This is a genomic window from Brevibacillus invocatus (genome assembly GCF_003710915.1).
In the GTDB taxonomy this organism is placed as follows: domain Bacteria; phylum Bacillota; class Bacilli; order Brevibacillales; family Brevibacillaceae; genus Brevibacillus; species Brevibacillus invocatus.
Window position 1 is genome coordinate 1 of sequence record NZ_RHHR01000045.1, and the last position, 56,464, is coordinate 56,464.

Sequence of the window (56,464 nt, forward strand, 5' to 3'; positions counted from 1 at the left end):
ACTTTTTGGAGATAACACAAAGAATCGGATCGATGTCAAGGGTGGAAAAAATCGCTCCAAATCGTTTGGGAGGTTCTAAATCGAATAATTCTTGTATATCAAACAGGCTTCCTTGTCTTATAATGGACATTGGGAGTCACCTCCAGTTCTCATAAGTTTTGGTTGCACTTAACTTATTAGAGATTTGGGGAGGTACTCCTTTTTCTATGCTCAAAAAACCTTGAGCCCGTAGGGCTCAGATTTATGAAATTGATTCATTTATATAAATAAGCATGAAAAACATTGCATTAGATGTAAACATTATTTTGTTTCTAAAGAGGCAAAACATTGCCCTGTCTGTAGCTATAAACGACTTTTAAGAAAAAGAGGTGTTAGTAGCATGATTTACGATGGGTTCGAACTTGATTCAAAAGGACGTGCTTTGATATGTCCAAGGTGCTCAAACGAACAAATAAATGGCGGGGAATTTTGTAAAATATGTGGGGTAACAATCATAAACAAATGCAGCTCTTCCGGTTACGACACCTACAAAAATGAACCATGGGAATGTGGAACTATAGCAGAAGGAAACGCTCGTTATTGTATAAAATGCGGTGAAAAAACAACATTTTTTGAAAATGAATTGCTTAAAGCATGGGATGTTGAGCACCAAGAAAAAATCATTAAAAATGACGCATCTGATCTATTTTCTTCCCCACAGAAAACCGTACATATAAGTGATGAAGACTTACCTTTCTAGGAAATTCAATGATAGGAGGAACAAACAATGAAGGGACATTTCAGAAAACGAGGCAGCACCTGGTCATTTGCGATTTCCCTTGGCACGGATGAAACCGGAAAACGTAGGCAAATCACTCGATCAGGCTTCAAAACTAAAAAGGAGGCCGAAATCGCGTGTGCGGAGATGATTACAAAATATGATACAGGGGAGCTGGTCATCTCCAAAAAGCAGACCCTGGAAAGCTATCTGCAATTCTGGTTAGAGAACCATGCGAAATCAACTTTGAGGACATCTAGCTACACCAATCATGAAACGGTAATAAACAGCCGAATCATTCCCGCTCTGGGAAAAATCGAATTGGACAAGCTCACCCCGATTCAAGTTACGAAGTACCTCACCGAGCTGCAAAAAGAAGATCTGTCAGCGGATTACGTCAAGTACATCCATGCGGTGCTAAAGAAAGCCATAAACCAAGCTGTGAAGTGGCAGCTCATTCCGAAAAACATTATGGATCACGTTGATCCCCCACGCCTTACAGCAAAGGAAATCATCACATGGACTCCAGAACAAGCAAATGAATTCTTGTCTTATGCCGAAAAGGACAAGTATTACATTGCCTTTGTACTTGCCATCTATACCGGCATGCGGCGAGGAGAGATTCTGGGCTTACGCTGGAAAGACATCGACTTCGAGCAAGCCAAAATCAGTATTCAACAAACACTTTATCGTCCGGCCAATCATGGTATTATCTTCCAGGAGCCAAAAACGAAAAGTGCAAAACGCAGGATTGCTATTCCGCAGTTCGTATTGCACGAGTTGAAACGACATAAGGCAAGACAAAATAAATTCCGCCTCGAGTATGGAGAGGGATATCAGGACAATGATCTTGTTGTCAGCTATGACGATGGACGCCCGCAGGATCCTCGTAACCTTCTCAGACACTACGAGCGTATCACAAAGAAAAGCGGACTGCCTCCCATCCGTTTCCACGATCTTCGCCACACTCACGCAACCATGTTGCTGCAGATGGGCGAGCATCCCAAAGTCGTTTCAGAACGCCTAGGCCACAGCAGGGTAGGAATTACGATGGACGTTTACAGTCACGTCATGCCAGACATGCAAAAAGATGCTGCTGACAACTTCGAGAAAATGATGAAACAGAAGCGCTCAAAATAACTTTAGTTGAATAAAGGTTGTCAAAATGTTGTCAAGCGACAACGAAGAGGGATTGTGTTGTCAGGGTGGATGGACAGGGACATAAGAAAAACCCTTGATTACCAAGGGTTTCAGTGTTTGCAATATGGTGATCCGGACTGGGTTCGAACCAGCGACCCCCACCCTGTCAAGATGGTGCTCTCCCAACTGAGCTACCGGATCATGTCAATATGTATCTTACTTACCAAACGCCCTCATTACGTTTAATGGTGGGCCCTGTAGGACTCGAACCTACGACCAATCGGTTATGAGCCGACCGCTCTGACCAACTGAGCTAAGGGCCCGAATCGCACCGGACGTCGATCACAAATATTACTATACATGATCGTAAATTCATTTTCAAGAGGAAAAATCGATTTTCTGTAAAATTTTTCACTCCCACCAAAAGCGCAACCCAAAAACCTCCCTCACCCCAACTATCTGCACGCAAGTGCAGCCACCTTCCCTGCCCACCCCCAGCGAAAAAGAGCCATCTTGCAGTTCTCCCATCCAAGCCCCCGCGAAACTCCTCACGAACGCCTGCATGCAGCCCCCTGCAAAATGACTCCCTCACTCTACCTACCATTCAGCACGCAAGTGCTGCCACCATCCTATCTACCCTATCCTACCCTACAACTACCCAACCTGCTCCCCACGATCTTCCTTCTCCTCGACCTTCAACTCCGCCAAAGCCTCTACCCTCGCCGCTTCCGCTTCCTGCTCATCCCGCATCCGATGGGCCATCCGACTGGACGCATTAGCCGCCACGCTAGCCACCAAATCATCCAGGAACGTATGCACCTTCCCATCCTCAGCCAGCTTCGTATCCAGCTTCTTGATAACCCCAATCTTATGCTTATCCAAATGACCGAAGGTCGTCACCGCGATACTCCCGTAAGCAAATACTGACCCAATAGCCAAGGTCTCATCGCAGCCAAACAAGCCTTCGTCCTGCGCGATAATCGTCTGGAGCGGCTCGGACAGCAAGCCTTTCTCCGCCAGTGTATCCAATTCGACGCCAACCAGGATGGCGTGCTGCATTTCCCGCTTTTCCAACACGGCCTTCACGCTGTCAATGCAATGATCCAGCGTAAGCTGTGGATGATAAGGAGCTTGCATCTCGTAGACGATCTCGGCAATATCCTTTAGCGATACGCCCCGCTCCTCTAGGCGCGCGAGCGCAGCGTTGCGAACATCTATACTGTGTACCTGCTTTTTCATGGTTGAGACAACCCCTTCCAAACCATTCTTGTGAAGTCGTTCATTACCATAGTATCATACGGTAGTAAAATTGCGACAAATTTGAACAAAAGGAAAAGAAGCGCATGTGCTGCTAAGCATCCTGACTTCCCCCAAACAACCAGCCCGAAAGGGCAAACGCACATCCAAAAGTATGGAAACCCCCTCTTCTCCTGTATAATATGGACCAGAATACCCCTAAGGAGGGACATCGTTGTGGCTCTTGAGGAAATCGTCGTGCACAGCCGGCATCTGGGAACGCCGGAAACATTGATCGTCTACACACCGGAACGCTACTCTCCGCTCTACTCCTATCCTGTCCTCTATGTGCAGGATGGCGCGGACTATTTGTCCCTAGGCAAATTTGCAACCCTATTGGACGAAATGATTCAGCAAAAAGAACTGCCTGATCTCATCGCGGTTTTTCTGCCTGTAGATAAAGAAAAACGAACATCCCGCTACCATCCGGACGGTGCCGAGCATCTCGCGTACCGCCGCTTCCTGGCAGAAGAGGTCGTCCGCTACATGGACACGCACTACTCGACGCATCCGCTTGGAAATGGACGCACATTGGTAGGCGTATCCCTTGGCGCAGTCGTTTCCTTGTTTACCGCCTTGGCCTACCCGAATACGTTTGGACAGGTAGCCAGCCAGTCCATTGCGATGGATGCTGAGCTGAACAGACGGGTTGCCGAGACCCCGATCTCCGTTCCGCTCTCCCTCTATATGCAGATTGGTACAGAAGAGACTGCTGTGAAAAGCACGCGTGGCTCGCTTGATCTGGTCACGGCCAACGAAGAGCTGCGTGACATCCTGCAAACAAAAATGGTCACCCTGGCCTTTGAGACCTTTGAGGGTGACCATACTTGGGGCCACTGGCAAACTCATTTACCTCGTATGCTGCGAGCACTTCTGGGGTAAACTTACCGTGGCTGCTGTTCCTCTTGCGGACCTTTTTCCTTTACCGGCGTTACGAGCATCTCTTCGAACTCTACCTTGCGGATGACCGACAAAATCGTGAAGGTAAGCACGGACAGTAGGAGCAAGACTAGAAATATGAATGTGATCATCATGGCTACATGCAACTGCTACGCCACCTCCTTACATTCACAGTCTCCCCTGCTGCCACAGGAATATACTGACCCACGCATAACATTACACAAATGAAGAATTTTCTGTTAAAATTATTTCTTAGTTAGTCTCAATAGAGAGTGAAGGAGGAGTGGTTCTCGATGTTGTACAGTATCGTCGTTTTTCCATCCAGCAAGGTGCAGGAAGTAGCCAATTCATACCGGAAGCGATATGACCCCGCGTATGCGTTGATTCCACCCTATATTCGTTTGAAAGAAGCATTTGATCTCGACGAATCCAGTCTACCCAAGCTGGTTGAGCATCTGGAGCAGGTTGCCTCCTCCACTGATCCTTTTACCGCTAACTTTCACCGGGTATCCAGCTTCCATCCGACCAATAACGTGATTTATCTGGCTCTGCAAAACAAAGAGCCATTTGCCGAGCTGCACCAAAAGATCGTGAAGCAATGTGTCTCCGACAAGGAAACCTACGCATTCGTTCCGCATCTGACCATCGGGCGCGACTTATCCGACGATGAGCTGCGTGACGTGACCGGACAACTGAGCATGGTGAAGTTCGACCTCACCTCCGAAGTGGATCGCTTCCACCTGATCTATCAGCTGGAGGACGGGATCTGGAGTGTTTACCAGACGTTTCTTCTGAAAAAAAAGTAATCTCCTCATCCATTCACACAAAACGACCCTCCCTGCAAGTGAAGCGGGGAGGGATCTTTTGCACGAAAAAAAGGACGTGTCTGCTATGAGTCAAACCTATCGCATCCAAACCGTTCAATCCGAACAGGAAATGGCCGACGCCATGTCTGTGCGAAAACTCGTATTTATCGAAGAACAAGAAGTTCCGGCTGATCTCGAAATCGACGAGCACGATCAGGCTGGGAGCAAAACGATCCATTTTGTCGCCTACAAAGATGACACACCCGTGGGAGCAAGTCGCCTTCGTCCCTATGCTCCAGGTGTTGGCAAAGTCGAACGCGTCGCCGTCAACAAAACCGAGCGCGGGACAGGCCTAGGTCGTCAAATCATGCTGGTCATGGAAGAAACAGCCCAGAAGAAAGGCTTCCAAGCCCTGAAGCTAAACGCCCAGACACATGCCCAGCGCTTCTATGAAAAACTGGGATACGAGCCTCATGGCGATGTGTTCGACGAAGCCGGTATTGAGCATATCGCGATGGTAAAAAAACTGGACCCGAGGTAATAGAAAAAGGCACTCTTTTTGCTCTTTCCGAGCGTTAGAGTGCCTTTTTCATCATTCTCCTATCCCAACCTGCGCTTGCCTACAAGCTCCCGCATCCGCTCCACAGCCTCGACAGCCACTGTATGGGAGCCGAGCATGGCATGAAAGGGCTCCTCGCCACGCCAGCCGTGAAAATCTGACCCGCCCGTCACGATCAGGTCAAATTCTTCTGCCCAACTGCTGTACGTCTCCCGCTGCGCTGCATCGTTATCTGGATGGTAAACCTCGATGCCATCCAATCCAAATTCTATCAACTCACGGACAAGCTCATCATCCTCGTAAAGACCGGGGTGTGCGAGTACAGCTACTCCCCCCGCATCCTTAATCATTGAAATGGCTTCCTGTGGAGTGATGCGCGGTGGATTCACATAGGCAGCTCCGCCTTTTCCCAAGTACTTCTCGAAGGCTTCCTCGATCGTGCTGACCACTCCCAGCTCCATCATTTCCTCTGCGATGTGCGGCCGACCGATGTTTTTATCCGTACCCTGCTTTCTGCTGTAAACTTTTTCGAGTGTGATCGGTATACCCAGCTCCTGCAATCGTGCGATTAACAGCTTGTGTCGCTCATGCCGAGTTTCACGCAGCCCCACTAGCCTTGCCTGAAAAGCCGCGTCTTCATACGGAACAAAATAGCCGAGTACGTGAATATCCTGTCCACGTGCTGACGAACTGACCTCTACCCCGGGAATGACTTCCACCCCCAGCTCGACGGCCGCTTCGAGTGCCGCTGGAATTCCCGCGACCGTATCGTGATCCGTGATCGCCAGCCCAGTAAGTCCTGCTTCCTTGGCCAGACGTACATTTTCCGCAGGCTCGCAGGTGCCGTCTGATGCTTTCGTATGGGTATGTAAATCCATGCGCTTATTCATCGTGATATCCACTCCTTCTTTTCTTTTTCTCAAGTCTGAATACGGATACTGCTACATAGGATGGTAGCAAACCCGATTTACAAAGGTAAAACCAAGGAGGATGACCATGCGGTTAAAAAACAAAACCCTGACCGGCGTCGTGCAGCCACTCTCCTATGTTGACCAAATGCTAAGGCAGCAGGGCTTTCAACGATCAGGGGGCGACAGTATGCCCACGTATGATGTCGTCATTTATGACTCCGCAAGCAGCAGCAGCTATTTCCTCAGAATCCCCACCAATTTTTCCAGCACCAATACAGGTAAAGGAGAGCTAACTGTCAAATTGGGTCATCCCTATCTCGAAGCAAAGTTCAGCATGAGCACCGAGACAGAGGAATTTTTCTTTATCCCGAAGTCCGTCCGCGAAGCAGCCGAACACAAGCTGGCGGAAATTGCTGATTACCTCTCTTCACCTTCTCCACCATCCTGAAGCAAGCCTGCCCTGCTCCACAGCCATTTGTTCGAGACAAATCGATAGGTCACTCTCTGCTCCTTGCTCAGTCCGATCAGGTACCCCATCAAGGCCGTTCGAAACAAAACATAATTGGAAGCGTTTTCGATGTGAATCTCCAACCGATCGCACACCCGTGCCAATGCATCTTCCAGGGTGCATTCCACATCCAGAATTTCTTCAACCAAACGGTAGATGCGCTCATGCCACTCTTTGTTTTTGTTCAGTACATCCTGGACGGAGGTGGTGAAAGCTCCGTGACCCGGCAGGTATCCCCTGTAGCTGGTCTCCATCAGTTTGGCGATGCTGAGTAAAGTCTCATACGCGTCCACCAAAAATGGCAGCTTATGCTTTTCCAATACACCTTCACCCAAATAACTGTCGGCGGCAAAGCAAATCTCGTCACATACCACACCAACCTGCTGCCAGCTATGCCCCGGCAGAGAAAGGATGGAAAGGCTCACACCGTCAATCTCCATTTCACCATCGACGGGAAGGAGGTGGTCCACCCGAGAAGCTTGGGCAAGGAGAAATTTGTTGCGCAGGGCATCAAGCGGTTCTGCACCCATATTCAGGTAGATTGGCTCCAGAATCGGGTAACGAATGATCGCCTCTTCCAGGGGCGGTGCATACACCTGTGCCGTTGGCCAGCAACCGAGCAAGTAGGCGTTGCCACCAAAATGATCGGCATGGGCGTGTGTTTGAATGACAGCACACAAGGGCTGGGCGATGGCGTCCAGCCCTTTCTTGATTTTTTTCGCGGTTTGCGTATCCAGCCCTGAATCAATCAGGATCGCGCCACTGTGCCCAAGAACAAGTCCGATATTCACATGACCGGGAAAGTATCCGACTCGCTCCGAAATCATAACTGGGGTATTGGTAGACACCTTACGTTCCTCATTTCCTTGTTTTCCTATTTATGTTCTCCATTTTTTCCGTCATCCCTTTCCCATACAAGACTCATCGTGTTTTTTCCTTCGATGCCATGAGGACAACACGCTTCGGCAACCCTGAACGCAATGGTCCAATGACCGTATACGGGGGCAGAGGCCGTCCGAGTCCACTGAACATATGCGTGGTAGCCGCCACCGCTATGATCGTGAACAAGGAAAAAATCGTTCGTTCGAGTCCGATCACCTGTAAAGAAAAGCCGACGATAATCCCGTCAATGGCCAGAATCAGCAGGGCTACAGGCAGCTTGAATCGCCTAGCGAGAAATTGCGCCATCAGATCCGTACCACCGGTATTGGTATTGTAGGCCAGCATTAGTCCGATCCCCGTACCGATCAGACTTCCGCCGATGATCGCCGAACTCGCAGTGGACCAGATATTGTACGGTCTGAGCATCGAAAAAATATCTATAAAAAAGGAACAGATCAGCATACCGTGGAAGCTGTGAAAAAAAAGACGCCGATCATAGAGGAAGACAATCAAAAAAACCGGGATGCTAACGCCAATCATGACCAGCCCGGCAGGCAGTTGCAGGTAGTACGTCGTTAATAGACCGATGCCGATCATGCCCCCGTCCATCAACCGATGAGGGACCAAAAACAGATTGACGCCGATCGCCACTAACAGGCTTCCTGTCAGGATTGCAATCGTCTTTTGCAGCCAGTACATTTCCCCCCACTCCTTGCGACTGACACTCGTACATGTGTATGTAAGGAAAAGTTCGGGTATGTCCAGCTGATTTTTCTGAACTTGAAAACACGTCGGAGTGCTTTGACGCATCGTTTCAGCTGTTGGTATACTGATCTAGGAGTGCTTTGTCAGGAAGAATGTTTTACTCATGTTGCTCGTAGAATGTAAGTACATTCTTGCTTACGGAGGTGAGTTCTCCACGCTTCCCAAGATGGAAGGCTGGAGCTGTGCTTGGAGAGTCCGATAGGGGAAATAACCCTGAATCTGCTGCTTGTCGTGTTCCTTGTTCTGTTGAACGCTTTTTTCGTCGCAGCAGAGTTCTCATTGGTCAAAGTTCGCCAAACACGTCTCACACAACTCGCAAATGAAGGGAACAACATCAGAGCTGAGTATGCGCAAAAAGTGACTCGACAGCTGGATACCTATCTTTCCGCCTGCCAGCTTGGCATTACGATTGCTTCGCTGGGTCTCGGCTGGATTGGTGAACCTGCGATTGCCCACTTCGTGCAGCCCTTGCTCTCATTCCTGCACCTCCCTGCTAATTTAACAGGACCCATCTCTTTGGTCCTCGCTTTTGCCCTGATTACGTTCTTGCACATCGTCTTCGGAGAGCTTGCCCCCAAGTCCATGGCCATTCAAAAAGCTGAAAGCACATCCTTGTGGGTCGCTGCTCCGTTGATGCTTTTCTATACAATCAGTTACCCTGTGATTCGACTACTGAACGGAACAGCCAATCTCCTGTTGCGAAGACTGGGAATCGAACCCGCTGCCGATCACGAACACGGTCATACGGAAGAAGAAATCCGCCTGCTCGTCAACCAGAGCCACAAGAGCGGGCACATCGACCAGACTGAGCTCGCCTTGGTCGACAAGGTCTTTGTCTTTTCCGAGCGCCTTGCCCGGGAAATCATGATTCCGCGCATCGAAATGGTCTGCCTTTACGACGATTTCACCTACGAGGAAAGCCTGCAGGTCATCCGCTCCTATCGCCACTCCCGCTATCCAGTGGCCCATGAAGACAAGGATCGCCTGATTGGCTTCATCCACGCGTCAGACTTTTATCTCGCTGGACTGACTGCCGATCATGCTGATCTGAAAAGTCTGCTTCGACCATTGCTTGCCGTACCAGAATCGATGGAGATCAGCCATGTTCTGCGCCTGATGCAAAGACAACGCACGCAATTGGCCATCGTCATCGACGAATACGGCGGCACCGCAGGCCTCTTGACGATGGAAGACATTCTCGAGGAGCTGGTCGGCGAGATCCGCGATGAATTTGACGAGCATGAACGGCCAGAAATCGAGGTCTGCTCGCCCAATAAACTCTCTGTCTCCGGCAAAACCCTTTTGACTCTGTTGAACGAATACATAGACATTGAAGTCATATCCAACGAAGTAGACACCATTGCCGGATGGCTATACAATCAATTGAATGGAGCCGTCGGCGATGGCAGATCGGTCATGTATCATCGCTATTTGTTTACGATAAGTGAATGGCAGCAGCACCGCATCACCCGGGTGCTGATCACGTACGTCGGCGAAGACGAAACAGCGCTCATTCCGGAAAACACGGTGCTGCTGCAAGCCCAGTCCTGACAACAACACATCGTTGGCAAGTGTCTCCTGCCACCAGGAGGCACTTCTTCTTTGATTACTCAACATAAGGAGGTGCACATGGACCTGTCATGATGAAACATGCCCTACTCGACAACCAACCTATCCTGTTGCTGCCCGAGACCTACAACCGCATACCGCACTGGCGCTTTGTCGCCCGACAGGGGAAGGTGACATGTCCTGCCTGTGCCTCACCGCTGACCTTGATCGCAGGGATCAGCTTTGAGCCTTATTTTACACACCGATCGGGGATCGATTGCCCCGCAGAGGACGAGCTGACGGCAGTCGAATGGATGCCTGCCCTGGCTGAGACAGCAGCAACTCTAGCCTTTGATGAACCTGCAGCCGAAGCAGCTGTTCCCTCCCCGTCCAATGATTCTTCGGCAGGAACAGAACAGCCAGAAGATGAAGACACGATGATCGGTTCTTTTCGCATGCCCAAAAAAAGGGCCATAGGAGGAAGCGTCACACCCCCTCTCCCTGCACCCAAGCCCGCGATCTTTCGAAAAAAGCTAACGCCGAAAAAAACGATTCAGCACATCGTGGAGGAGCGTCAAAATACGCCCCTTCATCCCAATCAGGAACGAGCTGTACATACGACGGACGGGCCGCTTTTGATTCTAGCCGGAGCTGGCAGTGGAAAGACACGCGTCATGACATCCCGCACCGTCCATCTAATCCAGCAAACAGGGGTAGAACCGCGGCAGATCATGGTCGTTACCTTCACGACGAAAGCGGCAGAGGAGATCCGCCAACGCATCGCCAGAGAACTGCCCGCCAGACAAGCCCGAGAGCTCGTCGCCGGTACTTTTCACAGCATCTTTTACCGAATGCTGCTGCATCATCAGCCTGAGCGCTGGGACCAGCAGCGCCTGTTGAAAAAAGAGTGGCACAAGTGGCGCATGCTCCGGGAAAGCGGCGTTCTGATCGGACATGACGAACTGCTTGCGCTGAAAGAAAATGAAATGCTCGAAGCACTCGGAATCATCAGCCGCTGGAAAAACGAGTACATCCTTCCGCAAGAAGCTCTCTATCGGGAAGCGGCCAACGATACGGAGCGGAAAGCGCAGCAGCTTTACCCGCTCTACGAGTCAGCGAAGCAAAAGCTGGGCTGGTTTGACTTTGACGACATGCTGATCGGCTGCTACGAGATGGTCAAGGAAAATCCCGCTCTTTTGCAACGCTACCAGGAACGGATTACGCACATCATGATCGATGAGTTTCAGGATATCAACCGCATCCAGTACGAGATGGTCAAGCTCCTCGCCACACCACATAACAATCTCTGTGTGATCGGCGACGACGATCAGTCCATTTACGGCTTTCGCGGCAGCGACCCGCATTATATTCTCGGCTTCACCAAGGATTATCCACAGGCAAAAACGATTACGCTGGAAGTGAATTACCGCTCCCATACGTCCATCGTCAGCCTCAGCTATTCCCTGATCGGCAACAATCGGTCTCGCTGGGAAAAGGAATGCCGCTCCTTCCATCACGAGGAAGGAGAAACCTATCTTTTTGAAGCAGACGACGAGGAAGAACAGGCTTCGCGCATCGTCGACGAGATTGCCCATCGCCATAAGCAGGGCGTATCGCACGGAGATTGCGCCATCCTGTTTCGTACCAATGAGTCTGCCCGCCCGATCCTGGAGCGGTTGAGTGAGGCTGGCATCGCTTTTCATTACGCCCAGGAGGAGGATTCCTTCTATCAAAGGCAGACTGTCCGGTGGACCATCCATTACCTGCGGCTTGCGATCAACCCGGATGATACGGATGCACTAAAAGAAATCCTGCCCACCCTCTACCTTTCTTCTGAGCTGTGGAATGTAGTGCGCAGTCAGGCAATATTGGAAGACGTACCGATCCTGCATGTCCTCCCACAACTGCCACAGCTGAAGCCTTTCCAACGCAAGCATCTTCAGTTGATTAAGGAAATTCTGGAGGCGTGTCGGCACTCTCCACCTGCACAGGCACTGGAGCTGATCTATGAGGACGGCAAGCTGCGCGATTATTTGAAGAAACGTGCCAAGGAGCGGGAAAATGGCCGGGAACGCTGGAGTGACGAGCTTCAGCAGATCGTCAGCGCCGCCAAACGACATGCGACGATCCCAGACTTTTTACGCTATATCGACCAGATGAGCCAACAGGAAAAAGAGTGGCGTACACAACGGCCACTCCCGGATGAGGCGGTTCACGTTCTCAGTATTCATAGGGCAAAAGGTCTGGAGTACGACCACGTGTTTTTACCCGATCTGGTAGAAGGCGCCCTCCCCCATGAATTTACGTTGGACGAGCTGCGAAAAGGGGGACACGCCGCACTTGAAGAAGAACGCAGACTTCTATACGTGGCGATTACCCGTGCTCGTCTCAGTCTGAGCGTCGGTATCCCCCGCGAGCGCTTCGGGCGCAAGACCCGCCCCTCCCGCTTCATCGCTGAAATGGGACGGTAGGTAATGAAAACCGCTTCCCATGTAGATCATGAACTCTTCCATATTGGAAATAAACGGCAGATACATGAACAAAGGCTCCCTTCCACACACATTTATTTCCTAGTGTGCGTGTGAAGGGAGCCTTTTATACTAGCCGCCGATAATGCTGTAGCCCGCGTCTACATGCAATATCTCACCGGTAATGCCTCTGGACAGATGGCTCATCAGGAACAGGGCCGTATCGCCTACCTCGGATTGATCAATGGTACGGCGCAAAGGTGCTTTTTCTTCGATCTCTTTCAATACCGCATTGAAGTTGCGAATGCCTTTGGCAGCCAGGGTGCGGATCGGACCTGCGGATATCGCATTGACACGGATATTTTCCTTGCCCAGATCGTTTGCCAGATAGCGTACAGAAGCATCCAGTGCTGCTTTTGCCACACCCATGACATTGTAGTTCTGCACGACACGCTCGCCACCCAGGTAGGTCATGGTCACGATGCTGCCGCCTTCCGTCATCAGCGGACGTGCAGCACGTGCGACCGCTACCAGCGAGAACGCACTGATATCTTGTGCCAGCGCATAGCCGTCACGGGAAGTGTTGACGAATTCGCCTTCCAGCTCTTCCGTTTTGGCGAAAGCGATGCAATGTGCGAGACCGTGGATTACACCCACCTTTTCCTTGATCACGCCGAATGCTGCTTCCACGTCTTCATCCTTGGTTACATCGCAGTTAACCAGGAGAGATTCTCCGCCCAGCTTCGCTGCCAGCTCGGCTACATTTTCACGTAAACGATCACCTTGATAGGTAAAAATCAGATTAGCTCCTGCATGATGCAAGGACTGAGCGATACCCCAGGCAATGCTGCGGTGGTTGGCTACGCCCATGACGACAATATTTTTTCCCTGTAGCAAATTATTCATTATGTATACGCCCCTTTCCACATACTCCCGCCATTATACCCGATCTCGTCCACAGTTTCGAGAGAGAATGCAGGATCAGGGCTCACACTCGCTATGATTCGCTATCTCCAGGCTCCAACGAAAGCTCGACGACGTTAAAACCCCAGACGTCGCCAACCGGATTCAGCGATGTCCCAGCAGCGGGAAACTCCTCCGGTATTGGGGCAGCTTCCTGCGTACCCCTCGTCTCTTGATCGTGCTTCATCGCTGCTACAGCTCCTTTTCTATAGAAGACACCTGCTTTTTCCTATAGATTGGCAAGCAAAGAACAAGATTATGCATGCGGATGACTCCCATGCAAATAGAGCGACAGCATCATGTAGGCGATGATCGCGCCAAAAAAATAGAGGCCTAGCTGGTATTTTCGCGCCTGTTGTATATACGGAACCAGATGACTTGCGGAAAGATAGAGGAAGATCCCTGTCGTAATCGCCAGCATGATCGGTGAGAGATTGGCGGGAAAAATATTGACGACCGCCTCCATGCTTAATGCTCCAACCACCGTGGCTACCCCTAGAGAGGTCGCACTCCAAAACGCCTTGCTTCGCGAATGGGTGACAGCCAGCACGAGTGATGCCACGGCAACCCCGTCAGGAATCTTGTGCAAAAGCATGGCAAGCACCACAGAAGCTCCGATATCGGAGTCGAAGCGAAAACTCGTGATTAAGGAAACGCCCTCTACCAAGGCATGAATCAAAAAGCCGGTCATGATTCCTACCATACCGAACGAGCCGCGTTCCTTCCCCGTGTTGGAGAACATCTCCAGTACGTAAACCAATGCGAACCCTACCAGCACAAAGGGCATCAGCTGCCCACCGTTGGCAGCCAGCACATGCGGCATCAAATCCAGAAAAGTGATCGCCAACAACAAGCCCGCCCCTGTACTGATCATCGCAAGCATGGCTTGTTTGGACCAGTTTTTCAGACATAATACCAGTCCGCCGATACTGCTGGCCGCAGCCGCGCTCAGCAAGACCATCCAGATGACAGGTTGCATCGCCAATCCTCTCCTCATCTGCTCCAGACGTTTCAGCATTCCTTCCATTCTACGCGCCTGTCCCGGTCAATATGAGTTTGACCTCCTCTTCTGACAAAAACTGCGCAGCTGTCCAAAAGCCGCGAAAAGACACTACTTTTTAGAACCTTTGTCGATTCTCTCTTTCCCGGAAAAAAATGGTGCTATAATGAGCCCACCGGGAATACGAGAGGAAAAAAAGGAGTGATTCGGGATGGATGTACAAGTTTGGATGGCTTCAAAAGAGGTGGCTGATCGCCTTGATGTTCATGTACGTACGCTGCGTAACTGGCTGGACTTGTTTGTACCGGCAAAGGAACGTTTGAAAAATCCGCAGGGTCACTACCTGATCAGCGAAACAGGCTTTGCCCTGCTAAAAGAAGTAAAGGAACGAAAAGATAAAGGAAACAGCTCTCTGCGCGATATCCAACGCCAGATGTTTGAAGAAGGCCATATTCCAGAAGAGCTGCTCATGGCGGAAGAACCTACTGCTGCTGAAGAAACGGCCGTGGCGATGTCTTCCCACCAACTCGACTCGCAGACCAAGCTAAGAGACGCGGAGTATGCCGTACATGAAGCGTTGGTTGCGTTTCAGCACGAATTGACGCAGCTGCGATCACTGAATCAGTCGCAGACCACGATCCTGGAGAAGATGGCGGACATCGAAGAAAAGCAGGAATTCCTCCGCCTGGAGATGCGCCGCGTCACCTTCGAAATGGATTTGATGCAGCAGCGGCTGACCCGCCGCAAGGAGCGCTTTGCCAAACACCAGCCGCGTTGGTCTCTCAATCCATTCCGCTGGTTCTCCCGCTCGAATCAGGCAGCGGAACAGTAATTTGTTCGGCGTACGATCTTATTTCCACAACTTTCCCATTTCTATGCTATATTAGTACTATATTTCTACTAAAAACAGTTCATATAGCATGAAAATTCGGAAAAGAACTGAGGCTTTCATCGTGAGAAAAGTGCATATTACCTCGGTCAAGCCTGGAGAAGTTGTAGCCAAAAGCATCTTTCTTGAGAATGGAAACGTACTTTTGGGACAGGGTGTGGAATTGACCGACCGCTATATTCAACGACTCGTCCATTTGGGAATCGATACGCTATTTATCCAGGACAAGCATACCGAAGACATCATTCCGGAAGACGTGATTCGCGATGAAACCCGGAAGGAAGCTGTCGATACGGTCTTTAAAACGATGACAACACTGGTAGATCAGCCACAGGTAAAACGGCGGACATCCATGACTGACTTTGGTCATACCTTTCAAAATGTATTTCGCGAAATCATGAATGACTTAAGTGGTCGACGCGATGTCTTGGTGAATCTGACCAATCTCCATGTCCTCGATGGCTACCTCTTCCATCACTCTGTGAATGTTGCCGTACTGGCAGGGGTCGTAGGCCTGGCCAAGGGATACAATCAGCAGCAGATGATGGATTTGGGTGTTGGAGCCTTGCTGTTTGATATTGGAATGACACAGGTGCCCAAGGAACTGTGGAGCCGCCAGACGACACTCAGTGATGAAGAACGTCAAAGGGTTCGCTATCACACCGAGGAAGGTTTCAACATCCTGCGCAGCCAGCACAATATCGCGCTGGTGTCCGCGCACTGTGCGCTGCAGCACCACGAGCGCTTCGACGGCTCCGGATATCCACGGGAGTTGGCTGGAGAGCAAATCCATGAGTACGCACGTATCGTGGCCATCGCGGATGTATACGATGCACTCGTCTCCACCCGCCCCTTCCGCAAAAGCTTTTCACCGAGTGATGCGACGGAATTTTTGTTTGCTGCCGGCAATTCCTATTTCGATCTGGAATTGCTCAAGATCTTCTTGCAGCATGTAGCGATCTATCCAGTCGCTTCAACTGTCCAGCTCAATACGGGACAAATCGGGGTCGTCTCTCAGGTTAATCCGTTGGCCGTCAATCGCCCGACGATCCGTATCCTGCAGGAGATGGATGGCTCTCCCGTCACCACTCCCTATGAAATCGACCTGTACGAAAAGGAATGGATGAGCTTGACGATTGTCCGAACGCTGTAATCCAATAGAGGGGTACCTGTTTAGCTGAGACTGGCATGTCTCGGCTTTTTTCATTCCTTCCTGTCTATTCTTTGCACGCCGGGTGCCTGTATAGGCTTGTTGTCCTATCAGAATTTCAGTATGATGAGTAGGAGGAGGGTTGTCGAATGTCGAAAAAATTCGTTATCGAAGCGATTATGCTCGCCATCTATGGAGAACTGATGGCACCGTCGCAACCGGTAGAATATCTGATACCCGCATCGACAATCTATGAATTGGACGAATTTCTGCTAAGCCAGGAACCGATCATGCCGCTCGCTTCTGACGATCAATACGTTCGCCAGGTCATGCAGGAAATGAGCCAGTTTTTTTCCGACCCCTTCAATCGCAAGCGGTTGGAAAAAGGACTGATCGCTCCTTGGTCGCAAGTTCCCTTTACATTTCCTAACGGAGTGACCCTGACGATTGTCAATGGTGAAGACAACGCCATGTGGGGAGAAATATTTGATCCTGTCGAGACACAGCTATTGCTGACGTCAATTCGTTTTGAAGTCCCCTTGATCACAGATCAGCCGGACTATCAGGATCGGATTCTGGAATATGTAGTACCCGTTCAATTTTATGATGTGGAAGATTTTGAGTTCGCTCTGGAGCAAGGCATATCGCTAAAAGAGCTTCAGGAACCATAGAGCCAGCATCGTTACCCAGCTGAATCTGACAACAGACTGACGTTCAATTTTCGTCAGTCTGTTTTTTATCTTTCGTCGCACAGTGGCTCTTTTTCGTTGGCGAATTGGCTCTTTTATTTTTCAGATAATATCCGTATAGTGAGACAAAGGGAAAAATGGATGAAGGAGCCGTACGATGGGGAGAAATCCGGTCTATACACATGTCTACAATCAGCTTCGGTACAAAATCCTGAGCGGCGAACTGCCGATTGGCTCCCTTTTACCCCCTGAACGAAAGCTGGCCGTCCAGCTGGGAGTCAGTCGCAACACGATCGTCCGGGCATTTTCTGAGCTGGAAGCGGAAGGATTGATCGCGGGAAAGATGGGCAGCGGCAGGTACGTGGAAGCCTTGCCTCCCACTCCCTCCTTGACGAGAGTGGATTGGAGGAGCCAGAGCACACGTAGCCTTCTCCACCCCTCTCCTTCCCATATGGAAGAAATCTTGTCCATCACCGACAAGTATCCGCATACGATCAATTTTGCGCATGGCGATGGAGGAAAATATACGCTCGTCCAATCCCGTTTGACGGAATACGTGGAAGCTGCAGCGAAACGATCTTCATCATACTTCTTTACCTCTGTGCAAGGCTTGCCCGAATTGCGCGAGCGACTGGTCGAGTGGATGGGTATCCCCCAGATCTCTTCTCCTGATCAGATATGCGTCACCAGTGGGTCGCAGGAAGGGCTTTATCTGATCGCGACCCTGCTCGCTCGGCAGGGTGATTGCATAGTCACGGAAATGCCTACGTATTTCGGCTCGCTACAGCTCTTTCAATCCCTTGGCATGCAAATCATCCCGGTACCGCTCGATCAAGATGGCATGCGCGTCGATTTGCTGGAGGGGATCCTCGCCCGCTCGCGCCCACGCTTTATCTATACGGTGCCTACTTTTCACAATCCAACTGGCCGTACCCTGACTTTGGCACGGCGCAGGCAGCTGCTCGCAATCAGTGAAAAATACGGCATTCCGATCGTCGAGGACGATGCTTACCGGCATTTGCATTTGGAGCATGAACCGCCCCCGAGCCTGAAGCAATTAGATCAATGGGGCAATGTGATTTACCTGAATACTTTCTCAAAGATGCTTTTTCCCGGTCTGCGGATAGGATGGATTGCCGGAAGCAGCCCGATCATCCAGTACATTACCCGATTGCGCGAGCTGACAATCAGCACGTCAACCCTTAGTCAGTTTGCCTTGGCCAAATATATGCGTGACGGAGCACTTCGCCCGCATCTCGATACGGTCACCCGCCTGTATGCGGAACAGGCCCGTCTCATGGAATCTCAGCTGCGTCCGCTGCGCAGCATGGGGCTCGATTACGAAGTGCCAGCTGGCGGCTTCTACTTCTGGATTTCCTTGCCGGAAGGAATGAAAGCACGGCAATTAATGGAGCGGTGCATGGAGGCAGGCGTTTCTTTTACCTGTGGGGATATGTTTTTGCTCCGTGAGGCTGAACAGCCGTACATCCGCCTGTGCTTTACGCACGAAGGAGCTGAGCGGACCCTGCACGGCATGTCTATACTTACACGTGTTCTTTATCAACAAAAGGAGGATTCCCGATGAATCAGTCCAAACCGTCTCGCTCTCCTTTTCGAATCGGCTTGTGGGATGCGCTCCCGATCACAGCCAGCTATATCATGTTTGGGGCGATCTTTGGCATGATGTCCATGCAGGCTGGTCTATCCACCTGGGAGAGCATCTCCATGTCCTTATTCGTCTATTCGGGGGCAGCTCAATTCAGCGTCATCTCCATGCTTGCCGATCAAGCCAGCATGTGGGCCATTATTCTCACGACCTTTCTCTTAAACACGCGCCATTTTTTGATGGGCCTTTCCATGTCGCCATACTATCAGCGTTATACGGCTGCTCAGGTGAACGGTCTTGCCTTTTACCTGACCGATGAACAATACGCGGTCACCCTGAACCGATTTCGCCATCATCCAAGCCAGATCTCCTACATTTTAGCCGTGAGTGTCTCCTTGCACCTCGGTTGGGCTCTCGGAACGTGGTTGGGCACCGTGGCTGGCAAGTGGATTCCAGATCCTGCCTCGCTCGGGCTAGGCTTTAGCTTTACCGCGATGTTTTTGGCCCTTGCCTTCTATCAATTGACGTCAGTCATCCGGATTGTGACTTTCCTGCTCTGCGGGGCTTTAGCTACTTACTTTGCCATGCTGCTGCCCAATGGTCTGCATTTGCTGATCGCGGGCATCGTCGCTTTCGGGATCGGCTATTTCATGCCAACGAAAAGCACGGAAGAAGAAAATCAGGCAGAGGAATCCGGTAAGGCGGTGGAAACAGCATGAATTTGGTCTTGCTCTACGTCATCTTGAGCATCATCACCTATTTGTCCCGACGCGTCTTTTTGCGCCTTCCCGGTCATTGGCTTTCACCGCGCATGAAAAACGGCTTGACCTACATTCCCGTAGGCATTTTTTCAGCTCTCATTTTCCCTTCGCTATTCGTGCAGGACTCACAGTTTGTAATACAGCCTGTGCTGCTGGTCGCGAGTCTGGTTTGTCTCGGTGTCATGGCCTTGAGTAAAAACGTCTTCCTCAGCTTTGGGGTCAGTCTGGGACTGGTCGTGCTCGTTTCCCTCGGCATCATTCCCTGGCAGTAGCGACAGCAAAAAATAACCCTCTTTTCGATTGGTTTGTACATGGTACAATGTGGGTATAGATTGTATAGTGCTTTCGGGGAGGGACTTAAGTAATGGAAATGACAAGACAGACGAACGGAATCGATTGGGCTGCGGAGCGGGAGACCGTCCAGAGCATCCTGTTCAAAATGGGAGATGAATTCTACGGCCTTCCCATTTCACTGGTACGCGAAATCATCAAGCCCCTGCCTGTGACTCGTTTTCCGAAATCTCCTGTTCATGTAGAAGGCGTCATTGATTTGCGCGGACGGATTTTGCCGATTATCAACCTGCGAAAAATGTTCGGACTAGCCCCATTGGGTATTACCGAGGATACCCGCTTCGTCGATCTGCAATTGGACGGACTGGATTTGGGGATTGTCGTAGATGCGGTATCTGAAGTCATGAACATTCCAAAGCATCTGATCGAGCCGGCTCCACCGATCATCGCGGGTGTCGAAGGTAAGTACCTGCAGGGAATTGCCCGTCTAAACGATAAGCTGATCATGCTTCTCGATGTGGATGAAATCTTCGGACAATGGAAAAAGCAATAAATCAAAAACGGACGGATTGATTCCGCCTGTTTTTTGCTTTCTCCTGCCTTATTCTCTTCCTCCACTCGCCAGATAGGCGAAATTGACCCACACCATTTCTTCAATTCCTAGAATTTCTTTAAACAGGTCCACAGAGTCGTATAAGAGGGAGGCACCCGTCTCTTCGTCCACATCCGTCAGCAGCTGCAAATCGAACAATGACCGCAGCTGCTGGACTTGCTTAGGCCCCACAATCCGGTTGAAGGACTGTGGCTTGATTCGAGTAATTCCTTTGCCCACCTCGCGCCGATACAACTCCGAACGCACCACCCGATCCAATATTTCTTCATACTTTTGCCGCACGTCGTCGCTGTCTGAAATCCCTTCCTGCAAGTCCACATGGGGATAGAGTCGGGCAAATTCCAGCTCCGCCATCTCCACGTCCAAAGAATAGCTGATCGTCCCCGAGGACACCTCATATCCGGCATCGAATAAGCGGAAGCCCCAGCCGTTGTCCTCTGCATCGTGAAACCAGAGCAACGGTATGGGCTGCTTCGAGAGCTTGAGCAAAAACGATACGGTATTCGAGGTTTCCAGCCATTCATCCTGCAGGAAAAACGCATTCCAGTCGCCATTGACGTTTCTGTGGAAGTGAGGCTGATCTGTCTTGGATAAGGCGTTTCGTACTTTCGGTTCGTATTTGCGTGGATAAAGAATGCCGGTTGTAAACTCACCCATCCGTTTTCCACCGCCTTTTGGAACGCTATCCATAATCCCTACTTTTCAGTGTATTCAACAACCGCTTGTTTTTTTCTGAAAAAAGTCCCTTCTTCGCGAGGCAGGTTACTCATTTTTTCATCAGGGCTCCATCTGGTCTATGCTGTAATCCTTGTCGAAGGTACTGGTGTGAAGGATGGTATGGACGGCACCTTCCGGCTTCAGCTCCGATTGGTAGAGATGCACCTGATTGACCTGCCAATGGGGAGGATCTTCAGCGAGTACCTGCTCATTCAAACGATCGAGCGGCAATCCTTCTGCTGTAGTCTTCGGCCCTCTGGCCAACGTGATGTGCGGCTTATAGGCCTTTCGATCATGATCGAGACCGGCATGAAGCTCAAATCGCCTGCCAAGCAGCAGATGGACCTGTTTCAGCGCTTGCGTGTTCCCTCTCAAGCCAAGCCAGAGAACGCGTGGACGGGAGGCATTCGGGAACGCACCCAGTTCTGCCAATCGCAGTCGAAACGGCTTCGTAATCGCGCTTACGATGTCCAAATCCTCGCAGATCGCTGGAATCAGCCTCTCCTCCACATCACCCAGGAAATGAAGAGTCAAGTGGAGATTTTGCAGGGACTGCCATCGATCCGCATGTATTTCCTGACGAAGCTGTTGTTGTACATCAGTGAGGTACGCGGCGGCATCTTCCGGTATGTCCAAAGCTACGAATAAGCGCATGTTATCCTTCTCCCTTCCTTCCCAAAACTGGCTGTACACGAGGAGACGCAAAAGAGCCCCCCATTGATGGAGAGCCCTCCTCATCCTCATCGTCGCCGCTTTAGGCAGCCATCATCTTCCCGGTTAAGATTCCCAGAACGTGACGCACGTATACCCCCATCCTGCCCGATCCCAGCTGTTCTTGGAAGCGAAGGGTCAGCTCGACATGCCCGATGTGTCCGACAGGCGGAATATTCCAGAACAGCTCTGCCTCGCCCCGCAAAATCTCTTCTACACGTAACTTTTTCCCTTCCATGTCCATCGCAGGATCGTGGGAGAGAGAAAATTTCATCATCATCGAGATCTCCTGTGGTTGTGAGAGGGCTTCCTCTCTGAGGTTCAGCTTGCCTCTTATGGCAATCACCCCGGCTTCGCCCCACAGGTTATACTCCAGCTTAGCCTGCACTTGCGGATGAACATGGAGCTCCAGCGCAGGCAAGCCTCCTTCAATAGTCAGGGCATGGGCGACAGCCAGCTGTTCCACTTCTTCTTGAAAACGACGGGCGCATCCAGAAAGGGTCTGAATGAAATAGGGTTGAACCGAGTACATGTACGTCACCTCTCCCCAGTTGTTTGTTCCATATGTACTTACTTCAAAACCCGCCTTGTCGTTTCCTTTGTTGAAACATGACTGATTAACCCTTATTTTCTCGAATGAAAAAATACCTGAGCCAATCACCTATTCATCATCCAAAAAGTATGGATTTTGTCCTGCACGCGCACTCTTCTCAAACAGACGAGCGAGATGCTCTTGCGTATGCGCATCGATCTCCAGATGATACAGCCTGCCGCTTTCATAGCGAAGGATCGGAAAAGCCCCCAGCTGCAATGGATGTACCTCTTCGCTTTGCGCAAACTCCGGCAGCATCATCATAAAGCGCGCAAATGGATTCAGCTCTTCATCAGACTGGTGAACCACCTCAAACAAATCGTCAAGCGTTGGTGTCACCACCAGATAAATCATGTCCATGCGTTCAGCGGCCCATACCGTAAACGCTGCTTCGCGCACTTCACTGCGAGAGTGACGCCTGATCACCCAGACCGCTTGCTGTACCGTACTCATCAAAAGATGGTGGGCGGCCTCTTCTCCCCGTTCCACTCCGAGCTGGTGATGATCGATCACGTAGGCGATCCCGGTTTCTTGCAGCACGGAATCGGGTAAGCAAATCGCAGGAATGGTTTTGGACTCTTCCTCTTCCACCACCGCATCATCGGGAAGAGAATCTGCCTTACCCTCGTACAACGCGCGAATCATCTGCTGCACCCGTGTCACTTCTGCGGCAGACAGATAGATCTCCTCCGTGTAAATATGGGTGAGCGCCCCCTCCTCGTACGCCAGATAATGCAGCGAGGTGTGCGGCTGCTCCAGCATTTGCAGCGCCATATAGCGATCCTCTGCCTTTTGAATGTCAAAGGACAGCGGAAAGCCCAGCGGCTGCATAGGGTCTGACAAGGTCCAAATGACAGCGAGCAGCTTTTGTTGATACGTTTTGTATTCCAGGGATACCGCATCCTTGGTCTGTTCGCTGAACGCATCTACGCTCTCAAAGACGAGGAACAGCTCGACATGGCCTTCAGCATCCATCCTTGCAAAATAGGGTAGCCCCTGCGCTTCCGACAGCTCGTACAGATCGCGAAACCGCTGTCGATCCAGGACCTCCCCTTGTGTGCTCCCATCTGGAGATGCGATCGTCGCATCGGGATTGATTTTTGGGTAAAACTCATCCTGCATGGCTTACCCCCGCTTTCCCCACTCTTTCACCAGCGGCCATTCATCCATCGCCTTTAGCAGTCCCTTGTCCGTCGCATCGATATGGATCGGCGTGACAGCAATGTATCCATGCTTGAGCAAATGATAATCCTGCGGCTCAGCCAACGGAATGCCGTCTGGATAGGTCCTGGTCAAAAAGTATCCTTCTGCTTCCTGATGGTATCGGTCTTCGTAGTGATTGAGGGACAACGAAGCTGGCAGAATGCCCTTTACATCATTTAGCGGCAGGTGCGGAATATTCACGTTCCAGAAAACCTCAGGTGGAAGCTCGTTATTCATCGCCTTTTCACCAAACGATTGGACGAGTGGTCGAATCATCTCCACGACATCACCATAATTATCCTGGTCTTCCCAGTTGTCATAGGAAAGAGCTACGCCCGGAATGCCCAAAATAACCGCTTCCCGCGCCCCGCTGCACGTTCCCGAATAGTAAATGTCACGTCCCAAATTGGTTCCTACATTGATGCCGGAAAACACGATGTCCGGCTTTTGGTCGTCTTCAAAAAGCAAATGATACGCCGCTTTTACACAATCTGCCGGGTTTCCGTTCACTGCCCAGGCCTTCACAGGCAGGCCATAAAAATCACGTTCTTCCGGCGACAAGGCACTGCGATACGTGACACCGTGCCCCACGCCGCTTTTCTCCTCCACCGGTGCCACTACGTAAAGTTCTGCGCCTTCCAGAGTCAGCAATGCTTCAGTCAGCCTTTTGATTCCCAATGCATCGATGCCATCGTCGTTCGTAATTAAGATCCGCAAATCAGGATTCCTCCTCTGTGTATAGCCAACAGCCAACTTTCCCCTATTGTACCATATCCATCCGCTGCCTCAGACAGTTCAAGCATGGCTTCTGTGCACGGATGAAAAAAAGGACCCCAAGGTTGTATGGGGCCCTTCCTACTCTTCCACGATATCCTTCCAGCTTTCGCGCCATTTGATGCCGACCCTGACCCACTCTTCCACCTGACGCTGCTTTTCCTGAGGAATCCCCATCATGCTGGCAATCCGACGAATCGCTTCCGATTCCTGCATGGAAAGCCTTTGGTCAATCAAGGCCATATGGTAAAGCTTGCGCATCATGACCAGCTTCTCGGTCGGAGTCAGATCCACCATGTCCTCTAATATGACTTCTGGACGTTTCGGGTAATCCATGTCATCCATCAGTATTTGCCGTTCTTTCAGCGTAAAATGCTCTGAATTCACCAGCTCGTGAATTCTGCTCATTTCTCTATTCCCAATGTATCCGTCAGCATGCCCCACACAAATCATCAAGCGAATGGATGCAAACGATATATGTTTTTCTTTTTCTGTTTTGGTATACAATATACTCTTCCTCCCCGGACACCTGCTCATCAATAGAACTTCTCTTTCATCTTCAGAAAACCTTCTTACTACTATTATACGCACAAACAAGAAAGCGGTTTCATATTATTGTATGACATTTTTTTTCTAATGGCGGAAAATCAGTCTCGAGAAATCAATCCAGCCGTACGCGTCCAGGTGAACATGGGCAAGACGCGGGTGCGCCAGCATATCGACTCGATTGTGATAAAGCGGAACAAACACCTGGTGCTCGATCAATTCCCGGATAATCCCCTTCACTTTCTGCTTGCGCTCTTGCACGGATGTTTCTTGCTGAAGCTGGGCAATCAGTTGCGTCACATGCGCTTTGTCTGACGGCTTGATGTGGTGCGTGATACTCAGAGTATTCGCAAAGCAAAGCTCCAGCAAAGAAGCTTCCTCTCGCTCGTCAACATTGGCACTGTCAAGCACCATATCTGCTTGCTGCATGACCTCGGGTCTGGCCAGCTCCTCCGGTACAGCATAGACGATCTCCACCGCAATCCCGTAGCTTGCACAACGCTCCTTGATCCATTCCGCATCCTCGATGTGATCGATATCTGGATACGTGTACAGCTTTAAAACTTCACTCTCGTACGAGCTGTCCCGCCATTGAGCGGCTATTGCCACGTCTTTCGAATCCTCAGGCTGGTGTTCAAACGCGAAGCCAAAGCCCCAGCTCCCCAATCCCTCTCGTGAACCTTGCAAATCCTCGCAAAGCTTCTGTGGATCGATCAGTGACGCGATTTCCCGGCGGAAAGCATCGTTGCGCAATGGACCTTCTTTGGCAGCATTGAAGCTGATGTATTGAAAGCATTCTTCCATTCGCACGACACTCTTCCAGGACGAATCCCTTTCCATGAGACGGGAATCTTCTTCGGTCACGGGCATGACCATCTGCTTCTCCTCAGCCTGTATAGCTGGTACGCACCAGAATTCAATCCGATCGATAAACGGTCTCCCTCTGAAATACGGCTCAAATGCTTCCAGGGCCAGCATCGAGTCGTCGTTTCGCACCAGCCGAAAAGCTCCTGTTCCCACTGGCATCTGGACAAGCGAACCGCTCGCCCGCTCCATAAAGTCGCGCGACACAATCGACATGTACTCTTTACTGAGCAAATCCAGAAACAATTCGTTCGGTCGATTCAGTCTGATTCGGACGACATGCTCCCCGAGTGCTTCCACGGTTTCAACCGTCTGCATCATCCAGCGATGCGATGACGCCTCCTTTTTCAATCGATTCAGCGTGTAACAGACATCGTCTGCACGCAGCTTGCTGCCGTTGTGGAAAAGCACCCCTTTACGCAAATAAAAGGTCCATTCACATCGTGACGAATCTGTTTCCCAGTCATATACAAGATGCGGCTCGATTCTCTTTGTGAGCGGGTCAAAGCGAACCAATGTATCAAACACATGCTTCACGATATGTGTCTGGGATCGCAGCAAGACATGAATCGGGTCCAAGCCGTCAAACGGCCTATCGACAAACAGCCGCAAAATATCGACTCTTCCGGTTTCGCTGGCAGCATGGATGCCAAAATGACTGCTCATCCAGCGGGCGTAGTCCTCTGCAAGTTGGGGAATGCCCGCCTCGTACTGGCTGATCAAATCGCGTGACGCGCGAATCTCCCCTTGATGGACTGCTTCCTTCGCGATGGACAGAACCAGATCAGCAGGACGAATCGCGCAGACCAGAACAGATCGGTTCCCCCTGCCCCTTCCAGGCTGCCAGGTGAGCCAGCCCTTCGCTTGCATTTTTTTCAATGTCAGTGTCGCATTTCTCAGTGTGCAGCACAGGATCTCTGCTACCTCAGCCAGTGAGATGTCCACAGGGCTGCCGTATTTATTATGCGGGTAGCCTGTACATAATCGAATGTATTGTTCCAACAATTGCATCGTGCACACCGTCCATTCTCTCACGGCTCCGTCTGACTTCTGGCGGAGTCTTCTCGCTCTTTCTATTGATGATAAAAGGTGAACATTTTGTAAGCCTAATCGTACGCTTTTTCTCCTGGGTTTGCCAACGTACAATTCTACAAAACACCGTTCGTCCATCACGAACAGAAAGGACCTTACAGATGATCAACCTACCATCACGTCTCAGAACTATGTTTGCAGTGTATCCGCCACTGCTGTGGGTCCGCTTGTTTGGCGAAACCCTTACCACCTTGTCCAGTACGATGATTGCTCCCTTCCTCGTCTTGTACCTCAGCGAAAACATCGGCAGCTCGATCTTCATGACGATGCTGATCATCGGATTGCAGCCATTCAGTGAGATTTTGATTACCCTCTTTGCCGGAGGAGTGACAGACCGTTACCGCCGCAAGACTGTCATGCTCGTCTCTCTGCTTATGCAAGGCTTTGCCATGCTGGGAATGGCTTGGGCGGACTCGATGCTGGTTTTCGCCTTGCTCTATGTCGTCAACGGCGCTGGACGCTCGTTCTTCATTCCTGCCAGCAGAGCCATGCTGGCTGACACGATCCCGGCCAAACAGCTTTCTTCTGCTTTTGCCCTGCTAAACACGTCCAGTAGTATTGGTGCTGCCATTGGCCCCCTGGTAGGGGTCCTCATTTATCAGCAGAATCCTGCGCTTGCCTTTTTATTGACGGCAGCTTCTTTGTTGCTGTATACACTCGCTGTCTGGTGGAAGGTTCCCCATTCCGAGCAGCCGACTGTAGCTATGGAAAGTGATACACCTCGGACTCGCTCTCCCTTGTCTCTTTCGCTGCACGCTTATCGACCTGCGATCGCGATCATGCTGCTCTCTTTGCCTATCAGTCTGTTTTACGCGCAGACCGAAACCAACCTGCAGCTGCATCTTAAGGACACACTCCCACAGTACCTGCAAACACTCGCTACACTGGCTGCTGTGAAAGGCACGCTATTGCTTCTCTTTGAATTTCTGCTGATCCGATGGACGCAGCATCTGCCTCCCCGTCTATTAATCACTGGCTCGTACCTTTGTTTTGTCGGGGTTGCGCTGGGCTATGCATTTCTGGATCATGTCCCTTTCTTGATTGCACTTCAAATTTTATTCGTGCTGGGAGAAAGTATCGGTCTGACTCATCTGTTGACGTATGTATCCCGAATCGCACCGCCTTCGATGCGAGGACGGTATTATGCCATTACCGGTACCCATTGGGACATCTCTCGCATGTGTGGTCCTTTCTTGGGGAGCCTGGTCTTGATCCAATACAACGGTACTGTCCTGTTTTCCATCGTCGCAGTCATCCTGCTCATCGGGGGTGGGGCCATGCATCTGTACCTGAGTAAAAAAGAAACAGCCTTCCCGCTTGAACAGGAAGGCTGAGCGATCTTGCCTTTACTTACGTCAGCAAAAAACGGTCTTCACTAAATGCTTCGCCGCCACGCGCCGCCTCGAAGGCTTTGAGCAGATCCTGCGCTTTCATGGTCCGTTTCTTCTCATCCGGGATATCGAGGATGATCCCACCATCATGGAGCATCAGCAAGCGATTTCCCATATTGAGTGCCTGATCCATGTTATGCGTGACCATAATCGTAGTCAGCTTGTGCCGTTCCACGATTTTTTCTGTCAAATCGACGATCAGCTGCGCGCGTTTTGGGTCAAGTGCCGCAGTATGTTCGTCAAGCAAGAGGATCTTGGGCTCGGTAAATGTCGCCATCAGGAGACTGAGCGCTTGCCGCTGACCGCCAGAGAGAAAACCTACTTTGGTTTTCAAGCGATTTTCCAGCCCCTGATCCAAAAGCTTCAATTGTTCGCGAAACAGCTCACGCTTCTGGTTGTTCACACCAAAGCCCAGTGTGCGCTTTTTGCCGCGCGCGAGGGCAATAGCCAGATTTTCTTCAATCGTCATATTGGGTGCCGTACCCGCCATCGGATCCTGGAACACACGTCCGATCAAGTTGGCGCGTTGATGCTCACCCAGACGAGTCACATTCTTGCCGTCAATCGTGACCGTGCCGGAATCCGGAAGCATGCCTCCAGAGATGATGTTCATCAGCGTTGACTTCCCGGCACCGTTACTTCCGATCACCGTGATGAATTCACCGCTTTTCACCTGCAGCCGCACATTGTTCAGGGCGATCTTTTCGTTGACTGTACCTGCATTGAAAACCTTGTTTACACCAGAGATGTTAAGCACGGTCACTACCTCCCTTTACCGTACGAACCGCTTGTTTTTTAAAGATGCCCTTGGCTATGGTCGGTACGGTGAGTGCGACAATGACGATCAACGCCGTGATCAGCTTCAAGTCTGACGGGTTCAGCCCCGCTTGCAGGGCCAATGCAATGACTAACCGGTAGACAATCGAACCGCCAATCACTGCGAGCGTCACCCGGAAGATAGACGAGCTGCCAAACAAGACTTCTCCGACAATGACAGAGGCAAGACCAATCACAATCATCCCAATTCCCATACCGACATCGGCAAAGCCCTGATATTGGGCCAGCCAAGCACCTGAGACGGCAACGAGTCCATTGGACAACGCCAGACCAATGATTGTCGTGGAATCTGTATTGACCCCAAAGCTGCGAATCATTTTCGGATTGTCACCTGTCGCGCGCAAATCAAGACCGAGGTCCGTATGTAGGAACCAGTCAATAATCAGCTTGAGGATCAAGATTCCTACGATGAACACCATCGCAGCTCCAGTCAACCATGTGATCCCGCCCACTACGAGGTTAGGGATGCCCAAATCCTTGGTGTAGGTGAACAGCGTGTCTTCACGCAGGAGCGGCAGGTTTGCTTTTCCCATGATACGCAGGTTGATGGAATACAAGGCGATCATGGTCAAAATCCCCGCGAGCAATGCGTTCACTTTCCCTTTGGTGTGCAAAACTCCTGTAAAGGCGCCAGCCAGACAACCGACTACAAAGGCCGCAGCCGTCGCTACAAAGGGATTGTAGCCGTCGATGATCATTTTGGCAGCCATCGCGCCACCCAAGGCGAAACTGCCGTCTACAGTCAGGTCAGGTACATTTAGGATGCGGAAGGTCAGGTACACGCCTAGGGCTAGAATCCCAAACAACAAGCCCTGTTCGATTGCACCCATTAATGCCAAATTCATGAAGAAGTCCCCCTGTTGCGATTATTGCTCTACCACTTCTCCAGCGCGGTCGAGCATGCTTTGCGGAAGGGTCACACCCATTTTTTCCGCTGCTTTTTTATTGATCACGAGCTTCATTTCTGCTTGTGTCTCTACAGCCATATCTCCTGGTTTGGCTTCGCCTTTCAGGATTTTAGCAGCCATATCTGCTGTTTGTTCACCCAATTTGGTGTAATCGATACCGTAGGTTGCGATTGCACCGCTCTTCACGGAGTTTTCTTCACCAGCGATGACCGGAATTTTTTGATCTTCCGCTACACTCAGTACAGCCGCGATGGAGGATACGACCAGGTTGTCTGTTGGGATGTAGAACGCGTCTACCTTTCCAATCATCGATTCAGCAGCCTGCTTCACTTCTGTTGCACTGGATACCGCTGCTTCCTGGATCGTCAGTCCCACTTTATCCGCTACAGCCTTGGCTGCGTCTACCTGTACTTTTGAGTTTACTTCACCGGAGCTGTAGATAATCCCTACGGAAGCGGCATTCGGATTGATTTCCTTGATGAGCTTCAACTGCTCTTCTACCGGGTTCATATCGGATGTTCCGGTAACGTTTGCACCCGGTTTATCCATCGCTGCAACCAGGCCCGCTTCTACGGGATCAGTCACGGCTGTGAAAACAATCGGAATATCCTTACTTGTCTGAACAGCAGCTTGTGCAGTTGGTGTCGCAATCGCCAGGATCAGATCCACCTTGTCGGCTTCAAACTTTTGAGCGATAGAGATTGCCGTGTCCATGCTCGCTTGAGCAGACTTGTGGTCAAAGACAACCTGCTTGTCCGCCTCAAAACCATTTTTCGCCATTTGTGAGATAAATCCTTCTCGCGCAGCATCCAAAGCTGGATGTTCTACAAATTGAGAAATCCCAATCGTCAATTTTTTGTCTTCCTGAGCTGGTGCTGGTGTCGTAGCTGCTGGCGCTTGCGGTTCACTGTTCGCTGGTGCGCCGCTTTGCTGTCCACATGCGGTAACGGACAAAAGCAACAAAGGAATAAAAAAGCGCCCTACAGCAGCCATCGATTTCTTTCTCTGTTTTAACATGTCTCTAAAACCCCCACTTCTCAAATTTAATTAATCGTATCATGATAAAAACAATTTTAAAAGATGTAAAAAAAAGAGAGCACGAGGCTCTCTTCTTTACTTGATGATTTCTTTCGCTTGTTGTTTGAGTGCTTCCGTGACAGGGAGACCAAATTTTTCTGCTGCCGTTTCGTTGATGTACAGATCGGCAGTCTTGGAAACTTCTACAGGTGTTTGCCCAATCGTTTGTCCTTTCAAGACACGCGCTGCCATTTCACCGGTTTGTTTTCCCATCTGGTAGTAATCTATCCCGTACGTAGCGACTGCACCGCGTTTTACAGTGTCAGTATCGGATGCAAAGACAGGAAACTTGTTCTGTTCTGCTACACTCAATACCGCTTCGAAAGCGGAAACGACGGAGTTGTCGATTGGAATAAAGATCGCGTCAACATTGCCGACCATTCCTTGGGCAGCCAGCTGAATCTCGGACATTTGGGAGGTGCCTGCCTTGACTAGCTCTACCCCTGCCTTGCTGGTTGCTTCTTCCAGATCTTTTACTTGAACCTCAGCGTTTACCTCAGAGGTCGTATAGATGACGCCCAGCTTTTTCAGCTCTGGCAGGAACGTTTTGATCAGCTCCAGCTGCTGTTCCATGGAAACCTTGTCCGATGTTCCGGTTACATTGCCATCTGGCGTTTCCAGACTGCTGACCAATTGAGCGGACAATGGGTCTGTAACGGCACTGAAAACAACGGGTTTGTCTGTAATCGCTTTGGCCGCAGCTTGTGCGGACGGTGTAGCTATCGCGATCACGATATCTTTTTGATCACCTGCATACTTCTGGGCGATCGTAACTGTATTATTCATATCAGCGTGTGCGTTTTGATAATCGACAGCAAGGTTCTTGCCATCTTCATAGCCTGCATCCTTCAAGCCATCCAAAATTCCCTGACGGATGCTATCCAGTGCCGGATGCTCGACAAATTGGGTCAATCCCAGCTTAACCGTTTGCTCCGCTGCTGCGGGCGCCTCGGTTGTTCCGGTGCTTGGTGCCGCTGCTGACTGGGAACCACCATTGGATCCTGCCCCACATGCTGCCAGTGTCAGCGACAGCAATGCTGCCATTACAAAACTTCCTGCTCTTCTCATCTCTTCTTCCTCCTCTAAGCTCTGCTAGTCTCTACTCTATTTAAAAACTTTGTTTCATTATAGCACACAATCCCTGTTTGAAAAGATTTTTTGCAAACTTTCTTTCGTTCCTAACACCTATGTAGATCAGGAAAAATTGGTCAATTAAGCATATGCTCACGTATAATTAACAGTATTTATTTTATACGTACATAATACCGACTGATATAGGTAGCCTCTTACCTTTCTCCCTGCTCTTCCACTTTTGAATTCCCGATCCTTTTGACCTGCACTCTTGTAATGCGATAATGATCCACTTCCTCTACCACAAAGACGTAATTCCTTTCTCTGATGGTGTCGCCGACCTGTGGAGGATGATCGATCTGCATGTAGATCCAGCCTGCCAAGGTATCCACTTCATGCGACTCCAGCTCGATATCCAGGTAATCGCTGACTTCTTCGAGCAGCATTCGGCCATCGAACGACAACACGTCATCTGTCTGTTCGACCTCTGGACGTTCATCGTCGAATTCGTCCTGGATATCTCCCACAATTTCTTCCATTATATCTTCCAAAGTGACCAGACCCGCGGTTCCACCGTACTCATCGATGATGATCGCCAGCTGTCCCCGCTGTTTTTGCAGCATGGTCAACAGCCGACTGATCGATATCGTCTGCGGGACGCTGAGCACGGGCCTCATCAACCGTTCGATCGCTTGATGTTCGCCCTGCAAGATACCTGTCAGCAAATCCTTGATATGCAGACTTCCCACAACGTGATCCTTATCTCCCTCCACGACAGGATACCGTGTGTATCGCCCCGTCTGCACCAGTCTTACATTTTCCTCATACGAGTCATGCAGATCGATGACGACCATATCCGTCCGAGGCACCATGATTTCCCTGGCCATCGTCTCCGAAAAGTCGAATATGTTGTCCACCAGCATCAGCTCTGTTTGATCGATCAAGCCGCTTTTGTGGCTTTCGTTGACGAGAATGCGAATCTCTTCCTCCGTATGTGCCTCCTGATGCGGCTCCATTGAGATATGAAAAAGCGCCAGAAAACGAAAAGCCGACCAGTTCAGGAATGTAATGAACGGATACATGACCTTGTGGAAAATCTGGATGGGTCTCGCTACGGCCATCGCGACCCATTCTGTGCGCTGAATCGCAAACGTTTTGGGAGCGAGCTCGCCCAGGACAATATGTAAAAACGTAATGACGGAAAACGCAAGTATAAAGGAAATGCTCCCCACCAGTGTCTCGTTCAGCTCGAAATATCGGAAGACGGGATGCAGCAAATGCGCGACCGCCGGCTCACCCAACCAGCCCAAGCCAAGCGATGCCAGCGTGATCCCCAATTGGCATGCAGACAAATACGCATCCAGATTTTGGATGACCTTCTCGACGCTGCGCGCACGACTCTCTCCTTCCGCTACCAGCTGGGCGATTCGGGATTCTCGCACCTTGACGATCGCGAATTCGGTCGCTACGAAAAAACCGTTGAGCAGTACGAGCAGCAAGACCATGAACAGATTGAACAATGTCCCCGACCATTCCATCTTCTACACCGTCCTTCTGTGAAAAACGTCTCGACGTTTTTCATAAAAGTGAATATGACCGCTTGCGGTCAAACAAAACGGTCATGACCGTTTTGGGACTTTGGGTTATTGTTTCCCACCCTGGGACAAATGTTACCGCTCTGTTTTTCTTTCTTTTCCCGATTGTGTTACCATGATTCTGAGTCAATCTGTCTTTTATTTGTTTCGTATGAGGTGAGTCTCATGTCTTACCGTCCTGACCTGCCCATGATCGTGCAAAGCGATCGTACGATTTTGCTAGAAGCACAGCATCCTGCTTATGAGGAAGCAAAGCATGCGATCTCAAGCTTTGCCGAACTGATCAAAAGTCCGGAGTACATCCATACGTATCGGATCACCCCGCTTTCTCTATGGAATGCCGCAGCAAGCGGTTGTCTCCCGGAGCAGGTAACAGGGGCCCTTAGCACGTATAGTAAGTATGGTGTACCTCCTACCATTATTAAGGAAATCGAGGAAACGATGCGGCGCTTTGGCCTGATTCGATTGGAAAAATCAGGAGATGAGCTGCTGCTTGCCAGTGATGATCCATTGCTGCTGCAAGAATTGACGGGATATAAAGCGATTCGCCAAATGCTGGTAGAGCAACAAGCGGACGATCGGTATGCAGTCAAACCTTTTTATCGTGGTTTAATCAAGCAGGAACTGATCAGACTCGGATTTCCGGTGCAAGACCTGGCTGGCTACAATCCAGGGGAACCGTGTCCAGTCAGCTTGCGTGCCACGACCTCAAGCGGGAAGCCCTTCTCGCTTCGTTCATATCAACAGGAGGCTGTAGACGCTTTTTATGCAGAGGGCCGGGCTACAGGTGGCAGCGGTGTGCTCGTTCTTCCATGCGGTGCTGGAAAAACCATTATTGGACTGGGTGCCATCACACAATTTCAGACAGCAACCCTGATCCTCACGACCAATGCGACCTCCGTACGTCAGTGGATTGCGGAAATAAAGGATAAAACAGGGCTTGATCCTTCGCTCATTGGGGAATACACTGGTGAACGCAAGGAAGTAAAACCGATCACGGTAGCAACCTATCAGATTTTGACATACCGTCCTCACGCAGAGGACGAATTTCCGCACATGGCACTCTTTTCCGAGCGCGACTGGGGACTGATTATCTACGATGAGGTGCACATGCTGCCCGCTCCCATTTTCCGCGTTACCTCTGGCATTCAGGCAACTCGTCGTCTGGGTCTCACAGCTACACTGGTACGCGAAGACGGTCGGGAAGAAGATGTCTTCACCTTGATCGGCCCCAAGAAATACGAGGTACCGTGGAAGGAATTGGAAAATAAAGGTTGGATTGCCGAAGCTCATTGCAGAGAGATTCGCCTTCCATTTGAAACCAAATGGCGTGAAGCCTATGCGCATGCAACAGCTCGCCAGAAATTTCGTCTCGCGGCAGAAAACCCGCGCAAGCTGGAAGTAGTCCGCCGCTTGCTTGATCAACATGCGGATGATCGCGTCTTGATCATCGGACAATACCTTGACCAATTGGTAGAGATGGCGGAAGCACTCGGGCTGCCTCTGATTACCGGCAAGGTTCCCGAAAAAGAGAGAGCCATTCTTTACGAACAGTTTAAAAATGGGCAAATCAAGCGACTCATCGTATCCAAGGTGGCCAACTTCGCTGTCGACCTGCCTGATGCCAATGTAGCCATCCAGATCTCTGGCACGTTTGGTTCCAGACAAGAAGAAGCCCAGCGACTGGGACGCATTCTACGCCCGAAGTCTGAAGCCAATGTCGCTCACTTTTATACATTGGTAACCCGTAATACCAGGGAGCAGGAATTCTCGCTTCATCGTCAGCTTTTTCTCGCAGAGCAAGGATATCCATATGAAATTATAGAAATGGAAACGCTGGTTTGAAACGTTTCGTAGAACACAGCGTCTCATAGAGGGAAGGGAGGCCGGAGATTCAATGCAATCCGACGCCGAAATCATTCAACGGATTCTTCAAGGGGACATCGAGCGGTATCGTGACTTGATTCAGCGATACCAGCACATGATCTACGTGTTTATCTACAAAATGGTGAATAACCGTACTGATGCGGAAGATCTCACACAGGAAGTGTTTGTCAAAGCGTATGAAAAGCTATCAACCTTCCGTGGTGACAGTCAGTTTTCTTCCTGGCTGCATACGCTGGCACGCAACAAAAGCATCGACTTCCTGCGCCGTCGCAAATTCCATGATTCAGACGAACAATTGGCCTATGTCCCTTCACAGACTAGAGATGAATCTCCACAAGAGTCGTTAATGAACAAGGAACAGCGACGAGAGATTGAAGAAGCATTCGCCCTTTTGTCAGACTCCTATCGCGAGGTGATCGTGCTTCGTTGTACACATGAATATCCGTTTGAAAAAATTGCTTCACTTCTCGGCATTGCCGAGTCTACAGCCCGTGTTCGCTATTTGCGTGCTCGCCAAGAACTAGCCAAATTGTTAACCCGCAAGGAAGGGGGGCTCGTACATGAACTGCCAGGCATTTAGAAGTACTTGGCTAACAAATACCGACAGCGAATTGCTTTCGCATATTGAAACCTGTGAAGCGTGCATCGCATGGATCGAATCACAGACTCAAGACGAGGAGGTGCAGTTCTTGAAAGAGGTTCCGTTACCGCCTGCGAACCTGGAAGAGAGGATCATGCAAGCGATCTACCAGACCTCCGAGCAAGGTGTACCCCCACACGCCGCGACGATTCCGCTTCAAGATGCCGCACCTGCCGTGACGAAGAAAGGCAAACAACGCTTCAAAGGCTTTTCTTCACTCGGCTGGGCAAGTGCCGCTGCCGTACTGATCGCCGTCGGTGTTGTTGGATATCAGCAGATACAAAATCCGATGGTGGAAACTGCCTTTGAAGCGGCCAGCAACCAGCAAGATGCTCCAAATCATGCAGAGATGGCAACAGCACAGCAGCCAGTGGCAAGTCCAGCTGCACGTACGGCATCTCCTGAAATGGCGAGCGAACAGCCTGCTTCCACTTCCGGTGTAGCAGAGCCGCAGACGGCCACAGTAAATGAACAACAGGCCATACCTTATGGGATTGCGGCTACGGAGCCGGAAGTGAAAAATACAGAAAATCCGGAACCAGCGGCTAATACGAATCACTTGTTGGCTGCAGATACAGCCCGAACGGTGACCAAAGAGAGCCGTCCGCCGATCGTCGCTAGAAATTCTTCATCCAAACCGGTAGTTGACCAGGCAGCCAAAAAAGATCAGCCTCCTGTTACGGAGGAAGTAAATACAGCTGCATCAGTTGCCGAGGAGCCATCTCCTGAGATGAGTGTAGCAGCAGCCGTGATGAAAGCTCCTGTGTACGCGCTCACTGTGGCGCCTGAGGAAGAAATGGGTGCGATGATGATGGACGCAGCCGACAACAAGAGTACCGTGGTAGGTCCGCCAGCACCTGAAGCAGAATCTACACCGATCACACTCTCTACCTTTACGGATGTTGAGACAGCGGTACAAGCATCTGATATGCCTGTCCCTGTATTCTCCGAGCTGCCGGATGGCATTGCGCTCAGCGGAATTTCCATTCGCTATGAGTCCGAAACTAGTCAAAAGGTAGCGCAAGTCATGGCTGAATATCAGAACACTACAAGCTGGATCAAAGTAGAGGTCACACGGAATGGCAGCGCCAAGCGCAGCTTATCCATCCCCGGCACCTTTACTGCAACGCAGTTGTTCTCGGTAAACAACGAACAGGCGATTGGTGTATCCTTCGAAAAACAGTCCGAACAAACCACTCAGCACGCTGTTCATTTCAACGCAGTGTCTGGAGATCAATCTCTCTACGTCGTGATGACTGCACATGGCATCTCCTTGGAAGGATTGATGGACGTAGCTAAGAAGATTACGTGGAAACCATAGTGCTCTTGAAATAGTGAAAGGACACGATCTGCTCTCGGATTGCAGCAGATGGTGTCCTTTTTTCTGTAAAAAACGATGACTTTTTTTTGTTGCTTATGACGGCACCCCGTTCATGAAACTCAATAGACCAAAGGCAACGGCAGCAGTCAAAATCACACTCCAGATGACGATGCCGACTGCCATCCAAATCATGAGTTTCCCTGTCGGTGCCCCCAGGGAAATCCCGATCGCTGCTCCCAGTGGAGCACCTGTCAGCAAAGGCGACAGGAAGCCCAAGCCGATCACACCGTACTTCTCCCAGATTCGAGCCATTCGGCCTTTTCTACTCTCTTTTTTCTCGATTCGCTTGAGCAGCCATTCCCGAAGCGACCCGCCCAGATAGATGACGATGGCCCCACTGACAATAGCGCCAGCTGCACTCAGAATCGCAGTTTCTACCGGCGATAATTGCAGGACAAAACCAATCGGAATAGCTGCCCAAAGCTCCAGCATGCTCGTGCCGAATACCGTAGCCCACTTCCAAAGCAGATCCATAAAAACGGCTTGCTCCCCTCTCGTTGTCAATTTTTGTGCTCTCTTTGTTTACGAGTGAGGAAGGAAAAAGTCACGCATCTTTTACTTTTACTTAAGAAGTCACGTCTCGGCGGACGAAAGCTGTGTAAGCCACGATCAAGGATGCCACTGCCCAGACCGTAAGCACCGTCAAGGAGAATGAAAGGGTCATTCCGGTGATGGGCGGCAGGTTGCCATTCAAATAGTCCGTCAGCTCCAGATTGACAATGAACAGGTACTTCGAGGCCTCCCAGGAGGATGCCATCTGTGTCAGAATCATACCACTGATGAGAGCAGCCATCATGATCCCCATCCCCGCAGCTGCACTGCGCACAAGCACGGAAACCATAAAGGTCACAGTCCCTACGACGACACAGACAAACCATCCAAGTCCGTATTGCATCAACAAAAATTGCCACTGCGGAAGCATAAACACGCCTGCTGTATTCAGCTCGCTACCCTCGACTTGGAAGCCGGTCAGGATTGGCAGGTTCCAGCCAGAGTAGCCAAAGACAATTCCCGAGATCAGGTATGCCAAGAACAGAGTCATGAGCACCGTCAAAGAGGTGAACAGGACCATCGTAATGTATTTGCTGGTCAATACCTTCCAGCGTCGCACCGGGCGCGTCAGAAGCAGCTTGATCGTGCCCTCGCTGAATTCAGCGGAGACGATGTCTACTGCCAGTACGACGATGATCATGGGCAAAAACATCGTAATCGCCTGATCCATGAAGCCTCGTGCAAACGTAGGGCCACCCGGCGCCATCGGATTGATGTCATGATCCAGATAGTATTGCTGCTGTTGAATGCGCACTTTGATCAGGTCACGCCACTCGTCCGGGAGACGGCTTGATGCCAAACGATTTTGCATGTCTACGATCTGCTGAGTCAGCAATGGCCGCCAATCGGTAGTGCCCATGCGCTCCTGTGCTGTCATCACCGAACGATACTGTGCATAGGTAAAGATTGGAATCAGGATCGCTAGAATCAGAACGACAACCAGGAATCTGCGGCGGCGAAGCAGTTTGACCGTCTCATTTTGCACGAGTCCCAGCATGCTTTGGTTCATCTGCCCCACCTCCTTCCGTCAGAGTCAGGAACAGATCCTCCAAGGAAACCGTTTTGGTCGCAATCCCGCTGACCAGTATCCCCGCTTTGACCAGCGCTTGATTCACTTCACTCACGCGCTCCACGTTCATTTTGCACTTCAGACGTTCTTCATTGATTTGCCATACCTCCGAGACAACAGGCAAGCCCCGCAGAATCTCCATTCCTTTGCTGATGAAGTTCGGGTCGATCGTCCAGTCTACCTGATCCGCGAATTGAGCCATCAGCTCCTCCACCAGTCCGACAGATATGACGCGTCCCTGGCTGATAATAGCCACACGGTCACACATCATTTCGATTTCACTTAACAGATGGCTGGAGATGAATACAGCGAGTCCCTCTTCTTCCGCCAGTCGACGGATGAACTGACGCAGCTCCCGAATACCAGCCGGATCCAGTCCATTCGTCGGTTCGTCCAGTATCAAAATCTTGGGGTTGTGCAGCAAAGCCTGCGCGATACCCAGTCTTTGACGCATTCCGAGTGAATAGGTTTTGACTTTATCGTCTATCGCTCTCTCCAGATCGACGAAGCGTACGATTTCCTCGATGCGTTCCGGCGGGATCCCGCCACTCATTCGGGCAAACTGCTCCAGATTTTCTCGCCCCGTCAAAAATTTGTACAGCTCAGGGTTTTCCACGATACAGCCTACTTGAGCGATAGCCTTAGGAAACTGATCACGGATGGAGATGCCCCCGATGCGTATCTCTCCTCCGTCCGCTGCGGCCAAGCCTACGAGCATGCGGATCGTCGTGGTCTTCCCAGCTCCATTGGGACCTAGAAATCCGAACACCTCTCCCGCAAAAACGTCAAAGGTAATATCGTGAATAATGGGCTTGTTCCCCATTTTCTTATGTAAGTGTTTAACGGATAGAACTGTATCGGTCAACGCGTGTCCTCCTATCCTTGTGCATGCTCTCCGTCCTCTGACAGAGGCAGCCTGATTGTGGTACACTACCTATAAGATGTCCATCCACATTATACCACGCAATTTTACGAAATACGTAAACAGGAGGTTACCCGATGCGCTCTTCTGGCCAACTTCTTTGGCGTACGGCTGGTTTTTTTTCGTTGATTTCATTCTTGCTGTTGGCGACGGGCTTCGTCCTTGCGATCAATCCACAGCAATTGGCCCCATCCCAAGCCACGCCACCTTCACAGTCTGCAAAACCAACCGCGCCTATTTCAACTGAAGGGGTACAAAAGGTCGTTGCATTGGGCGATTCTCTTACACGGGGTGCAGGAGATGCCAACGGACAAGGCTATGTCGGCCTGGTACGGCAAGCACTGGAAAAAAAGAACAATCAGCCGATCACCTTTACCAATCTGGCCATCAACGGACAAGAATCTCCTGAATTGATCAAGCAGCTGTCTCAGGAACAAGTAAAAACCCTGATCAAAGAGGCTGATCTGATCCTGTTTACCATCGGCGGCAATGATCTGTTCAAGCAAACAGGCGGTCTCTATATGATGGAACAAGAAAAATTGACCGCAGCTACCGAAGGGCTGACGGCCAATTACAAGGAAATATTGAGGCAAATTCGCACGTTAAATGATAAAGCGCCGATCGTCTATACTTCTTTATACAACCCGTTTGGAAATACGGAAGCAGCTGGCGAAACCATCCGACCCGTACTAGATTGGAATCATGCAGCCGCCGAAATCGCAGCAGATTATGCCCAGGTCTTGGTCGTGCCTACCTACGATCTGTTTCAGAACAAGGAAGACCAGTATTTGTACACGGACCACTTCCACCCCAATGCTGCCGGGTACGCTCGTATTGCAGAGCGAATCCTGCAAGCCTTACAGTGATTCGCTTCTCGAGTAATTGATGGATTTGCCGGTACTGATCAGATAAGCCCGCTGACCTGCCCAGTTGAAAGCACTGCTTATCAGAGAGAAAGCCGCCACGACGAGGAAAAGCGCCGTTCCTCCATAGGATGCGAGCAGCAAGCCCCCCAACCAAGGACCGATGAACTGACCCAGATTGCTGAAGCTCTTGGCACCGTAGTAGCTGCCTCTCATGGCTTCCGGAGCCATCCGGTCGATCAGTACATCCCCTGATGTGAAGGTGAGGATCTCTCCGAAGGTAAACAAGACCATCGCGATGACAAAGATCAACCAGGTACCTGCGAAGGCAAATCCGATATCACCCAAGGCGTACATAACGTTCCCCACTACAATAGCGGTGAGGGGCGTCTTTTTTTCTGCCCAGGTTGTCAGCGGCATCTGGAGCAGCACCACCACGATGGCATTGACACTCATCAGGATAGCGAATAACTCAACACCATTGGGAACGCTCATCTCAACAAACTTGGCGAGTGTCGTAGACATCTGGGAGTAGCCGATGGCACCCAGCACCCCAGCGATCATATACAAGCGAAAAGCCTTGTCCTGCACGACTACACGGAATGCGTGACCAAACGTAATCTGTTCTTTCTTCTGCCCTTCGATTTTCTTGATCCCGAATCGATTCAGCAAGCTTTGCAGACTAATCACGTAAATCAGGTAAATAACCGCCGTGATCAGGAACGGCAAAGCGACAGAGGTCTTGGCTAAAACAGCCCCCGCGATCGGCCCGACTGCCACACCGACGTTGATCGCCGTGTAACGCAGTCCAAAGACGCGATACCGTTTTTCGGGTGGTGTGACATCTGCCATCAGCGCTTGTGAGACAGGCTCATAGAACGAACGACAGAGCCCTCCTGCCATGTTGAACAACAGCAGCAGCAAAGGATTTTTCGTCAAGGCAAATCCGACGAAGACGAACGTCCAGACGTAGAGCGCCCCAATCATCACCCTTCTGCGCCCGATCCGGTCAGACAGCGTTCCCGCGATAAATCCCCCTACCGTGCCAGCCAAGGCCCCTGCTCCGATCAAAAGGCCGATCGTCGCCAAATCCATGTCGGTTTGATTGGAAAGGTATAAAAACAAAAACGGCATGCTCATAGAGCTCGCTGCCCTGACAAAAACGGTGCCGACCACAAGCGACCACACGATCGGATGAAACTCCTGAAGCTTCTCTTTTATCTTACTCATGGAATCTCTCCTCACAACTGTTCTGCTGGAAAAGCTGTGCAGAACAGATGCTCTACATTTTACTCATTGTAGTGAGGAGAATGGGTTTCGTCAATCAGCATTCAAATTTTTTGGAATGTTAAATATTTATCTGGTCAATCAATTCGCCTTGCTCATTCCATTTTACTGCACGATAGACGTTGTCGTGGTAAAAGGTAAACCAAGCTCCTTGCTGGATTCCCTCTTTGATCCATTTTTCCTTGGCGAAGATGGAAGTCATCGGGTAATCATCGTAAGCCATGACCCAAAGCGAATTCTGGTGTGCATGGGTCGGCATGATATCCGCAAGATGCAGAATCAGCTGCCCTTCGCTCTCCATCCGGACGATGGCATGTCCCTGGCTGTGACCACCGGTATGATGCAGCGAAATCCCTGGGAGCAGCTCGTGGCTTTCCCCATAGGTTTGTACCTGCCCTTCGATAGGGCGCCAGTTTTCTTCCCAATATGTATTGCGGGATCGGATGTTGGGCTCTCTCATTTCGGCCCATTCCTGCTCCTGCACGTATATGACGGCGTTCGGGAACGTCGAAACCAATGTCTCGTCCTTCCAGGTGACCAAACCATTACTATGATCGTAGTGCATGTGCGTCATGATGACGATATCGATATCATCGGGAGTCAGCCCCTTGGAAGCCAAGGACTCGACCACTTGAGACTCCTCGATCAGACCAAAATTTCGTTTTTGCTTCTCGGTCAAGCGTCCATTGCCCATACCTGACTCAATCAACACCCGTTTCCCCGCTACTTCGATCATAATCGGGTCGGCGCGCAATGGAATCTGGTTCAATTCGTTAGCAGGATAGCGCTTGCTCCAAAGAGCCTTCGGCACTACCCCAAACATCGCCCCACCATCTAATTGCGTCAGACCACCAAGCAACCATGTCAGTTGTAAATGGCCTACCTTCCACTCCGTCAATTTCATTCGCTTCGCCCTCACTTTTGCTTTTTTTCTCATTATGGCTGTCATCCGGTAAACGATCAATAGAGCCTGTCCATATTGTACCGATGAAAAAAAGCACCCCTGTCAGGGTGCCTTACAGCTTTTCCTCTACACAAACCCTACGCGTTGCTGGTGCAATCTCAAGCAGCAAATCGCTGGAAACAGCATGCACCGTCACATCCGAATCGCACCGTCTATGGTTTAGGTACAATTGTGCTACCTTTTCACTTTCACGATAAATGCTGATTAATGTTTGCAAAGGATTTGCGCTACCGCCTGCAATGATTTTAAATCCCGGGGCAATCGTAAACGTCCAGCCTTCCACCTCTACCACTGGAGCAGACGAGTACAGGAAGTGGCGCTTCCCTAAAAGTATGCCATTATGATTCATCAAGGCGAGTGCCCCCAATCAAATATTTTTGAACCGTATACCTCTTATTTTGCAAGAATCAAAGGAAGATGAAAAGTCTTTCGACAAAAGATATCAAAAAATGACACCCTCCCATTTAGCCCTCTCGTCCCCGGTCAAATGGCACGCCCGATTGCCGAACCTTCCAGAATCGCTCGTTTGGCGTCCAATTCTCCCGCTTCTTTCGCCCCACCGATCACATGAACCGGGATTCGTCCGTTCAGCTCATGGAACAGCTGGTCATTGGAGGTAGCTCCTGCGGCAATCACCACCGTGTCCGCTGCAATCAACTGCTCCGCATCGCCTTGCGTGATCACTACTCCTTGTGGGGTGATTTCTCGATAGTCAATCTGCGTCATCATTTCCACGCCGTGACGCTTCAGGTTGGCCAGAACAGCCCAGCGCGTTGTCTTTCCGAGGCCGGTTCCGACATGCTTTCCGCGACGCAGCATGAAGACCTTACGTCCGCTCTGCTGCATCCGATGCATAGATTTGGCATCCAGAATCCGATATTCCATCAAATATTGTGCTGCCTGCGGTGAAATGGGTTCGTCCTGCACCAGCAGATGGGACAAATCACAAGCGATTCCTCCTGCACCTACGATGGCGACACGCTTGCCTACCTTGGCTTGTTTTTCAAATACTTGTGCATAGCTCACGACATGAGGTAGGTCAATACCAGGGATTTCTGGACGGCGAGGGATCACACCAGTGGCGACTACCACCTCATCAAAGCCTTCCTCCTCCAGCATAGCGGTCGTAGCCTGTATACCCAGCCTTATTTCCACTCTCAGCCTGGACAGCTGCGTGCGATAATAGCGCAGCGTTTCATTGAATTCTTGCTTGCCCGGCACCTGGCGTGCGTAATTCAGCTGTCCACCGATCTGATGCTGTTTCTCCAGCACCACGACCTGATGTCCTCGCTCAGCCAGCACACGTGCCGCTTCCAATCCCGCGGGTCCTGCTCCCACAACAGCTACTTTCTTAAGCTTGGTGGCAGGAGCAAGTGCCCATTCCTTTTCCCGTCCTACTTCAGGATTGACGAGACAGGATGCGATTTTACCGTCAAAAATGTGATCGAGGCAGGCTTGATTACAAGCAATACAGGTATTGACCTCATCAAATCTTCCCTCGCTGCTCTTGCGCACAATCAACGGATCTGCGAGCAGTGGACGCGCCATCGAGACGAGATCACAGCGATCGTCCTCCAGAATGGCTTCTGCTTGACGCAAATCATTGATGCGGTTGCTGGCGATCACAGGAATGCTTACCCCCTGCTTTATCTGTTGGGCTACCCAGACATAAGCTCCTCGAGGAACCATCATCGCGATCGTCGGGACCTGGGATTCATGCCAGCCGATTCCCACATTGAGCGCATCCATGCCAGCCTCTTGGAGCATCGCAGCGAACTGTACGGTCTCCTCCATCGTTGTGCTCTCCGGGATCAAATCCAGACCAGACATCCGAAAAACAACTGGGAAATCTGACCCAACTGCCTGTCGTACTCGCTTTGCCACTTCTATTCCAAAGCGTGCTCTGCGCTGGAAATCGCCTCCCCATTCGTCCTCGCGTTTATTGGTCACGGGGGATAAAAACTGGTTGATCAGATAGCCTTCGGAGCCCATGATCTCTACGGCATCGAATCCCGCCTTTTTAGCACGAACAGCTCCATCTGCAAATGCTTGAATCGTCATCTCGATTTCATCTGCCTGCAATTCACGCGGTTTCCAGCGGTTGATCGGGGCCTGTAGCGGTGAAGGGGCCACTGGATCCAACCCTGTTGCTTCCTTGTGGGCATAACGCCCGGAATGAAACAGCTGCAGTGCGATCTTTCCGCCTGCCTGATGGACCGCATCCGTAATCAGCATCAGTGGTGTAATATGCTGATCCAAATACACATTGCAGTACTTGTCTCCCATACCGCCTTCCGGACGAACAGCCGCGCCCCCTGTCACGATCAGACCAACTTCTCCTCTCGCCCGTTCAGCGTAGAAGGCAGCCAATCTTTCTACACCATCTTCCTGCTTTTCAAAACCCACATGCATCGATCCCATCATGATGCGATTTCGCAGTGTCATCGACCCGATCTGGATAGGCTCCAACACTCTAGAAAGTCTCATCCCCATGACCTCCCTACCTCCCGAATGAATATTCATTCATTAATGGTTATTCTTTTTCTCTGTTCGTGATGAAATTCCTTCTGGCACGCGAAAAAGACCCAGAACGATTCTCTGGGCCTTTTCCGTATTCTCACTTCGCCAGCCTGACCAGCTTTCCAAGATCTGCGGAAAAGCGTAGGAGCCTATCGGACAATTCCGCCTCTTCCTCCTCGGTTTGGGGCATCTCCACAATAAAATGGTAATCCAGTATGATCGCTGCCTCTGCCTGCTGGCCGGCCTCCAAATACCTTCTTTTTTCGGTTAGCGCAATTTCCGCCACCACTTCCCTGGCCTGGTTCCATACACGATGGAGTTCTGCGTCCGTAGGTACGAGCGAACTCTCGATCTCGACTTCCACTTCACAGCTGTTTTCGTCTGGTAGCAAGAACAGATGAATCGTAGCAATCGGGTAGCCTTCTGCTTCTCGCTCCATAAAAGTAAGGGCAATTTCTCTTGTTTCCTCATCCTCGATCAAGGATCGCTCAGAGCGCAAGACCACATCTGTAATCAAGCCATGCCCGGAGAGAAATTCATTGATTTGTTCTGTGATATATTGCAGCATGTACGAGATTCGCCTCTCTTCTATCGTCCTGTCAAAAGTATACATGACATTCAAGACAGAGAAAAACCCCTTTAGGAAGGGGTTGGTGTATTTTTGATATTTTTTTCATTCATGAATTCTGACAACCACGCACGACGTACTTCCTTGTTTGGACAGTATCCCAGGATGTAGCTTTCTCCCCGCATATATTTTTCCTTGATCCACTCTTTGTGCTTGCGGAAAAAGGCGTGTTGGAAATCGATCGGCATTTGCTGATACTCTTCGAGGGCTGAGGGATTCTGGAGAAAGAAATCTTCATCGTACACGAATTCTTCATTATGCTGGCGACTGATGAGGTAAACAAAGGCTATCACCAGGAACAGATTTACTAAAAAAATCATCATCCTAATCCCTCCAGTCAAATGAATCATTATCAGACTTATCTGTCTTATCGATATATTATTATTGTATCACGTCTTTGGTGTTTTCTAAACCTCTGCTTTGCATATTTTCTTGTATGCAAAAAAACACCCGCTGATTAGAAACGGGTGTCTGTCTGTGTGTTCGGTTGATTCGGTGCAGGTATTTGTGTTACATCTTGGCCCACTGGCGAAATAATGTCTGGTGGAGGCAACACGTTCCCTGGAGTTGGGGATGGCTCTGTTTGAGCAGGGGGCGTCTGTCCTTCAGGCACATACTCTTCCTGCTGTTCAGGAACATCTACATCTGGTGGTGCCACCTGATTCTCATCACTGTCCTCAGGAGCTGCTGGTGGTGTCGGTGGTGCTTCTTCTTTTGGCTCCTCAGTCGTATTTTTCGGCTTGGAGGCCGCTTGCGTTTTCGTAGTCGACTTCTTTGATGAATTGCTCGAGGAAGCCGCGACAGCCTCTTCGCTCTTCCCTAGAATAGGCGAATTGTTCATTTGGGCCACTATGCTTCCTGAGACGCCCATTTCGGCTTGCAGCGAACTGCGGACCGACTCGAGCTTATCTTTTTCGAGGTAGGTATAGCCGCCGCTCCAGTAGGCACCGTTTTCCAGGGTAGTGACCGTAGAGGAATTAAATCCTTTGAAATCATAGGCCAAGCCCTTGATCTGGTCTTTGGAGAAATCTGTATGTATGTGTTTGGCACCTACGTCCATGACGGTGAATACCTTGGTCAACCCTTCCAAAGATCCCGCCTTGTCCACAATCGCCTTGATTACTTCCTGCTGGCGACGGTTGCGGTCAAAGTCACTGGAGTAGTACTTGGTTCCCCGGTTATCGTGGCGATGACGCACATAGCCCAATGCTTGTTCACCATTCAGAATCTGAAGACCAGGGCTCAAATTAATGTGCGTGTCATCTGTCGGATCATCGTAAACCAGTTTGCGATCAACGTTTACCTCCACACCGCCCAGTTCATCAATAACTGCCTTAAAGCCGTCAAAATCAATCGCTACGTAATGATCGATGGGAATTCCCAGAATCTCATTGAGCGTCTTCTTGGTCAGGGAAATTCCGTCCTCCGTGGGAATCTGGTTGTTTCGCTCTGCCTTGCGACGCTCTGCCTCCCCATTCGCAAAAACGGAGTTGATTTTGTGATAATCGCGGTACCCTGGAATTTTTACGCGAGTGTCACGTGGAATCGACACCATCGTAACTTTTTTGGTCTCCGGGTTTGCTACAGCGACAATCATGACGTCTGTATTCATAGAGCCGGTCTCTACGCGATTATCTGAGCCTAAAATGACGAACGACATTGGTTTGGAGGGCTCATACGAAGTATTTGTAACTTGGGAAACAGGTGAGGAAAAATTATCATTTGGTTTGGTTACCGTATTGAGAGCATCATCAATTTTCCAATAAACAGCGCCGGCCACGCCTCCGACCAGCAGCAATGTAAACAAGCTTAAAGCAAATATCCATCTACGAATTTTTCGACTTCGACCCGTTTTTTTCGTTCGGGCAGCGGAAGCGCGTGTTTTTGTAGTCGCTTGACGCATCTGTATCAGTCTCCTTGTTCACGCACGCTTTATCAACTAATCATAGGAACGCACAGACAATAGGTAATCGTGCCACTCGACAGGAAGCACTAATTTTTTCTTCTGTTGGTAAAACTCTGACTCCGGTATTGTACCACATCATTGTCTTCATTTGTAGAAAAATGTTCCTCTAACACGAACTCCCCCACCGAAATGTCGATGGAGGAGCGGGGGTACGATCGAAGCGATTTTTATTCCTTGTAGCCGATCTTGAGCAGCTTTTTGGCACATTCATCTCGCTGTTCTCGATATTTTTCCAGGTCGTAAGTGGAGGAGTTGCCGAGGCTCAGCTCTGCTAGGGCCACTCCATAGGTAGCTTGATCGGTCAGCGATATTGTCTTGTTCTGTGCATAGATAATCCCAGCAATAAACGCGTCCTTTGTTTTTTCCCTGAGCGGAAGTGCTGGAGCGGATAGCCAAAAAGGGGGCTGTGTATGCCCGGACATGCAAAGTCCTGCCTCGCCACAATTTACGATGATTTGACGAACCCCTTGCTCAATCAATTGTTGGACAGATAGCTCGACATCGTTAAAGGAGTGCAGAGTTTGCCCGCACAGCATTTCAAGCTCATCTATGCTGGTGATAAGGATGTGGACACCTTCTATGATTCTTGCTGAACCTTCCCTTCTTTTTCGACAACACTCTCGGTTTCACCTACCTGGTCATACAATTACAGCTCTCCCCTTTATGTATAGCTAACATATGGCACAAATACATGGATGACGATTGACTTGACTAATGCTAGAGTAAGGAAAAAATACAAACGGAGATGAACTGGATGAGTGCCCCTACTGCACATGCTGCTCCGACTGCGACTGTCAACACGACACCTACCGTGTACAAGATGTTGTTCGCAATCAGCCTTGCACACTTATTGAATGATGCCCTGCAAGCCGTCGTTCCTGCCCTGTTGCCTATTCTTGAAAAAAATCTTACTCTTACTTTTACGCAAATTGGCATGATTCTATTGGTCATGAATTTTACCGCATCCGTCCTGCAGCCGATCGTCGGTTATGTGACCGATCGAAAGTCTCGCCCCTTTTTAACTCCGATTGCACTTCTTGTCTCTGGAGTTGGAATGCTGGCGCTCGCTTTTGCCAGCAATTATGCTGTAGTATTAATTGCCGTTGCCTGCGTAGGGATCGGTTCGGCCGTGTTCCATCCGGAAGCCTCACGCTTTGCCCATAAGGCGTCTGGCACTCGCAGAGGCTTAGGCCAATCCATCTTCCAGGTCGGCGGTAATGCGGGCCAAGCACTTGCCCCTTTGATGACCATTCTCGTCTTTGCCAATATTGGTCAAGCCGGAGCCATGTGGTTCCTCCTGCCTGCCAGTATCGCCTGTCTTGTCTTGTTCTACGTGGCTGTCTGGTACCGCAGTCAAGAGCGATTGATCAAGACTCCAGCTGCTCCCGTCGCCTATTCCCATCGTGACAAACGAATGATTGCTCTCGGTTTGCTCGTCCTGATCGTCAGCGTACGCTCTTGGATGCACTCTGGATACCAAAGCTTTTATCAATTTTATTTGATGGATTTGAAAAATATGGAATACGCACAAGCCCAGCTGGTCATTTTTGGATTTTTGCTTGCTGGCGCAATCGGTACATTCATCGGGGGTCCCCTTGCAGACCGCTTCGGAAAGCGCAATATGCTGGTGCTCTCTCTGCTGGGCTCCCTGCCATTAACCATATTGACGCCTTATGTCAGCGGCTTTTGGACCTACCCGCTACTGTTTCTGAGCGGCTTGATCATGCTTTCGAGCTTTTCCGTAACCGTCGTCTATGCTCAGGAGCTCCTCCCAGGACGGATCGGAATGGTCTCGGGCCTGATCATCGGCCTTGCCTTCGGTATGGGAGGAATGGGCGCTCTCGCATTGGGCTACCTCGCAGACCTGTTCAGTTTGACCACGGTGATTACCCTATGCTCGCTTTTGCCACTGGTCGGGGTGTTGGGACTTTTACTCCCAGCAGACAGGACGGTTCGAAGCTGGAATCAATAACGAACAAAAAAAAGAAGAACCACAGGAACAAAAATTCCTCGGGTTCTTCTTTTTTTGCTTGTATTGGCTTAAACCAGTACGCTGGTCGGTGCACCCATCAACTGCGACACGACCGGCGGATATAGCTCCGGCGATCCGTACAGACGCCAGTTTCCATCCCCAGTTTTCGCAAACAGACCGGATATCACCCAGTCAGTGGCCAGCACTTGTTCCACTTCGGATTCGATCAATAGCTTGATCTTCTCGCCGTTGTTCCTTCTAGCCAGCCAGCCGTCACGCTCTTTTCCGAGCAGCAACAGACCTTCTTCCGAGACGTCCTCGAGTGTCTGCTGACTGGAAGCGTATAGATTTAGGTAAGCTTCCTTCTCCAGCACACTCCGCAGTCGGTAGATCTCAGGCAGCGTTTCCTTCAACTCCACAAACAACGGCTGCATCAGAGCAGAAAGCGATGTTCCATTCTGCTTGTCCAGCCACTTGAAAAAGGAGGACAATACGGACAACATGTTGGTGGCCAGAGTCTTGGTAACGGCATCTGTGCGCACGTAAATATCGTGGATGAGGAAGTAGGAAAGATCTTCCCTGCGCAGATGATCCCAATTGAAAGAAGGACCAAATGCTCCTCTGACAAACGAGCGGAAGTTATTCATGACCTCATCGTATTTTTTCACTGTTGCTTCTGATTTGCCGTCCGTCATGTCGTGGACAAATCGGTTCATGTCGGCCAAGCGCTCAGGGTGAATCGTATAGACACTCTCCGGCAAGCCTTCGATCAGTGGGCGACGCAGCAGATTGAACGCATGCAGGCTGTCGTTTTCCATTGTGAGACGAGGACGCAATACATCCATACGAATATAGCGAGCAATGCCTTGCCCCAATTGGTGATCCTGCTCCATCTGGGTCAGCAGGCTTTGGAGCTTGCTGTTCAGCTCCTGATTGTCGGATGCTGCCACCAGAACCGGCGCCAGGTCATCCAATGCTTCATGGGATGTGACCAACCACTTCTCGGCAAAGTAGGTTTGGACAGCCCATTGCAATACTTTCGGAGGCAAGGTCGGTTGACTTGTAATAAACAAGGTTCCTTGGGAAAGCTTGGAGCCAGTCGAAGTCAGGACGCGAATCTCTTCCTCAGACTCAGGCATGTGCAGCTGCAACAACTCCGTTACCTCGTCCAGTTCTGCCGCGTAGCCCTCCAGGAATACTTGGCCGTCTTGCACCAATACCTCTGCTTGTACCTCGTACAGCTCCAGCAGAGCGTCTTTCAATGCCGGGAACAGATGCTCTTCCTTGCGACGGGCATACACCCAGATTTCCTTTGCCCCGTCCCGCTTTTTCAGCTCAAACATGCGCTGTGCTTCGATCGTCTTGCGGAACTGCTCAGGGTTCGCCAGCGTAAATGCTCGGCGCAAAAGGGCATCACCGGATTTTTCAGGGGCATTGCCTTCATTCCCAAACTGCACGATAAAGCGATACAAATCCGGCGTATATACACGTTGGGCAGTGTCGTCAGCAGCTTTGTTCACTTCTGGATTCTGTTTCAGCCATTCGAGCAACGCCTCTTTAATATGCGGCTGCAAAATAATGCTGCCGGAAAAGAGCATATCCCGTAGGCCCAGATTCAGCAGGCGACCAACGATGATTTGTCCCGTCTGTACGTTCAGGTTGTTTGAACGCAGCAGGTAATGTACCTCTTCCGTCAGAGGTTGACGCACTGTCAACACTTCACGCTCGACTTCGAGGATTTCATAGGCATTCAGATGAAGTCGGGAGAAGGCTCGGCGCAGATCAGGCTCCATCCGACGTCCATGCTGTTTGACATAGTTTTCGAGCAAAGTGGTTCCACTGTTTTTTACATCCAGTACGAACCAGTTGAAGAAATGCGCAGCCCATTCTGGACGCATGACACTTTCTTCACTGAGACCAATTTGTTCCGCAAACAGATTTCTCGCATCGGAAATCGCTTCGTTGGTCACATGACCGCCAACAAAATGGTTCAGACGCTCAACCCAGCTTGCGTACTCCTTCTGCAGCTTTTGCTCATGGCGACTACGCAATTCCGTGATGGGTGTCACTACACCACAGCATTTTTTGTATTTTTTCCCGCTCCCGCAGGGGCACAGTTCGTTTCTTCCAACAGACATAAGGGATTTGGATCTCCTTTCCAGCCCACGCGGCATGCGCGGGGAATCCTGCACAATCCCCCTATCTTACCGCATTTTTCGTCAGATGTTCAAGTGTTCTCGTTTTGATTCATGAGAGATTCCCACATCGCGGCTTCTTTCCCACTGGTCGATAAATTGCTCCAGTCGGTTCATCAGCAACACGATACGCTGCTTCTCGCTCATGCATGCAGAAATAGCAGTGAGCTGGTTGGTCGCGAATAACTCCACTACCTCCTGCTCCATTTCCTGAAGCCGTATCCGATAGCTCGCGATAATTTCGCGCAGCAAGACAAACCGCTGTTCAAACCGGATCATAGCCCCATTGGTACTCATTGCTGCTCACTGGTAGCCAGCACCTGTTTGATGCCAAGTGCAATTTGCTCGTTCTTATGTTTCTCTTTCATCAGCACTTCTATAGCTTGCATGTTACTTTGTTGAAAATGAGCGACAACTTCTTGTGACATCTCGATATGGCGAGTCTCCAATTTGCTCATCGCTTGCTCCAAGAGTTGTTGCACTTCCTGCAGCACGTGTTGGTTTTGGATGTTATTCATGGTAAAGTCCTCCTTCATCTCTTCTTGCTCTTGGTGTTGTTCCTCTTGGTGTTCTGTTTGTTCCGTTACTTCTGGTGCAATCGTGTCAGCAGCAGCTGCAGCAGCGACCTCATGCACGAACAGCTCTACCTCTGATTCTTCGTTCATGACCATTATGTACAATGTGTCTCCATCGATTTGGAAGCGATCATCCAGTCCCGGTAGAAAAGCAGCATCCGCAGCAATACCAACCTCATGCTCCAAAAAATGAATCAGGGAACGAGATGTAACCTGCGTGATGCCATTCTTTTGGCAAAAGGCGTAGACTTCATCGTTCGCCAGCGTCCATTCAGCCAGAAACCAGCGTGAATCTCCTTGATACTGTACGAACCTGGGGTCCTTTTCCAATTGCAAGAGCCGCAAAATCTGATTCCACCCAAACTGGGTCTGTCTGCGCAATTCAGCGACGATCTGCTCGACTTTCTTTGGCGTTTGCGTTTCCCGTAAAAAACGGTAGGCCAAATCGTACAATTGATGCGGCTGGTAAGCGATCTCCACAATAGCATCTGAGCTTCCAACCCGCACTGGTGTCTGTTCCATCTTCAGCACTGTATCAAGCAGCGACATGCTATCCAGTTCGGTTAAAGCAATGAACTCACTGGCTTCCAACCGGGTGCAAATCTCCATCCGTGGAAGGGAGCGTTCGCCGGACCGGAATACCTTCTTGACAATACTTGGTAGGGTATAGGTTGGTCGTTTCATGAACTTCTCCTTCTTGTGATCAGCATGAATTCACTGATCAAATGGGAATCAATCAGTTATTCTACAAAAAGAAAAAAAATCCTACCTGATGCAAAGTGTTTGGCAATTCCGATAATAAGCAAGAAATATCCCGGCTGCTGGAACAGCACAGCCGGGTCTGATTGTACTGGCTCAATACCCCCTCCAGATCTTGCGCTTCAACACACCTGCGTAAGCCCATTCGTCTTCACCCATATCGGATAGGGTCTGGCCAAGGGCGTTCATCTTGCTGTCAATCTGATCGAGGTAATGGAACAGAACAGCGGTTGGGGTTTTTCCAGAAACGGCACTCCCCCATCCGTTCTCTACCTCTCCGTGATGGCTCAGGATACAGTGCTTTAGATGCAGCACTTCAGCATCTCCCAGCGGAATGTCCAGCTTGCGGCATATTCCGCTCACGATCTCGGCTCCCATCACCAAATGACCGATCAGCTGGCCTGGAGTCGTGTAATCTGGGGCGATCGGGTCAGACAGCTCATACAGCTTGCCGATGTCATGCAGCATGCAGGTGGCGAACAGCACATCCCGATCGACCTGTGGATAAAGTGGCAATAATCGCTCGGCGCAAGAAAGCAGAGAAACAATGTGCTCGAGCAGGCCATGATAGTAATTGTGATGCATCCGCACACCTGCCGGATATTGGCGAAGCCTCTCCCGAATTTCTTCGTCCTGAAGAGCTTCACGCAAAATCGCCTGCAAGGTTTTACTCTGAAGGCTATCGATCGCACTCTCCAGCTTTCCCCACAGCTCATCTACCGGAACAGGTGATATAGGAATCAGCGACTCCATCATGACTTCATCCGCAGCGGATGCAGGGCGGATTCGTTGAATCACCAGCTGTTTTTTCCCCCGGTAGCTTTGCACCACTGCATCGATTTTGACGACGGATTTCACCTGAATGGATTCCTTTAGCTCTGGATTCACATCCCACAATTTCGCCATGATCGTCCCTGAGCGATCACCCAACTCCAGGTTGAGATACTCGCTCTGATTGCTTGCTACGCCAGCTTCTTTGCTTTTTACCAAGCAAAACCCGACTACGCGCTCTCCCTCTTGATACTCTGTCAAATATCTCATCTATCTACCCATCCTGTTTACTTATTTGCGAAGCAGAAGATCCTTCAGCTTGGTTACGATTTTTTGCCCAACCAGATTGTCGGCGTCGGTGATCACCCTGGTTATGACACCCAGTACATCCTGTTCCCCATTCCAATGTTCGCGCACAACTGCTTCATCAACCTCTACGAGGATACGGCGAAGCGCATACACAGCAAGAATGACATCATCGAGCAATCCCATTCCGCCGATCAGCGCTTCTGGAATGAAGTCAATCGGCGAGATAAAGTACGCGACGGCCAAACCAGCTATAGCCTTGGACTGGATGCCCACTCGCTTGTCCAGCATCAAACGGGCAAGCAGGACAAACAGATCCGGAGCAAGCAGGATGTAGCTTGCCGCTTTTTCATTGACGCCTTTTTCCCGAATAAACGCCTCGATCTTTGCTCGGAGCTTGTCGTAAAATCGTTGATGCTTCTCCGGCAGCACAATCGGTACTAGCTCAGTTGCCGGACGCACGACCGGCGGCTGAGCGTTTTTTTGTTCTTCCTCATTCATGATGATTCCTCCCTCTTGGGTTTCCTGAAAAGTCCTCTATGGTATAGGTAAAATCCGAGCAACACAGCAAGCAGCAGTGCCAGAAAAAAATAGGTTACATGGCTGGATATCCAACCGTATACCACTTCCCAGCGCTCTCCAAGCTGCCAGCCCAAAACCACATACAGCAAGCTCCAGACGAATCCGCCTGTGTAGGTGAATAGGATAAAAGTAGGGAAAGGCAAGCGTGTGATACCAGCAAAGTAAGCCGTGAACTGTCGGACCCCTGTAATGAAATATCCGATAGGCAACGCCCACTTCCCAAAGCGTTCAAACCAGTAGCTTGTCTTTTCATAGACCCCGAAAACGAATCCCAGACGCTTTCCGTATCGCTCGATGAACGGATAGCCCAGACCTCTCCCGATCCAGTAAGCGACCGTCATCGCTGATATGGAACCCGTAAAGCAGACCAGAAAAGTGGGCCAAAAATGGAGCTTACCACTGGAAACGAGAAAACCGGAAAATACAAGCAAAGTCGCTTCTGGCAAAGGCATTCCCAAGATACCAAGAAAAAATAGTCCAAACAAGGCCATATATCCGTATTCCGAGACGTAGGCGCCAAATACTGAAACTATTTCTTCCACATCTGTCACCACATTTCTGCTTGCATGACCTGCATACCTTCATTATGCCAAAAGATAATCGGTGGAACAAACCGACTCGAGACGGAGATTGGTAATACCGACAAGTTTCGGTATTCGTGTATCATTTCACATTTATATCCCCTATACTATACTCGACACCTAGTCCACCTTATTAGATCAATGAGGGATCATTATGTGGAAAA

At 50.4% G+C, this 56,464-nt stretch carries 58 protein-coding genes and 2 tRNA genes; 21 read left to right on the top strand and 39 right to left on the bottom strand.

Features of this window, described 5'->3' with window-relative positions; genetic code table 11:
- The first annotated feature begins 379 nt into the window (after window positions 1-379).
- Both EDM52_RS20670 and EDM52_RS20675 read left to right on the top strand, forming a co-directional pair.
- Window positions 380-739 carry a hypothetical protein gene (locus EDM52_RS20670; protein ID WP_122910847.1) on the top strand — a complete coding sequence of 120 codons (360 nt, stop codon included), beginning with the start codon at window positions 380-382 and terminating at the stop codon, window positions 737-739.
- Between the two features lie 27 nt (window positions 740-766).
- Window positions 767-1,897, top strand: coding sequence for a site-specific integrase (locus EDM52_RS20675; protein ID WP_122910848.1), 1,131 nt, complete (start codon window positions 767-769; stop codon window positions 1,895-1,897).
- 125 nt (window positions 1,898-2,022) lie between these two features.
- Here the strand turns inward: EDM52_RS20675 and EDM52_RS20680 are convergent.
- From EDM52_RS20680 to EDM52_RS20690, 3 genes are all read right to left on the bottom strand, one after another.
- Window positions 2,023-2,098, bottom strand: a tRNA-Val gene (locus EDM52_RS20680).
- 45 nt (window positions 2,099-2,143) lie between these two features.
- Window positions 2,144-2,220, bottom strand: a tRNA-Ile gene (locus EDM52_RS20685).
- A 331-nt stretch (window positions 2,221-2,551) separates the two neighbouring features.
- Window positions 2,552-3,136: a phosphatidylglycerophosphatase A family protein gene (locus EDM52_RS20690; RefSeq protein WP_122910849.1), complete on the bottom strand. Its 585-nt coding sequence runs from the start codon at window positions 3,134-3,136 to the stop codon at window positions 2,552-2,554.
- A gap of 234 nt (window positions 3,137-3,370) precedes the next feature.
- On the opposite strand from EDM52_RS20690, the gene EDM52_RS20700 reads away from it, so the two are divergent.
- Window positions 3,371-4,075 carry an alpha/beta hydrolase gene (locus tag EDM52_RS20700; RefSeq protein ID WP_122910851.1) on the top strand — a complete coding sequence of 235 codons (705 nt, stop codon included), beginning with the start codon at window positions 3,371-3,373 and terminating at the stop codon, window positions 4,073-4,075.
- A 2-nt stretch (window positions 4,076-4,077) separates the two neighbouring features.
- Here EDM52_RS20700 and EDM52_RS24825 read toward each other — a convergent pair whose 3' ends face one another.
- The gene (locus tag EDM52_RS24825; protein WP_183185245.1) at window positions 4,078-4,239 is read right to left on the bottom strand and encodes a hypothetical protein; all 162 of its coding nucleotides are present in this window, start codon (window positions 4,237-4,239) and stop codon (window positions 4,078-4,080) included.
- Between the two features lie 147 nt (window positions 4,240-4,386).
- Here EDM52_RS24825 and EDM52_RS20705 point away from each other — a divergent pair, with 147 nt between their 5' ends.
- Window positions 4,387-4,899 carry a YjcG family protein gene (locus EDM52_RS20705; protein WP_122910852.1) on the top strand — a complete coding sequence of 171 codons (513 nt, stop codon included), beginning with the start codon at window positions 4,387-4,389 and terminating at the stop codon, window positions 4,897-4,899.
- A gap of 85 nt (window positions 4,900-4,984) precedes the next feature.
- A complete protein-coding gene (locus tag EDM52_RS20710) occupies window positions 4,985-5,440 on the top strand; it encodes a GNAT family N-acetyltransferase (RefSeq protein ID WP_122910928.1) in 456 nt (151 codons plus the stop codon).
- Between the two features lie 59 nt (window positions 5,441-5,499).
- On the opposite strand, the gene EDM52_RS20715 is transcribed toward EDM52_RS20710, so the two are convergent.
- Entirely contained in the window at window positions 5,500-6,348 is an 849-nt protein-coding gene (locus EDM52_RS20715; RefSeq protein WP_122910853.1) for a PHP domain-containing protein, read from the bottom strand.
- A 106-nt stretch (window positions 6,349-6,454) separates the two neighbouring features.
- On the opposite strand from EDM52_RS20715, the gene EDM52_RS20720 reads away from it, so the two are divergent.
- Complete coding sequence (locus EDM52_RS20720; protein WP_122910854.1) at window positions 6,455-6,817, top strand: hypothetical protein; 363 nt, start codon at window positions 6,455-6,457, stop codon at window positions 6,815-6,817.
- Here the strand turns inward: EDM52_RS20720 and EDM52_RS20725 are convergent.
- The gene (locus EDM52_RS20725) at window positions 6,787-7,704 is read right to left on the bottom strand and encodes an MBL fold metallo-hydrolase (RefSeq protein ID WP_122910929.1); all 918 of its coding nucleotides are present in this window, start codon (window positions 7,702-7,704) and stop codon (window positions 6,787-6,789) included. The genes EDM52_RS20720 and EDM52_RS20725 overlap by 31 nt on opposite strands.
- Window positions 7,705-7,798: 94 nt before the next feature.
- Entirely contained in the window at window positions 7,799-8,458 is a 660-nt protein-coding gene (locus tag EDM52_RS20730) for a YitT family protein (RefSeq protein ID WP_122910855.1), read from the bottom strand.
- Window positions 8,459-8,704: 246 nt separating this feature from the next.
- Between EDM52_RS20730 and EDM52_RS20735 the strand changes: the two genes are divergently transcribed.
- Entirely contained in the window at window positions 8,705-10,075 is a 1,371-nt protein-coding gene (locus EDM52_RS20735) for a hemolysin family protein (protein WP_122910856.1), read from the top strand.
- A gap of 92 nt (window positions 10,076-10,167) precedes the next feature.
- Window positions 10,168-12,543, top strand: a complete 2,376-nt coding sequence (locus EDM52_RS20740) for a UvrD-helicase domain-containing protein (RefSeq protein WP_122910930.1) — start codon at window positions 10,168-10,170, stop codon at window positions 12,541-12,543.
- Between the two features lie 129 nt (window positions 12,544-12,672).
- Here EDM52_RS20740 and fabI read toward each other — a convergent pair whose 3' ends face one another.
- The 3 genes from fabI to EDM52_RS20750 all read right to left on the bottom strand — a co-directional run bounded on the left by fabI (window position 12,673) and on the right by EDM52_RS20750 (window position 14,482).
- Complete coding sequence (gene fabI, locus EDM52_RS20745; protein ID WP_122910857.1) at window positions 12,673-13,446, bottom strand: enoyl-ACP reductase FabI; 774 nt, start codon at window positions 13,444-13,446, stop codon at window positions 12,673-12,675.
- A 91-nt stretch (window positions 13,447-13,537) separates the two neighbouring features.
- Window positions 13,538-13,690, bottom strand: coding sequence for a hypothetical protein (locus EDM52_RS24830; RefSeq protein WP_183185247.1), 153 nt, complete (start codon window positions 13,688-13,690; stop codon window positions 13,538-13,540).
- A gap of 69 nt (window positions 13,691-13,759) precedes the next feature.
- Window positions 13,760-14,482: a ZIP family metal transporter gene (locus EDM52_RS20750; protein ID WP_122910931.1), complete on the bottom strand. Its 723-nt coding sequence runs from the start codon at window positions 14,480-14,482 to the stop codon at window positions 13,760-13,762.
- Window positions 14,483-14,714: 232 nt separating this feature from the next.
- Between EDM52_RS20750 and EDM52_RS20755 the strand changes: the two genes are divergently transcribed.
- From EDM52_RS20755 to EDM52_RS20785, 7 genes are all read left to right on the top strand, one after another.
- Window positions 14,715-15,335 (top strand): MerR family transcriptional regulator, encoded by a 621-nt coding sequence (locus EDM52_RS20755; protein WP_122910858.1) that lies wholly within the window; start codon window positions 14,715-14,717, stop codon window positions 15,333-15,335.
- Window positions 15,336-15,456: 121 nt separating this feature from the next.
- The gene (locus EDM52_RS20760) at window positions 15,457-16,545 is read left to right on the top strand and encodes an HD-GYP domain-containing protein (RefSeq protein ID WP_122910859.1); all 1,089 of its coding nucleotides are present in this window, start codon (window positions 15,457-15,459) and stop codon (window positions 16,543-16,545) included.
- Window positions 16,546-16,691: 146 nt separating this feature from the next.
- Window positions 16,692-17,213, top strand: a complete 522-nt coding sequence (locus EDM52_RS20765) for an ADP-heptose synthase (protein ID WP_122910860.1) — start codon at window positions 16,692-16,694, stop codon at window positions 17,211-17,213.
- Window positions 17,214-17,388: 175 nt separating this feature from the next.
- Window positions 17,389-18,816, top strand: coding sequence for an aminotransferase-like domain-containing protein (locus EDM52_RS20770; protein ID WP_122910861.1), 1,428 nt, complete (start codon window positions 17,389-17,391; stop codon window positions 18,814-18,816).
- The gene (locus EDM52_RS20775) at window positions 18,813-19,556 is read left to right on the top strand and encodes an AzlC family ABC transporter permease (RefSeq protein ID WP_122910862.1); all 744 of its coding nucleotides are present in this window, start codon (window positions 18,813-18,815) and stop codon (window positions 19,554-19,556) included. The genes EDM52_RS20770 and EDM52_RS20775 overlap by 4 nt, the downstream gene beginning before the upstream one ends.
- The gene (locus EDM52_RS20780) at window positions 19,553-19,870 is read left to right on the top strand and encodes an AzlD domain-containing protein (RefSeq protein WP_122910863.1); all 318 of its coding nucleotides are present in this window, start codon (window positions 19,553-19,555) and stop codon (window positions 19,868-19,870) included. The genes EDM52_RS20775 and EDM52_RS20780 overlap by 4 nt, the downstream gene beginning before the upstream one ends.
- A gap of 92 nt (window positions 19,871-19,962) precedes the next feature.
- Window positions 19,963-20,442: a chemotaxis protein CheW gene (locus EDM52_RS20785; RefSeq protein ID WP_122910864.1), complete on the top strand. Its 480-nt coding sequence runs from the start codon at window positions 19,963-19,965 to the stop codon at window positions 20,440-20,442.
- Between the two features lie 48 nt (window positions 20,443-20,490).
- Here the strand turns inward: EDM52_RS20785 and EDM52_RS20790 are convergent, their stop codons facing one another.
- The 7 genes from EDM52_RS20790 to EDM52_RS20820 all read right to left on the bottom strand — a co-directional run bounded on the left by EDM52_RS20790 (window position 20,491) and on the right by EDM52_RS20820 (window position 26,920).
- Window positions 20,491-21,159, bottom strand: coding sequence for a hypothetical protein (locus tag EDM52_RS20790; protein WP_122910865.1), 669 nt, complete (start codon window positions 21,157-21,159; stop codon window positions 20,491-20,493).
- A 120-nt stretch (window positions 21,160-21,279) separates the two neighbouring features.
- Complete coding sequence (gene thpR, locus EDM52_RS20795; protein ID WP_122910866.1) at window positions 21,280-21,873, bottom strand: RNA 2',3'-cyclic phosphodiesterase; 594 nt, start codon at window positions 21,871-21,873, stop codon at window positions 21,280-21,282.
- A gap of 100 nt (window positions 21,874-21,973) precedes the next feature.
- Window positions 21,974-22,462: a hypothetical protein gene (locus EDM52_RS20800; RefSeq protein ID WP_122910867.1), complete on the bottom strand. Its 489-nt coding sequence runs from the start codon at window positions 22,460-22,462 to the stop codon at window positions 21,974-21,976.
- 129 nt (window positions 22,463-22,591) lie between these two features.
- The gene (locus tag EDM52_RS20805) at window positions 22,592-23,644 is read right to left on the bottom strand and encodes a hypothetical protein (RefSeq protein ID WP_122910868.1); all 1,053 of its coding nucleotides are present in this window, start codon (window positions 23,642-23,644) and stop codon (window positions 22,592-22,594) included.
- Between the two features lie 3 nt (window positions 23,645-23,647).
- Window positions 23,648-24,442 carry a 5'/3'-nucleotidase SurE gene (gene surE / locus EDM52_RS20810; RefSeq protein ID WP_122910869.1) on the bottom strand — a complete coding sequence of 265 codons (795 nt, stop codon included), beginning with the start codon at window positions 24,440-24,442 and terminating at the stop codon, window positions 23,648-23,650.
- A gap of 138 nt (window positions 24,443-24,580) precedes the next feature.
- Window positions 24,581-25,036 carry a tellurite resistance TerB family protein gene (locus EDM52_RS20815; RefSeq protein WP_122910870.1) on the bottom strand — a complete coding sequence of 152 codons (456 nt, stop codon included), beginning with the start codon at window positions 25,034-25,036 and terminating at the stop codon, window positions 24,581-24,583.
- 96 nt (window positions 25,037-25,132) lie between these two features.
- Entirely contained in the window at window positions 25,133-26,920 is a 1,788-nt protein-coding gene (locus EDM52_RS20820) for an SgrR family transcriptional regulator (RefSeq protein WP_122910871.1), read from the bottom strand.
- A 212-nt stretch (window positions 26,921-27,132) separates the two neighbouring features.
- Between EDM52_RS20820 and EDM52_RS20825 the strand changes: the two genes are divergently transcribed.
- A complete protein-coding gene (locus EDM52_RS20825) occupies window positions 27,133-28,335 on the top strand; it encodes an MDR family MFS transporter (protein WP_245997207.1) in 1,203 nt (400 codons plus the stop codon).
- Window positions 28,336-28,351: 16 nt separating this feature from the next.
- On the opposite strand, the gene EDM52_RS20830 is transcribed toward EDM52_RS20825, so the two are convergent.
- The 5 genes from EDM52_RS20830 to EDM52_RS20850 all read right to left on the bottom strand — a co-directional run bounded on the left by EDM52_RS20830 (window position 28,352) and on the right by EDM52_RS20850 (window position 33,823).
- Window positions 28,352-29,149, bottom strand: a complete 798-nt coding sequence (locus tag EDM52_RS20830) for an ABC transporter ATP-binding protein (RefSeq protein WP_122910873.1) — start codon at window positions 29,147-29,149, stop codon at window positions 28,352-28,354.
- Window positions 29,142-30,074 (bottom strand): ABC transporter permease, encoded by a 933-nt coding sequence (locus EDM52_RS20835; protein WP_122910874.1) that lies wholly within the window; start codon window positions 30,072-30,074, stop codon window positions 29,142-29,144. Before EDM52_RS20835 ends, EDM52_RS20830 begins: the two co-directional genes overlap by 8 nt.
- Before the next feature lie 21 nt (window positions 30,075-30,095).
- Window positions 30,096-31,154 carry an ABC transporter substrate-binding protein gene (locus EDM52_RS20840; protein ID WP_122910875.1) on the bottom strand — a complete coding sequence of 353 codons (1,059 nt, stop codon included), beginning with the start codon at window positions 31,152-31,154 and terminating at the stop codon, window positions 30,096-30,098.
- Between the two features lie 96 nt (window positions 31,155-31,250).
- Window positions 31,251-32,282 carry an ABC transporter substrate-binding protein gene (locus EDM52_RS20845; protein WP_122910876.1) on the bottom strand — a complete coding sequence of 344 codons (1,032 nt, stop codon included), beginning with the start codon at window positions 32,280-32,282 and terminating at the stop codon, window positions 31,251-31,253.
- 218 nt (window positions 32,283-32,500) lie between these two features.
- Entirely contained in the window at window positions 32,501-33,823 is a 1,323-nt protein-coding gene (locus tag EDM52_RS20850; RefSeq protein WP_122910877.1) for a hemolysin family protein, read from the bottom strand.
- A gap of 222 nt (window positions 33,824-34,045) precedes the next feature.
- Here EDM52_RS20850 and EDM52_RS20855 point away from each other — a divergent pair, with 222 nt between their 5' ends.
- From EDM52_RS20855 to EDM52_RS20865, 3 genes are all read left to right on the top strand, one after another.
- Complete coding sequence (locus tag EDM52_RS20855) at window positions 34,046-35,725, top strand: DNA repair helicase XPB (protein WP_122910878.1); 1,680 nt, start codon at window positions 34,046-34,048, stop codon at window positions 35,723-35,725.
- 52 nt (window positions 35,726-35,777) lie between these two features.
- Entirely contained in the window at window positions 35,778-36,347 is a 570-nt protein-coding gene (locus tag EDM52_RS20860; protein WP_122910879.1) for an RNA polymerase sigma factor, read from the top strand.
- A 100-nt stretch (window positions 36,348-36,447) separates the two neighbouring features.
- Window positions 36,448-37,728, top strand: coding sequence for an anti-sigma factor (locus EDM52_RS20865; protein WP_245997229.1), 1,281 nt, complete (start codon window positions 36,448-36,450; stop codon window positions 37,726-37,728).
- Between the two features lie 93 nt (window positions 37,729-37,821).
- Here EDM52_RS20865 and EDM52_RS20870 read toward each other — a convergent pair whose 3' ends face one another.
- The 3 genes from EDM52_RS20870 to EDM52_RS20880 all read right to left on the bottom strand — a co-directional run bounded on the left by EDM52_RS20870 (window position 37,822) and on the right by EDM52_RS20880 (window position 40,232).
- Window positions 37,822-38,292, bottom strand: coding sequence for a small multi-drug export protein (locus tag EDM52_RS20870; protein WP_245997209.1), 471 nt, complete (start codon window positions 38,290-38,292; stop codon window positions 37,822-37,824).
- Window positions 38,293-38,353: 61 nt separating this feature from the next.
- On the bottom strand, window positions 38,354-39,349 hold the full coding sequence (locus tag EDM52_RS20875) for an ABC transporter permease (protein WP_122910882.1): 996 nt from the start codon (window positions 39,347-39,349) through the stop codon (window positions 38,354-38,356).
- Complete coding sequence (locus EDM52_RS20880) at window positions 39,315-40,232, bottom strand: ABC transporter ATP-binding protein (RefSeq protein WP_183185252.1); 918 nt, start codon at window positions 40,230-40,232, stop codon at window positions 39,315-39,317. Before EDM52_RS20880 ends, EDM52_RS20875 begins: the two co-directional genes overlap by 35 nt.
- 176 nt (window positions 40,233-40,408) lie before the next feature.
- Between EDM52_RS20880 and EDM52_RS20885 the strand changes: the two genes are divergently transcribed.
- Window positions 40,409-41,197: a GDSL-type esterase/lipase family protein gene (locus EDM52_RS20885; RefSeq protein ID WP_122910884.1), complete on the top strand. Its 789-nt coding sequence runs from the start codon at window positions 40,409-40,411 to the stop codon at window positions 41,195-41,197.
- Here the strand turns inward: EDM52_RS20885 and EDM52_RS20890 are convergent.
- The 8 genes from EDM52_RS20890 to EDM52_RS20925 all read right to left on the bottom strand — a co-directional run bounded on the left by EDM52_RS20890 (window position 41,189) and on the right by EDM52_RS20925 (window position 49,143).
- Entirely contained in the window at window positions 41,189-42,424 is a 1,236-nt protein-coding gene (locus EDM52_RS20890; protein ID WP_122910885.1) for an MDR family MFS transporter, read from the bottom strand. The genes EDM52_RS20885 and EDM52_RS20890 overlap by 9 nt on opposite strands.
- A 118-nt stretch (window positions 42,425-42,542) precedes the next feature.
- Window positions 42,543-43,385, bottom strand: coding sequence for a YtnP family quorum-quenching lactonase (locus tag EDM52_RS20895; protein WP_122910886.1), 843 nt, complete (start codon window positions 43,383-43,385; stop codon window positions 42,543-42,545).
- A gap of 112 nt (window positions 43,386-43,497) precedes the next feature.
- The gene (locus EDM52_RS20900; RefSeq protein ID WP_122910887.1) at window positions 43,498-43,794 is read right to left on the bottom strand and encodes a hypothetical protein; all 297 of its coding nucleotides are present in this window, start codon (window positions 43,792-43,794) and stop codon (window positions 43,498-43,500) included.
- A 134-nt stretch (window positions 43,795-43,928) separates the two neighbouring features.
- Entirely contained in the window at window positions 43,929-45,932 is a 2,004-nt protein-coding gene (locus EDM52_RS20905; protein ID WP_122910888.1) for an FAD-dependent oxidoreductase, read from the bottom strand.
- Window positions 45,933-46,062: 130 nt separating this feature from the next.
- Window positions 46,063-46,578 (bottom strand): hypothetical protein, encoded by a 516-nt coding sequence (locus EDM52_RS20910; RefSeq protein WP_245997211.1) that lies wholly within the window; start codon window positions 46,576-46,578, stop codon window positions 46,063-46,065.
- Window positions 46,579-46,604: 26 nt separating this feature from the next.
- Window positions 46,605-46,916, bottom strand: a complete 312-nt coding sequence (locus EDM52_RS20915) for a hypothetical protein (RefSeq protein ID WP_122910890.1) — start codon at window positions 46,914-46,916, stop codon at window positions 46,605-46,607.
- 134 nt (window positions 46,917-47,050) lie between these two features.
- Window positions 47,051-48,496, bottom strand: a complete 1,446-nt coding sequence (locus EDM52_RS20920; protein ID WP_122910891.1) for an LCP family protein — start codon at window positions 48,494-48,496, stop codon at window positions 47,051-47,053.
- Between the two features lie 230 nt (window positions 48,497-48,726).
- Window positions 48,727-49,143 carry a PfkB family carbohydrate kinase gene (locus tag EDM52_RS20925; protein ID WP_122910892.1) on the bottom strand — a complete coding sequence of 139 codons (417 nt, stop codon included), beginning with the start codon at window positions 49,141-49,143 and terminating at the stop codon, window positions 48,727-48,729.
- Window positions 49,144-49,313: 170 nt separating this feature from the next.
- On the opposite strand from EDM52_RS20925, the gene EDM52_RS20930 reads away from it, so the two are divergent.
- Window positions 49,314-50,531 carry an MFS transporter gene (locus EDM52_RS20930; protein WP_122910893.1) on the top strand — a complete coding sequence of 406 codons (1,218 nt, stop codon included), beginning with the start codon at window positions 49,314-49,316 and terminating at the stop codon, window positions 50,529-50,531.
- Window positions 50,532-50,599: 68 nt separating this feature from the next.
- Here the strand turns inward: EDM52_RS20930 and EDM52_RS20935 are convergent, their stop codons facing one another.
- From EDM52_RS20935 to EDM52_RS20960, 6 genes are all read right to left on the bottom strand, one after another.
- Window positions 50,600-52,669 carry a YecA family protein gene (locus tag EDM52_RS20935; protein ID WP_122910894.1) on the bottom strand — a complete coding sequence of 690 codons (2,070 nt, stop codon included), beginning with the start codon at window positions 52,667-52,669 and terminating at the stop codon, window positions 50,600-50,602.
- 81 nt (window positions 52,670-52,750) lie between these two features.
- Window positions 52,751-53,023: a hypothetical protein gene (locus EDM52_RS20940; RefSeq protein WP_122910895.1), complete on the bottom strand. Its 273-nt coding sequence runs from the start codon at window positions 53,021-53,023 to the stop codon at window positions 52,751-52,753.
- A complete protein-coding gene (locus tag EDM52_RS20945) occupies window positions 53,020-53,985 on the bottom strand; it encodes a hypothetical protein (RefSeq protein WP_122910896.1) in 966 nt (321 codons plus the stop codon). Before EDM52_RS20945 ends, EDM52_RS20940 begins: the two co-directional genes overlap by 4 nt.
- A gap of 171 nt (window positions 53,986-54,156) precedes the next feature.
- A complete protein-coding gene (locus EDM52_RS20950; protein ID WP_122910897.1) occupies window positions 54,157-55,101 on the bottom strand; it encodes a 3'-5' exoribonuclease YhaM family protein in 945 nt (314 codons plus the stop codon).
- 21 nt (window positions 55,102-55,122) lie between these two features.
- Entirely contained in the window at window positions 55,123-55,638 is a 516-nt protein-coding gene (locus EDM52_RS20955; protein WP_122910898.1) for a YkvA family protein, read from the bottom strand.
- Window positions 55,635-56,261, bottom strand: coding sequence for a DedA family protein (locus tag EDM52_RS20960; protein ID WP_122910899.1), 627 nt, complete (start codon window positions 56,259-56,261; stop codon window positions 55,635-55,637). Before EDM52_RS20960 ends, EDM52_RS20955 begins: the two co-directional genes overlap by 4 nt.
- Between the last annotated feature and the right edge of the window lie 203 nt (window positions 56,262-56,464).

Bases quoted from the DNA above. Each gene is read 5' to 3' on its own strand.
- EDM52_RS20840 (WP_122910875.1), bottom strand. From the start codon at position 31,154: ATGTTAAAACAGAGAAAGAAATCGATGGCTGCTGTAGGGCGCTTTTTT.
- EDM52_RS24830 (WP_183185247.1), bottom strand. From the start codon at position 13,690: ATGAAGCACGATCAAGAGACGAGGGGTACGCAGGAAGCTGCCCCAATA.
- EDM52_RS20845 (WP_122910876.1), bottom strand. From the start codon at position 32,282: ATGAGAAGAGCAGGAAGTTTTGTAATGGCAGCATTGCTGTCGCTGACA.
- EDM52_RS20730 (WP_122910855.1), bottom strand. From the start codon at position 8,458: ATGTACTGGCTGCAAAAGACGATTGCAATCCTGACAGGAAGCCTGTTA.
- EDM52_RS20920 (WP_122910891.1), bottom strand. From the start codon at position 48,496: ATGCGTCAAGCGACTACAAAAACACGCGCTTCCGCTGCCCGAACGAAA.
- EDM52_RS20755 (WP_122910858.1), top strand. From the start codon at position 14,715: ATGGATGTACAAGTTTGGATGGCTTCAAAAGAGGTGGCTGATCGCCTT.
- EDM52_RS20950 (WP_122910897.1), bottom strand. From the start codon at position 55,101: ATGAGATATTTGACAGAGTATCAAGAGGGAGAGCGCGTAGTCGGGTTT.
- EDM52_RS20900 (WP_122910887.1), bottom strand. From the start codon at position 43,794: ATGAATCATAATGGCATACTTTTAGGGAAGCGCCACTTCCTGTACTCG.
- EDM52_RS20775 (WP_122910862.1), top strand. From the start codon at position 18,813: ATGAATCAGTCCAAACCGTCTCGCTCTCCTTTTCGAATCGGCTTGTGG.
- EDM52_RS20740 (WP_122910930.1), top strand. From the start codon at position 10,168: ATGAAACATGCCCTACTCGACAACCAACCTATCCTGTTGCTGCCCGAG.
- EDM52_RS20705 (WP_122910852.1), top strand. From the start codon at position 4,387: ATGTTGTACAGTATCGTCGTTTTTCCATCCAGCAAGGTGCAGGAAGTA.
- EDM52_RS20860 (WP_122910879.1), top strand. From the start codon at position 35,778: ATGCAATCCGACGCCGAAATCATTCAACGGATTCTTCAAGGGGACATC.
- EDM52_RS20770 (WP_122910861.1), top strand. From the start codon at position 17,389: ATGGGGAGAAATCCGGTCTATACACATGTCTACAATCAGCTTCGGTAC.
- EDM52_RS20725 (WP_122910929.1), bottom strand. From the start codon at position 7,704: ATGATTTCGGAGCGAGTCGGATACTTTCCCGGTCATGTGAATATCGGA.
- EDM52_RS20940 (WP_122910895.1), bottom strand. From the start codon at position 53,023: ATGAGTACCAATGGGGCTATGATCCGGTTTGAACAGCGGTTTGTCTTG.
- thpR (WP_122910866.1), bottom strand. From the start codon at position 21,873: ATGCGCTTATTCGTAGCTTTGGACATACCGGAAGATGCCGCCGCGTAC.
- EDM52_RS20765 (WP_122910860.1), top strand. From the start codon at position 16,692: ATGTCGAAAAAATTCGTTATCGAAGCGATTATGCTCGCCATCTATGGA.
- EDM52_RS20910 (WP_245997211.1), bottom strand. From the start codon at position 46,578: ATGTATACTTTTGACAGGACGATAGAAGAGAGGCGAATCTCGTACATG.
- EDM52_RS20715 (WP_122910853.1), bottom strand. From the start codon at position 6,348: ATGAATAAGCGCATGGATTTACATACCCATACGAAAGCATCAGACGGC.
- EDM52_RS20945 (WP_122910896.1), bottom strand. From the start codon at position 53,985: ATGAAACGACCAACCTATACCCTACCAAGTATTGTCAAGAAGGTATTC.
- EDM52_RS20875 (WP_122910882.1), bottom strand. From the start codon at position 39,349: ATGAACCAAAGCATGCTGGGACTCGTGCAAAATGAGACGGTCAAACTG.
- EDM52_RS20820 (WP_122910871.1), bottom strand. From the start codon at position 26,920: ATGCAATTGTTGGAACAATACATTCGATTATGTACAGGCTACCCGCAT.
- EDM52_RS20690 (WP_122910849.1), bottom strand. From the start codon at position 3,136: ATGAAAAAGCAGGTACACAGTATAGATGTTCGCAACGCTGCGCTCGCG.
- EDM52_RS20935 (WP_122910894.1), bottom strand. From the start codon at position 52,669: ATGTCTGTTGGAAGAAACGAACTGTGCCCCTGCGGGAGCGGGAAAAAA.
- EDM52_RS20915 (WP_122910890.1), bottom strand. From the start codon at position 46,916: ATGATGATTTTTTTAGTAAATCTGTTCCTGGTGATAGCCTTTGTTTAC.
- EDM52_RS20805 (WP_122910868.1), bottom strand. From the start codon at position 23,644: ATGCAGGATGAGTTTTACCCAAAAATCAATCCCGATGCGACGATCGCA.
- EDM52_RS20720 (WP_122910854.1), top strand. From the start codon at position 6,455: ATGCGGTTAAAAAACAAAACCCTGACCGGCGTCGTGCAGCCACTCTCC.
- fabI (WP_122910857.1), bottom strand. From the start codon at position 13,446: ATGAATAATTTGCTACAGGGAAAAAATATTGTCGTCATGGGCGTAGCC.
- EDM52_RS20670 (WP_122910847.1), top strand. From the start codon at position 380: ATGATTTACGATGGGTTCGAACTTGATTCAAAAGGACGTGCTTTGATA.
- EDM52_RS20855 (WP_122910878.1), top strand. From the start codon at position 34,046: ATGTCTTACCGTCCTGACCTGCCCATGATCGTGCAAAGCGATCGTACG.
- EDM52_RS20955 (WP_122910898.1), bottom strand. From the start codon at position 55,638: ATGAATGAGGAAGAACAAAAAAACGCTCAGCCGCCGGTCGTGCGTCCG.
- EDM52_RS20850 (WP_122910877.1), bottom strand. From the start codon at position 33,823: ATGGAATGGTCGGGGACATTGTTCAATCTGTTCATGGTCTTGCTGCTC.
- EDM52_RS20930 (WP_122910893.1), top strand. From the start codon at position 49,314: ATGAGTGCCCCTACTGCACATGCTGCTCCGACTGCGACTGTCAACACG.
- EDM52_RS20800 (WP_122910867.1), bottom strand. From the start codon at position 22,462: ATGTACTCGGTTCAACCCTATTTCATTCAGACCCTTTCTGGATGCGCC.
- EDM52_RS20790 (WP_122910865.1), bottom strand. From the start codon at position 21,159: ATGGGTGAGTTTACAACCGGCATTCTTTATCCACGCAAATACGAACCG.
- EDM52_RS20890 (WP_122910885.1), bottom strand. From the start codon at position 42,424: ATGAGTAAGATAAAAGAGAAGCTTCAGGAGTTTCATCCGATCGTGTGG.
- EDM52_RS20825 (WP_245997207.1), top strand. From the start codon at position 27,133: ATGTTTGCAGTGTATCCGCCACTGCTGTGGGTCCGCTTGTTTGGCGAA.
- EDM52_RS20895 (WP_122910886.1), bottom strand. From the start codon at position 43,385: ATGAAATTGACGGAGTGGAAGGTAGGCCATTTACAACTGACATGGTTG.
- EDM52_RS20785 (WP_122910864.1), top strand. From the start codon at position 19,963: ATGGAAATGACAAGACAGACGAACGGAATCGATTGGGCTGCGGAGCGG.
- EDM52_RS20880 (WP_183185252.1), bottom strand. From the start codon at position 40,232: ATGGGGAACAAGCCCATTATTCACGATATTACCTTTGACGTTTTTGCG.
- EDM52_RS20905 (WP_122910888.1), bottom strand. From the start codon at position 45,932: ATGAGACTTTCTAGAGTGTTGGAGCCTATCCAGATCGGGTCGATGACA.
- EDM52_RS20815 (WP_122910870.1), bottom strand. From the start codon at position 25,036: ATGAGCAGGTGTCCGGGGAGGAAGAGTATATTGTATACCAAAACAGAA.
- EDM52_RS20710 (WP_122910928.1), top strand. From the start codon at position 4,985: ATGAGTCAAACCTATCGCATCCAAACCGTTCAATCCGAACAGGAAATG.
- EDM52_RS20750 (WP_122910931.1), bottom strand. From the start codon at position 14,482: ATGCAACCTGTCATCTGGATGGTCTTGCTGAGCGCGGCTGCGGCCAGC.
- EDM52_RS20780 (WP_122910863.1), top strand. From the start codon at position 19,553: ATGAATTTGGTCTTGCTCTACGTCATCTTGAGCATCATCACCTATTTG.
- EDM52_RS20835 (WP_122910874.1), bottom strand. From the start codon at position 30,074: ATGAATTTGGCATTAATGGGTGCAATCGAACAGGGCTTGTTGTTTGGG.
- EDM52_RS20885 (WP_122910884.1), top strand. From the start codon at position 40,409: ATGCGCTCTTCTGGCCAACTTCTTTGGCGTACGGCTGGTTTTTTTTCG.
- EDM52_RS20675 (WP_122910848.1), top strand. From the start codon at position 767: ATGAAGGGACATTTCAGAAAACGAGGCAGCACCTGGTCATTTGCGATT.